General features: G+C 72.7%; 50 protein-coding genes and 1 pseudogene (1 of these 51 cut by a window edge). 24 read left to right on the top strand and 27 right to left on the bottom strand.

Going from position 1 to position 56,425, the window contains the following annotated elements; all coding sequences use genetic code 11:
- From ACZ434_RS07785 to ACZ434_RS07810, 6 genes and pseudogenes are all read right to left on the bottom strand, one after another.
- Positions 1-197: pseudogene (locus ACZ434_RS07785) on the bottom strand (ABC transporter permease); the annotation flags it as partial.
- Between the two features lie 98 nt (positions 198-295).
- On the bottom strand, positions 296-1,180 hold the full coding sequence (locus tag ACZ434_RS07790) for a glycosyltransferase family 2 protein (protein WP_468452954.1): 885 nt from the start codon (positions 1,178-1,180) through the stop codon (positions 296-298).
- On the bottom strand, positions 1,177-1,920 hold the full coding sequence (locus ACZ434_RS07795; RefSeq protein ID WP_468452956.1) for a CDP-alcohol phosphatidyltransferase family protein: 744 nt from the start codon (positions 1,918-1,920) through the stop codon (positions 1,177-1,179). The genes ACZ434_RS07790 and ACZ434_RS07795 overlap by 4 nt, the downstream gene beginning before the upstream one ends.
- 13 nt (positions 1,921-1,933) lie before the next feature.
- Positions 1,934-2,995, bottom strand: a complete 1,062-nt coding sequence (locus tag ACZ434_RS07800) for an iron-containing alcohol dehydrogenase family protein (RefSeq protein WP_468452958.1) — start codon at positions 2,993-2,995, stop codon at positions 1,934-1,936.
- Positions 2,983-3,735, bottom strand: a complete 753-nt coding sequence (locus ACZ434_RS07805; protein ID WP_468452960.1) for a phosphocholine cytidylyltransferase family protein — start codon at positions 3,733-3,735, stop codon at positions 2,983-2,985. Before ACZ434_RS07805 ends, ACZ434_RS07800 begins: the two co-directional genes overlap by 13 nt.
- Positions 3,732-5,546, bottom strand: a complete 1,815-nt coding sequence (locus ACZ434_RS07810) for a DUF5941 domain-containing protein (protein ID WP_468452962.1) — start codon at positions 5,544-5,546, stop codon at positions 3,732-3,734. The genes ACZ434_RS07805 and ACZ434_RS07810 overlap by 4 nt, the downstream gene beginning before the upstream one ends.
- Positions 5,547-5,856: 310 nt before the next feature.
- On the opposite strand from ACZ434_RS07810, the gene galE reads away from it, so the two are divergent.
- From galE to idi, 3 genes are all read left to right on the top strand, one after another.
- A complete protein-coding gene (gene galE, locus ACZ434_RS07815; protein WP_468452964.1) occupies positions 5,857-6,840 on the top strand; it encodes a UDP-glucose 4-epimerase GalE in 984 nt (327 codons plus the stop codon).
- A 130-nt stretch (positions 6,841-6,970) separates the two neighbouring features.
- The gene (locus ACZ434_RS07820; protein WP_468452966.1) at positions 6,971-7,909 is read left to right on the top strand and encodes a cation diffusion facilitator family transporter; all 939 of its coding nucleotides are present in this window, start codon (positions 6,971-6,973) and stop codon (positions 7,907-7,909) included.
- 297 nt (positions 7,910-8,206) lie between these two features.
- Positions 8,207-8,800 (top strand): isopentenyl-diphosphate Delta-isomerase, encoded by a 594-nt coding sequence (gene idi, locus ACZ434_RS07825; RefSeq protein WP_468452968.1) that lies wholly within the window; start codon positions 8,207-8,209, stop codon positions 8,798-8,800.
- A gap of 53 nt (positions 8,801-8,853) precedes the next feature.
- Here idi and ACZ434_RS07830 read toward each other — a convergent pair whose 3' ends face one another.
- On the bottom strand, positions 8,854-9,315 hold the full coding sequence (locus ACZ434_RS07830; RefSeq protein WP_468452970.1) for an ATP-binding protein: 462 nt from the start codon (positions 9,313-9,315) through the stop codon (positions 8,854-8,856).
- Positions 9,316-9,453: 138 nt separating this feature from the next.
- Positions 9,454-10,098, bottom strand: a complete 645-nt coding sequence (locus ACZ434_RS07835) for an HdeD family acid-resistance protein (protein WP_468452972.1) — start codon at positions 10,096-10,098, stop codon at positions 9,454-9,456.
- Between the two features lie 114 nt (positions 10,099-10,212).
- Between ACZ434_RS07835 and ACZ434_RS07840 the strand changes: the two genes are divergently transcribed.
- From ACZ434_RS07840 to ACZ434_RS07855, 4 genes are all read left to right on the top strand, one after another.
- Positions 10,213-10,986, top strand: coding sequence for an enoyl-CoA hydratase/isomerase family protein (locus ACZ434_RS07840; RefSeq protein WP_468452974.1), 774 nt, complete (start codon positions 10,213-10,215; stop codon positions 10,984-10,986).
- A gap of 109 nt (positions 10,987-11,095) precedes the next feature.
- Positions 11,096-11,227 (top strand): LPFR motif small protein, encoded by a 132-nt coding sequence (locus tag ACZ434_RS07845; RefSeq protein WP_271321520.1) that lies wholly within the window; start codon positions 11,096-11,098, stop codon positions 11,225-11,227.
- Positions 11,228-11,332: 105 nt separating this feature from the next.
- Positions 11,333-13,705, top strand: a complete 2,373-nt coding sequence (locus ACZ434_RS07850) for a Tex family protein (RefSeq protein WP_468452977.1) — start codon at positions 11,333-11,335, stop codon at positions 13,703-13,705.
- 69 nt (positions 13,706-13,774) lie between these two features.
- Positions 13,775-14,335: a putative glycolipid-binding domain-containing protein gene (locus tag ACZ434_RS07855; protein WP_468452979.1), complete on the top strand. Its 561-nt coding sequence runs from the start codon at positions 13,775-13,777 to the stop codon at positions 14,333-14,335.
- Here ACZ434_RS07855 and ACZ434_RS07860 read toward each other — a convergent pair.
- Together ACZ434_RS07860 and ACZ434_RS07865 are read right to left on the bottom strand one after the other, a co-directional pair.
- Positions 14,230-15,870: an ABC-F family ATP-binding cassette domain-containing protein gene (locus ACZ434_RS07860; RefSeq protein ID WP_468452981.1), complete on the bottom strand. Its 1,641-nt coding sequence runs from the start codon at positions 15,868-15,870 to the stop codon at positions 14,230-14,232. The two genes, ACZ434_RS07855 and ACZ434_RS07860, sit on opposite strands and share 106 nt — an antisense overlap.
- 48 nt (positions 15,871-15,918) lie before the next feature.
- The gene (locus ACZ434_RS07865; protein WP_468452983.1) at positions 15,919-16,941 is read right to left on the bottom strand and encodes an oxidoreductase; all 1,023 of its coding nucleotides are present in this window, start codon (positions 16,939-16,941) and stop codon (positions 15,919-15,921) included.
- Positions 16,942-17,008: 67 nt separating this feature from the next.
- On the opposite strand from ACZ434_RS07865, the gene ACZ434_RS07870 reads away from it, so the two are divergent.
- Positions 17,009-17,962 (top strand): FAD-dependent oxidoreductase, encoded by a 954-nt coding sequence (locus ACZ434_RS07870; protein WP_468452985.1) that lies wholly within the window; start codon positions 17,009-17,011, stop codon positions 17,960-17,962.
- A gap of 63 nt (positions 17,963-18,025) precedes the next feature.
- Here ACZ434_RS07870 and ACZ434_RS07875 read toward each other — a convergent pair whose 3' ends face one another.
- The 3 genes from ACZ434_RS07875 to ACZ434_RS07885 form a co-directional block, all read right to left on the bottom strand.
- Positions 18,026-19,747 (bottom strand): BCCT family transporter, encoded by a 1,722-nt coding sequence (locus ACZ434_RS07875; RefSeq protein WP_468452987.1) that lies wholly within the window; start codon positions 19,745-19,747, stop codon positions 18,026-18,028.
- Positions 19,748-19,831: 84 nt separating this feature from the next.
- Entirely contained in the window at positions 19,832-21,100 is a 1,269-nt protein-coding gene (locus ACZ434_RS07880) for a M14 family metallopeptidase (RefSeq protein ID WP_468452989.1), read from the bottom strand.
- Positions 21,097-23,064: a Xaa-Pro dipeptidyl-peptidase gene (locus ACZ434_RS07885; protein WP_468452991.1), complete on the bottom strand. Its 1,968-nt coding sequence runs from the start codon at positions 23,062-23,064 to the stop codon at positions 21,097-21,099. The genes ACZ434_RS07880 and ACZ434_RS07885 overlap by 4 nt, the downstream gene beginning before the upstream one ends.
- Before the next feature lie 289 nt (positions 23,065-23,353).
- Between ACZ434_RS07885 and ACZ434_RS07890 the strand changes: the two genes are divergently transcribed.
- On the top strand, positions 23,354-24,061 hold the full coding sequence (locus tag ACZ434_RS07890) for a MerR family transcriptional regulator (protein ID WP_468452993.1): 708 nt from the start codon (positions 23,354-23,356) through the stop codon (positions 24,059-24,061).
- A gap of 16 nt (positions 24,062-24,077) precedes the next feature.
- Here ACZ434_RS07890 and ACZ434_RS07895 read toward each other — a convergent pair whose 3' ends face one another.
- The 3 genes from ACZ434_RS07895 to ACZ434_RS07905 are packed head-to-tail and all read right to left on the bottom strand — an operon-like array spanning position 24,078 to position 28,706.
- Positions 24,078-26,255 (bottom strand): 3-hydroxyacyl-CoA dehydrogenase NAD-binding domain-containing protein, encoded by a 2,178-nt coding sequence (locus ACZ434_RS07895; protein WP_468452995.1) that lies wholly within the window; start codon positions 26,253-26,255, stop codon positions 24,078-24,080.
- Positions 26,256-26,295: 40 nt separating this feature from the next.
- Complete coding sequence (locus ACZ434_RS07900) at positions 26,296-27,510, bottom strand: acetyl-CoA C-acetyltransferase (RefSeq protein WP_468452997.1); 1,215 nt, start codon at positions 27,508-27,510, stop codon at positions 26,296-26,298.
- The gene (locus ACZ434_RS07905; protein WP_468452999.1) at positions 27,507-28,706 is read right to left on the bottom strand and encodes a CaiB/BaiF CoA transferase family protein; all 1,200 of its coding nucleotides are present in this window, start codon (positions 28,704-28,706) and stop codon (positions 27,507-27,509) included. The genes ACZ434_RS07900 and ACZ434_RS07905 overlap by 4 nt, the downstream gene beginning before the upstream one ends.
- A gap of 321 nt (positions 28,707-29,027) precedes the next feature.
- Here ACZ434_RS07905 and ACZ434_RS07910 point away from each other — a divergent pair, with 321 nt between their 5' ends.
- Complete coding sequence (locus ACZ434_RS07910; protein WP_468453001.1) at positions 29,028-30,206, top strand: saccharopine dehydrogenase family protein; 1,179 nt, start codon at positions 29,028-29,030, stop codon at positions 30,204-30,206.
- A gap of 18 nt (positions 30,207-30,224) precedes the next feature.
- Here ACZ434_RS07910 and mmpA read toward each other — a convergent pair whose 3' ends face one another.
- The 3 genes from mmpA to ACZ434_RS07925 all read right to left on the bottom strand — a co-directional run bounded on the left by mmpA (position 30,225) and on the right by ACZ434_RS07925 (position 31,588).
- Entirely contained in the window at positions 30,225-30,374 is a 150-nt protein-coding gene (mmpA, locus tag ACZ434_RS07915) for a morphogenic membrane protein MmpA (protein WP_468453003.1), read from the bottom strand.
- Between the two features lie 99 nt (positions 30,375-30,473).
- Positions 30,474-31,184, bottom strand: a complete 711-nt coding sequence (locus ACZ434_RS07920; protein ID WP_468453005.1) for an endonuclease V — start codon at positions 31,182-31,184, stop codon at positions 30,474-30,476.
- Positions 31,185-31,264: 80 nt separating this feature from the next.
- On the bottom strand, positions 31,265-31,588 hold the full coding sequence (locus tag ACZ434_RS07925; protein WP_468453007.1) for a plasmid stabilization protein: 324 nt from the start codon (positions 31,586-31,588) through the stop codon (positions 31,265-31,267).
- 1,248 nt (positions 31,589-32,836) lie between these two features.
- On the opposite strand from ACZ434_RS07925, the gene ssgD reads away from it, so the two are divergent.
- Entirely contained in the window at positions 32,837-33,250 is a 414-nt protein-coding gene (gene ssgD / locus ACZ434_RS07930) for a spore wall synthesis regulator SsgD (protein WP_468453009.1), read from the top strand.
- Between the two features lie 59 nt (positions 33,251-33,309).
- On the opposite strand, the gene ACZ434_RS07935 is transcribed toward ssgD, so the two are convergent.
- Positions 33,310-33,954 (bottom strand): GOLPH3/VPS74 family protein, encoded by a 645-nt coding sequence (locus ACZ434_RS07935; RefSeq protein WP_468453011.1) that lies wholly within the window; start codon positions 33,952-33,954, stop codon positions 33,310-33,312.
- Positions 33,955-34,266: 312 nt separating this feature from the next.
- Between ACZ434_RS07935 and ACZ434_RS07940 the strand changes: the two genes are divergently transcribed.
- From ACZ434_RS07940 to ACZ434_RS07950, 3 genes are all read left to right on the top strand, one after another.
- Positions 34,267-35,892, top strand: coding sequence for an ABC-F family ATP-binding cassette domain-containing protein (locus ACZ434_RS07940; protein WP_468453012.1), 1,626 nt, complete (start codon positions 34,267-34,269; stop codon positions 35,890-35,892).
- Positions 35,893-36,119: 227 nt separating this feature from the next.
- Positions 36,120-36,896 carry a dimethylargininase gene (gene ddaH, locus ACZ434_RS07945; RefSeq protein WP_468453014.1) on the top strand — a complete coding sequence of 259 codons (777 nt, stop codon included), beginning with the start codon at positions 36,120-36,122 and terminating at the stop codon, positions 36,894-36,896.
- Positions 36,897-37,106: 210 nt separating this feature from the next.
- Positions 37,107-38,081, top strand: a complete 975-nt coding sequence (locus ACZ434_RS07950) for an acyl-ACP desaturase (RefSeq protein ID WP_468453016.1) — start codon at positions 37,107-37,109, stop codon at positions 38,079-38,081.
- A 26-nt stretch (positions 38,082-38,107) separates the two neighbouring features.
- On the opposite strand, the gene ACZ434_RS07955 is transcribed toward ACZ434_RS07950, so the two are convergent.
- The 3 genes from ACZ434_RS07955 to ACZ434_RS07965 form a co-directional block, all read right to left on the bottom strand.
- The gene (locus ACZ434_RS07955; protein WP_468453672.1) at positions 38,108-38,353 is read right to left on the bottom strand and encodes a WhiB family transcriptional regulator; all 246 of its coding nucleotides are present in this window, start codon (positions 38,351-38,353) and stop codon (positions 38,108-38,110) included.
- A gap of 260 nt (positions 38,354-38,613) precedes the next feature.
- Entirely contained in the window at positions 38,614-39,645 is a 1,032-nt protein-coding gene (locus ACZ434_RS07960) for a LacI family DNA-binding transcriptional regulator (protein ID WP_468453018.1), read from the bottom strand.
- A gap of 86 nt (positions 39,646-39,731) precedes the next feature.
- Positions 39,732-40,742, bottom strand: coding sequence for a multicopper oxidase domain-containing protein (locus ACZ434_RS07965; protein WP_468453019.1), 1,011 nt, complete (start codon positions 40,740-40,742; stop codon positions 39,732-39,734).
- Between the two features lie 210 nt (positions 40,743-40,952).
- Here ACZ434_RS07965 and ACZ434_RS07970 point away from each other — a divergent pair, with 210 nt between their 5' ends.
- Positions 40,953-43,463: a ThuA domain-containing protein gene (locus ACZ434_RS07970; RefSeq protein WP_468453021.1), complete on the top strand. Its 2,511-nt coding sequence runs from the start codon at positions 40,953-40,955 to the stop codon at positions 43,461-43,463.
- A 23-nt stretch (positions 43,464-43,486) separates the two neighbouring features.
- A complete protein-coding gene (locus ACZ434_RS07975) occupies positions 43,487-45,679 on the top strand; it encodes an OmpL47-type beta-barrel domain-containing protein (RefSeq protein WP_468453674.1) in 2,193 nt (730 codons plus the stop codon).
- Between the two features lie 30 nt (positions 45,680-45,709).
- Here the strand turns inward: ACZ434_RS07975 and ligD are convergent, their stop codons facing one another.
- Positions 45,710-46,735: a non-homologous end-joining DNA ligase gene (gene ligD / locus ACZ434_RS07980; protein ID WP_468453023.1), complete on the bottom strand. Its 1,026-nt coding sequence runs from the start codon at positions 46,733-46,735 to the stop codon at positions 45,710-45,712.
- 84 nt (positions 46,736-46,819) lie between these two features.
- Here ligD and ACZ434_RS07985 point away from each other — a divergent pair, with 84 nt between their 5' ends.
- Positions 46,820-47,887, top strand: a complete 1,068-nt coding sequence (locus ACZ434_RS07985; RefSeq protein ID WP_468453025.1) for an ATP-dependent DNA ligase — start codon at positions 46,820-46,822, stop codon at positions 47,885-47,887.
- A gap of 30 nt (positions 47,888-47,917) precedes the next feature.
- Here the strand turns inward: ACZ434_RS07985 and ACZ434_RS07990 are convergent, their stop codons facing one another.
- On the bottom strand, positions 47,918-49,108 hold the full coding sequence (locus ACZ434_RS07990; protein WP_468453027.1) for a zinc-dependent alcohol dehydrogenase: 1,191 nt from the start codon (positions 49,106-49,108) through the stop codon (positions 47,918-47,920).
- Between the two features lie 255 nt (positions 49,109-49,363).
- Between ACZ434_RS07990 and ACZ434_RS07995 the strand changes: the two genes are divergently transcribed.
- A complete protein-coding gene (locus ACZ434_RS07995; RefSeq protein WP_468453029.1) occupies positions 49,364-50,296 on the top strand; it encodes a DUF3048 domain-containing protein in 933 nt (310 codons plus the stop codon).
- A 15-nt stretch (positions 50,297-50,311) separates the two neighbouring features.
- Here ACZ434_RS07995 and ACZ434_RS08000 read toward each other — a convergent pair whose 3' ends face one another.
- Positions 50,312-50,776, bottom strand: coding sequence for a MarR family winged helix-turn-helix transcriptional regulator (locus ACZ434_RS08000; RefSeq protein WP_468453031.1), 465 nt, complete (start codon positions 50,774-50,776; stop codon positions 50,312-50,314).
- A 140-nt stretch (positions 50,777-50,916) separates the two neighbouring features.
- On the opposite strand from ACZ434_RS08000, the gene ACZ434_RS08005 reads away from it, so the two are divergent.
- The 6 genes from ACZ434_RS08005 to pcaDC are packed head-to-tail and all read left to right on the top strand — an operon-like array spanning position 50,917 to position 56,148.
- Positions 50,917-51,672 carry a CoA transferase subunit A gene (locus tag ACZ434_RS08005; protein ID WP_468453033.1) on the top strand — a complete coding sequence of 252 codons (756 nt, stop codon included), beginning with the start codon at positions 50,917-50,919 and terminating at the stop codon, positions 51,670-51,672.
- Positions 51,672-52,316: a CoA transferase subunit B gene (locus tag ACZ434_RS08010; RefSeq protein WP_468453035.1), complete on the top strand. Its 645-nt coding sequence runs from the start codon at positions 51,672-51,674 to the stop codon at positions 52,314-52,316. The genes ACZ434_RS08005 and ACZ434_RS08010 overlap by 1 nt, the downstream gene beginning before the upstream one ends.
- Positions 52,313-53,092 (top strand): protocatechuate 3,4-dioxygenase subunit beta, encoded by a 780-nt coding sequence (pcaH, locus tag ACZ434_RS08015; RefSeq protein WP_468453037.1) that lies wholly within the window; start codon positions 52,313-52,315, stop codon positions 53,090-53,092. The genes ACZ434_RS08010 and pcaH overlap by 4 nt, the downstream gene beginning before the upstream one ends.
- 7 nt (positions 53,093-53,099) lie before the next feature.
- A complete protein-coding gene (gene pcaG / locus ACZ434_RS08020) occupies positions 53,100-53,705 on the top strand; it encodes a protocatechuate 3,4-dioxygenase subunit alpha (RefSeq protein ID WP_468453039.1) in 606 nt (201 codons plus the stop codon).
- Positions 53,702-55,033: a 3-carboxy-cis,cis-muconate cycloisomerase gene (gene pcaB, locus ACZ434_RS08025; RefSeq protein WP_468453041.1), complete on the top strand. Its 1,332-nt coding sequence runs from the start codon at positions 53,702-53,704 to the stop codon at positions 55,031-55,033. Before pcaG ends, pcaB begins: the two co-directional genes overlap by 4 nt.
- A complete protein-coding gene (gene pcaDC / locus ACZ434_RS08030) occupies positions 55,030-56,148 on the top strand; it encodes a bifunctional 3-oxoadipate enol-lactonase/4-carboxymuconolactone decarboxylase PcaDC (RefSeq protein WP_468453043.1) in 1,119 nt (372 codons plus the stop codon). Before pcaB ends, pcaDC begins: the two co-directional genes overlap by 4 nt.
- Positions 56,149-56,168: 20 nt before the next feature.
- On the opposite strand, the gene ACZ434_RS08035 is transcribed toward pcaDC, so the two are convergent.
- Positions 56,169-56,425, bottom strand: the end of a protein-coding gene (locus ACZ434_RS08035; RefSeq protein WP_468453044.1) for an ATP-binding protein. It continues 2,431 nt past the right edge of the window; 257 of the gene's 2,688 nt are visible here — the last part of the coding sequence; its start codon lies beyond the right edge, outside the window; the stop codon is at positions 56,169-56,171.

Here is a 56,425-nt window from a genome sequence, read left to right on the forward strand (position 1 = left end):
GCGGTGAGCTTGGCCCGGGAGAAGGCGAGGATGAAGTGCCGCCGGCCCCAGAGCTGACGGACGTACTCGACGAGGGACGGCCGTGCGCCGCTGACGGACAGCCCGTACTTGGCGGCCAGCTCTGCCGCCGTGAGGCCCTCGTCGGGCGACACGGGCGCGCTGACCGCGACTGTGCCGTCGTGCGTTGTCTCACTCACTGGTGGTCAAACTTTCGTCCTCGAGATGCGCGGCCCGGCGGGCCTGGCATGAGCCGGGGAGCCTGGGTGCGGCCCCGATGTTCCCGGACACGAGCTTGTCAGATGACGGGGGGCCGGCCCAGTCTGGTCAGCCGCCACACCGTACGCCACTTCATGGGCCGCCGGGGACCGCAGGGGGTGGTCAGACCCTCGCGGAATCCGCCGAACCAGGCCTTCAGCGCCGGGCGCGAGGGCCGGCGCAGGAGCGTCAGCAGCATCCAGACGCCCAGGTACACCGGGGCGAGGAGGGCGGGGAGGTTGCGGCGGGCGAGCCAGACCCGGTTGCGGGCGACCATGCGGTGGTAGACCGCGTGCCGCGAGGGCGCGGTCGTCGGGTGGTACAGCACCATGTCGGACCGGTAGTCGATCATCCAGCCGGCGTCGAGGGCCCGCCAGGCCAGGTCGGTCTCCTCATGGGCGTAGAAGAACTCGTCCGGCAGCCCGCCGACCTCCGCGAAGACCTTGGTGCGTACGGCGTTGGCGCCGCCGAGGAAGGTGGTGACCCGGGAGGAGCGCATCGGGTCGGAGGCGCGCAGCCGGGGCACGTGGCGGCGCTGGGTGACCCCGGTCTCCGGATCGGCGATGCGGAAGCTGATGATGCCGAGCGCCGGGTCGGCCGTGAACGCCTCGCGGCACAGCTCGGCGGTGTCGTGGCCGGCGAGCAGGCCGTCGTCGTCGAGGAACAGCAGGATGTCGACGTCCCGGCCGCCGGGGCCGAAGGCCTCGATGCCGATGTTGCGGCCGCCGGGGATGCCGAGGTTCTCCGGCAGCTCCACGGTGCGCACGCCCTCGGGGACGTCGGGGACGGGCGAGCCGTTGCCGACGACCACGGCCTGGATCCGGTCGCCCTCCTGCTTCGCGACCGAGTCCAGCAGGGCGCGCAGTTCGTCGGGTCGGTTGCCCATGGTGATGATCACCGCGCCGACCTTCATACCGGCACTCACTTCAGCCTGCTGGAGGCGAGGACGGAGACGAGGTGCAGCACGGTCTGCAGCAGTGCGATGCCGGCGAGTACGGCGGTGCCCAGCCGGGTGAAGAACAGGTCGCCCCGGGTGGCGTCGAGGATCGCCAGGAGCAGGATCAGCAGGGACGCCTCGATGCCGAGGATGAGCCGGTGGAACTTGAGCGCGGCGGCGGCCCTGCGGGCCAGGGCCATGCCGGAGGAGCGCGGTTCGGAGGCGGCCTCCTGCACCGGGGGCAGTCCGCCCTGGTGGCGGGCGACGCCGACCAGGTCGGTCTCGGCCTTGACCAGGATCGCGCCGAGCGCGGCCAGGGTGCCGAGGAAGGCCCACAGCCAGTCGATGCGCCCGGAGCCCCACAGGTCGGCGGCGCGCAGACCGAGTCCGACCAGGACGGCGGCGTCGCACAGGTAGGCGCCGACCCGGTCGAGGTAGACCCCGCCGAGCGAGTACTGCTTCTTCCAGCGCGCGATCTCGCCGTCGACGCAGTCCAGCAGCAGGTACAGCTGCACCATCACCACGCCGAGGACGGCCCCCGCGATCCCCGGCACCAGCAGGGCCGGGGCCGCGAGGACACCGCAGACGGTCATCAGGTACGTGAGCTGGTTGGGCGTGACCCTGGTGTTCACCAGGTAGCGGTCCACCCGCAGGGACACCTCGCGCATGTAGAGGCGTCCCATCCAGTGCTCACCGCTGCGCCGGTCCTTGACCCCCGCGGGGTGCACGACCGGACGGAGTTCAGCTACCGATGGCCTTGACATAGTCGGCGTAGACGTCCTTGATCTGTTCGGTCTTCAGGTCGAGATGTTCGAGGATGGTGAAGCGGCCCGGGCGGGTCTCCGGGGCGAATTCGACGGCCCGGACGAACTCGTCCGCCGTGAAGCCGATCTCCTCCGGCAGTACCGGCAGACCGTGGCGGCGCAGCACGCCGGCCATGTGCGCCGACTCCTCGTGCGCTCCCCGCAGGTACATCGCGAAGGCCGCGCCCAGTCCGCACTGCTCGCCGTGGGCGGCGGCCCGCTTGGGGTAGAGCAGGTCGAAGGCGTGGTTGATCTCGTGGCAGGCCCCGGAGGACGGCCGCGAGTCGCCCGACACCGACATGGCGATGCCGCTGAGCACCAGTGCCTCGGCGAGCACCTGGAGGAAGTCGTTGTCGCCGATGCCGCCCGGGTGGCGCAGCACGGACTCGCCGGCCTGCCGGGCCATGGCCGCGGCGAGCCCGTCGATCCGCTCGCCCTTGACCTTGCACGCCAGTTCCCAGTCCGCGATGGCGGACACGTTGGAGACCGCGTCCCCGATCCCGGCGCGCACGTAGCGCACCGGGGCCTCGCGGATGACGTCGAGGTCGATGACGACGGCGATCGGGTTGGGCACGCCGTAGGAGCCGCGGCCCGCGTCGTTGTCGAGGGTGGCGACCGGCGAGCACAGTCCGTCGTGCGCGAGGTTCGTCGGTACGGCGACCAGGGGCAGGCCCACGCGCGCCGCCGCGAACTTGGCGCAGTCGATGATCTTTCCGCCGCCGAGTCCGACCACGGCGTCGTAGTGGCCGGCCTTTATGGCGCCGGCCAGCCGGACCGCGTCGTCGAGGGTGCCGCCGCCGACCTCGTACCAGCTCGCGCCGGGCAGTGAGGGGGCGATCCGCTCGCGCAGCCGCGCCCCGGAGCCGCCGCTGACGGCGACGGCGAGCCGGCCGGACTGCGAGATGCGCTCGTCGGCGAGGACACAGCCCAGGTCGTCGAGGGCGCCGGGGCGGATGTCGACGACGAGCGGGGAGGGGATGAGCCGGGTCAGTACTGGCACGCGATCTCCCGTCCGCGGGCGAGGTCGTCGTGGTTGTCGATCTCCACCCACTTGACGTCGCCGATCGGCGCCACGTCGATGCGGAAGCCGCGGTTGACGAGCTCCTGGTAGCCGTGCTCGTAGAACTGCTGCGGGTCGGTCTCCCAGACGGTCTTCAGCGCGTCGGCGAGCTCGGGGGCGGCGTCGCCCTCGATCAGGGTGACGCCGATGTACTCGCCGGTCGCCTCGGCCGGGTCCATCAGCTTGGTGATCTTCGTCATTCCCCTGGCGGGGTCGGCGACGACCTTCATCTCCTCGTCGGCCAGCGACTTCACGTCGTCGAGGGCGAGGATGATCTTCCTGTCCCCGCCCCGGGCGGCGAGCAGGGTGCGCTCGACGGAGACCGGGTGCACGGTGTCGCCGTTGGCGAGGATCACGCCGTCCTTGAGGGCGTCACGGCCGCACCACAGGGAGTAGGCGTTGTTCCACTCCTCGGCCTTGTCGTTGTCGATCAGGGTGAGCTTGAGGCCGTACGTGCGCTCCAGGTCCGCCCGGCGCTCGTAGACGGCTTCCTTGCGGTAGCCGACGATGATCGCGGCCTCGGTGAGGCCGACCTCGGCGAAGTTGGCGAGGGTGAGGTCGAGGACCGTCGGTTCGCCCTCTATGCCCGCGGGCCCCACCGGCACCAGCGCCTTGGGAAGGCTGTCGGTGTAGGGGCGCAGACGCCGTCCGGCGCCGGCCGCCAGCACGAGGCCGATCATGCGGGTTCTCCTTCATCGTGTACGGCGGGCGCCCCTGCGGACGCCCAGAAGCGGATGCTCTCGGCGAGCACCAGCAGGGCCACGGCCACGGCGAGCACCGTGAGCGCGACCGTGAACTGCGGGACGGTGAGCAGCGCCGCGAGGACGGCGACCGCCAGGACGCGGCCCTCGTGCCCCCCGATCGCCCGCACCAGCCAGTGCGGCGGCGCGCCCGCGTTGCCGCGGATGCGGTAGACCGTGTCGTAGTGATGGTAGGCGACCGCGGCCACCAGTCCGTAGGCCGCGGGAAGGGCTCCGTTCACGTCCGCGTGGGCCGCCAGGGCCAGCACGGTGCCGTATTCGGCGGCGCGGAGGAAGGGGGGGACGAGCCAGTCGAGGGGGCCCTTGAGGGGGCGGGCGACGGCGACGGCGGAGGTCAGGACGTGGACGCAGGCGGCGAGGACGGTCCATGGGGCACCGAAGCCGGTGAGCGCGGCCGTGGCGACGACGGCGAGGCCGCCGAGCAGCGCGACGGCGGGGGCGGCGAAGCCGGGGAGGCGGCGCGCGGGGGCCTTCAGCAGCCCGCCCAGGGGCTCGGCGAGCGGCCCGGAGTCGGCGAGGTCCGCCAGCGCCCGGGCGGCCCGGTCGGTGCGCCTGGCCTTGCGGGTGAGCGAGCGCAGCACCCGGCCCGCCGTGGTGTACGCGGCGGCGAAGGCGCAGCCGATGAGCAGCGCGTAGAAGGTGATCCGGGGGGTGGTGACGGCCGTGAGGACGGCGATCATCGCCCAGCGTTCGCCGATCGGCAGGACGATCATGCGGCGCAGCCAGACGGTCCAGCCGACGCTGTCGAGTCTGTCGGAGAGGGCCGCGGTGGGGCTGGTGTTGCCGGTGGCGTCGTGGTTGGCCTCGTTGAAGGAGAAGTCGACCACGTGCCGGCAGGTCTGGAGCACCATCGCGCCGAGGGCGAGGGCCCATACGTCGTCGCCGCCCCGGGCCGCCCCCAGGGCGAGGCCGGCGTAGTACGCGTACTCCTTGGCGCGGTCGAAGGTGGCGTCGAGCCAGGCGCCGAGGGTGGAGTACTGCAGGGAGTAGCGGGCGAGCTGGCCGTCGGCGCAGTCGAGGACGAACGAGGCGATGAGCAGGACGCCGGCGGCGACGAAGCCGGGGCGGGTGCCGGTGGCGGCGCAGGCGGCGGCTATCAGCGCGGTGAGCAGGGAGGCGGTGGTGACCTGGTTGGGGGTCAGTCCGCGGCGGGCGCACCAGCGGGCGACGTAGCGGGAGTAGGGGCTGATGAAGTGGGTGGTGAAGAACCCGTCGCGGGCCTTGACCGCGGACTTCAGGCGTATGGCCTCGTCGTCGACGGAGGCGACGGCCTGCCGGGCCTCGTTGCGGGCCTGGGGGTCGGCGGGGACGGTGGCGACGAGGCTGCCGAGCTCGGGACGGTGCACGTCGGCGCCGTCGGTGTCGAGGGCGGTGACCACGCGGTCGGCGAGGCTGTCGACCAGGGTGTCGCCGCCGGGCGCCTCACCGGAGGAGTTCTCGCGGGCCAGGGCGCGGGCCAGGGCCTGCCGGCCGGTCTGCTGGGCGGTGACGGCGCCGGGGATCGCGGCGACCGGGAAGCGGGGGTCGGTGAGGCCGAGGCGCAGCGCGTGCACATGGCCCACGAAGCGGGCGTCGACCACGGCGACCCGCTGCCCCGCGGGGACCGCGGCGAGCAGGGTCTCTGCCTCGGCGGCGCCGGACGCGATCCGTACGTCGAAGCCGAGGGAGCGCAGGTCCCCCTCGAGCGACGAACCGGGGACCGGCAGGCCGGTGAGGATGGCGGTCGACAACCGAATCTCACTCCCTGGGTGCCGACGCGTCCACGTCGGCCATGTACATGGTGAGGCGCCCGCGCGGGGGCCTCCGGGCAGCATGTCGGCAGAGGCTATCGGATCCCCGGAAGCCCACGTTCACCACCCGTTCGGCGGTTGGATCGACGTGGTTCGCCCGCGTCGCTGCCGCGATCATCATCGGGGATCCGGGGCCGCGCCCACAAACCGCGCCCGTGGGAAGACCGTTCACCGCGGGCCGAAGACCGTCGATTCGGGACATATCCGCATGCCCGTCCGGTCGGCGGGGCTCGGCATAGGGTGGACGACCATGACTTGGCTGATCACCGGCGGAGCCGGTTACATCGGGGCACATGTGGTGCGGGCCATGGCGGACGCCGGGGAGGAGGTCGTCGCCCTGGACGACCTCTCGTCCGGCGTACCGGGGCGGCTTCCGGCCGGCGTACCGCTGGTCAGGGGGTCGTCGCTGGACGGCGAGCTGCTGAAGCGGGTGCTCGCGGAGCACCGGGTGACGGGCGTGCTGCACCTCGCCGCGCGCAAGCAGGTCGCCGAGTCCGTGGCCCAGCCGGTCCGGTACTACCGGGAGAACGTGGGCGGTCTCGCGACGCTGCTGGAGGCCGTGGCGGAGGCCGGGGTCCGCCGCTTCGTCTTCTCCTCGTCCGCGGCCGTGTACGGCGACCCCCGGGTGGACCTCATCACGGAGGACACGCCCTGCGCCCCGGTGAACCCCTACGGCGAGACCAAGCTCGCCGGGGAGTGGCTGGTGCGGGCGGCCGGCCGCGCCCACGGCATCTCCACGGCCTGCCTGCGCTACTTCAACGTCGCGGGGGCGGCGGCGCCGGAGCTGGCCGACACCGGGGTCTTCAACATCGTGCCGATGGTCTTCGACCGGCTCACCCGCGACGAGGCCCCGCGCATCTTCGGCGACGACTACCCGACACCGGACGGTACGTGTGTCCGCGACTACATCCACGTGGCCGATCTGGCCGAGGCGCACCTGGCGGCGGCCCGCGTGCTGTCGGACGGGGGCCCGGCCGGAGATCTGACGCTGAACATCGGCCGCGGCGAGGGCGTCTCCGTGCGCGAGCTGATCACGGCCATCGGCAAGATCACCGGCGACACCCGGGCCCCGGTCGTCGAGGCCCGCCGGCCCGGCGACGCCCCCCGCGCGGTGGCGTCCGCCGCCCGCGCGAGCGAGCTGCTCGGCTGGAGCGCCCGCCGTTCGGTGGACGAGATGGTCGACTCGGCCTGGCAGGGCTGGCAGCTCCGCCACGCCCCCGCCCAGGGGCAGTGAGGCTGCCCTGACCTGCGGATCGTTTCCGCAGGTCAGGGCAGATGACAACGGTGTTCAGTGCCGCGTTGCCCCATACCCCCCACCCGTAGTTCACTGTCACTCGGCAGTCGGTCACGGAAAGGCGGCGCACATGGGGGCTGGGCACGATCACGGGCACGCGCACGGAGCGCTCGCCGGCGGAACCGCCAGTGCGGCGTACCGCGGCAGACTGCGGGTGGCGCTGGCGATCACGCTCGGTGTCATGGTGGTCCAGATCGTCGGCGGCGCGCTGGCCGACTCGCTGGCCCTGGTCGCGGACGCGGCCCACATGGCGACGGACGCCGTGGGCCTGGGCATGGCGCTGCTCGCGATCCACTTCGCGAACCGCCCGCCGAGCGAGCGCCGCACCTTCGGGCTGGCCCGCGCGGAGATACTCGCCGCCCTGGCCAACTGTCTGCTGCTGCTCGGCGTCGGCGGCTACGTGCTGTACGAGGCGGTCCAGCGGTTCATCACCCCGGCCGACACCCAGGGCGGCCTCGCGATGGTGTTCGGCGCCATCGGTCTGGCCGCCAACCTGGTGTCGCTGAGCCTGCTGATGCGGGGGCAGAAGGAGAGCCTCAACGTGCGGGGCGCCTTCCTGGAGGTGGCGGCGGACGCGCTCGGCTCGGTCGCGGTGATCCTGGCCGCCCTGGTGATCGTCACCACCGGCTGGACGGCCGCGGACCCGATCGCCTCCCTGGTGATCGCGCTGATGATCGTGCCGCGCACCGTGAAGCTGCTGCGCGAGACCCTGGACGTCCTGCTGGAGGCGGCGCCCAAGGGCGTCGACATGGCCCAGGTGCGGGCGCACATCCTGGCCACCCCGGGGGTCGAGGACGTGCACGACCTGCACGCCTGGACGATCACCTCGGGGATGCCCGTCCTCTCCGCGCACGTGGTCGTGAGCACCGACACGCTGAGCGCCATCGGGCACGAGAAGATGCTGCACGAGCTGCAGGGCTGCCTGGGCGATCACTTCGACGTGGAGCACTGCACCTTCCAGCTCGAGCCCAGCGGGCACGCCGAACACGAGGCCCGTCTCTGCCACTAGGGCCTGCCGCCTGCCGTCAGGGAGGCGCGCGGGGGTCCGGGAGGCGCGCGGGCGTGCCCGTGCGCCGGGGAACGCAGCCGTCCGCCCCCGCGGTGGCGCCGCTTTCCCCGCGCCGCTCCGCGGCGGGCGCATGTCCCGGGCCGCCGGGGGCACGATCAGCTGCGGGCCCGGTCCCCCGCCCCGGCCGGTGCGACCGCCCTCCGCGCCGGGCGCGGGACATGCGGGTGAGGACCGGAGTGCCGGGAGTGCCGGATTCGTGCGGCAGACTGGGGCGCGAAGACCGAGTGAAGGATGGGTATGCCGATCACACCTGCCACCGCGACGAACAGCCCGTCGAACGGCACCGCCGAGCCGATTTTGCTGGAACTGGTCGACGAGGACGGCGTGACGATCGGCACCTCCGAGAAGCTCGCCGCCCATCAGCCGCCGGGGCGGCTGCACCGGGCGTTCTCGGTGTTCCTGTTCGACGAGCGCGGACGGCTGCTGCTCCAGCAGCGGGCGCTGGGCAAGTACCACTCGCCCGGTGTGTGGTCCAACACCTGCTGCGGTCACCCCTACCCCGGTGAGGCGCCGTTCGCCGCGGCGGCCCGGCGGACCTTCGAGGAGCTGGGGGTGTCGCCCTCGCTGCTGGCGGAGGCCGGCACGGTCCGCTACAACCACCCGGACCCGGCCTCGGGCCTGGTGGAGCAGGAGTACAACCACCTCTTCGTCGGCATGGTGCAGTCGCCCCTGCGGCCGGACCCGGAGGAGGTGGCGTCCACCGCGTTCGTGACCCCGGCCGAGCTGGCCGAGCGGCACGCGAAGGACGTCTACTCGGCCTGGTTCATGACCGTCCTGGACGCGGCCCGCCCGGCGGTGCGGGAACTGACGGGACCGTCGGCGGGCTGGTGACGCCGGGCGGACCCGGCGCGCCCCACGGCTGACGGGAGTCCGGCGGCAGGGTTTTAGACGATCTGCGCGGGTTTGAGCGGCAGGGCGGCCCAGATCACCTTGCCGCCGGTCGCGGTGTGCTCGACCTCGCAGGCACCACCCGCCTCCCGGGTGATCTCGCGCACCAGGAGCAGTCCCCGGCCCCCGGTGCGGGCGTGGTCGGCCTCCAGGGCGGTGGGCCGGTAGGGGTGGTTGTCCTCCACGGCGACCCGGATCCACTCGGCGCCGACGGCGACCTCCACGCCGAGCACCGGTGACAGCAGCGCCGCGTGCCGTACGGCGTTGGTCACCAGTTCCGAGACGATCAGCAGCAGTCCCTGGACCACGTCGTCCGCGACCGGAACCCCCTGCCGCAGCAGCAGGTCACGCACGGCGTGCCGGGCCTGCGGGACCGAGGCGTCCACGGCCGGGGCGGTGAACCGCCAGACACCTTCGTACGGCAGCGGATCGCCACCTTCACGCTCGATTGTGACCACACGTCGAGTGTTGATACCGATCGGCTCGACCCTTCGACACTGAACAGAAGTCAGCGAATATCGAGCGATTCCGACCGTTGGCGTATGACACGGTCGATTGCGGGACCGTTCCCGTCCGCCTTGTGCCGTCCCGGGAAACTATTCGGGTTGTACGGGTTTGGCGGTGGGCCCGTCCTCCGTCCGCCGCGCCTCCTCACCGGCCAGCCGGTCGGAGACCATGCCGACGATGCGGCGCCCTCCGTACCCGGTGGCGATCAGGCCGAGCCCGTCGAAGAGCAGGGAGAGGGAGAAGAACGTCCCGATGACGTACTGGCTGCTGCTCGGCCAGGTGCCCAGCACCAGGATGCCCAGCAGCAGACCGAAGGCTCCCTGGACCAGCGTCCAGCCGAACTGCGGCCCGCGCACCACCAGGCTGCCGACCAGGCGGAACAGCCCGCCGGTGAGGAACAGCAGCGCGGCGAACATGGTCAGCGCCTCGGCCGCCGCCTCCGGCGTCTTCAGCACCACCACACCGGCCGCGATGTTCAGGGCGGCGACGACCACGCCGAGCCAGAAGAAGTTGGTGTGCCGCGCCTGGACGGCGTGCAGCAGCCCGATCACACCGCCGATCAGCAGCAGCCAGCCGAACAGCAGCATCGAGGTCAGGGTGGCGACACCCGTGTACACCAGGCCGACCAGCCCGGCGACGACCAGGATCACCCCGAGCACGGCGAGCCAGCTGAAACCGCGGCTCAGCTTCGCGGCCTCGCCCCGGGGCCCGGCGGTGTTGGCGGTCTTGGCCATGAGTGCCTCCTCGCTCCTGTCCCCTCCCCCAGTCTCCGCCGTCCGTCCCTCCCCCGCCGGACGACCGGGATCCTGCCGTCCGGCGCGCCGACCGGGGCGGCTAGCATCCGGCGCATGGAGCCGCAGCTGCTGCACACCGTCACCGACTCGGTCGCCACGGTCGTCATCCGCCACCCGGAGAAGCGCAACGCCATGACGGCCGCGATGTGGGGTTCCCTGCCGCCGCTGCTGGAAACGCTGGCCGCCGACCCGGGGGTGCGGGCGCTGGTCCTCACCGGTGCGGGCGGCACGTTCTGCGCCGGGGCGGACATCTCCACGCTCCAGGGGTCGCCGCTGGAGGCGCAGCGGCTGGCCGTGGCGGCGGAGGAGGCGCTCGCCGCCTTCCCCAAGCCGACGCTGGCCGCGGTCCGCGGTCACTGTGTGGGCGGCGGGGCGCAGCTGGCGGCGGCCTGCGACCTGCGGTTCGCCGAGGAGGGGGCCCTGTTCGGGGTGACCCCGGCGAAGCTGGGCGTGGTCTATCCGGCTTCGGCCACCCGGCGGCTGGTCTCGCTGGTGGGCCCGGCGACCGCCAAGTACCTGCTGTTCTCGGGCGAGTTGATCGACGCCGGGCGGGCGCTGCGCACGGGTCTGGTGGACGAGGTGCTGCCCGGGGGCGAACTGGACGAGCGTGTCGCGCGGTTCACGGCGATCCTGGCCTCCCGCTCACAGCTCACGCAGGCCGCGGCGAAGGAGTTCGCCGACGGCCGCACCGACCGGGACCCGTACTGGAGCGACCGGGCGCGGGAGAGCGGCGACACCGCGGAGGGCGTCGCCGCGTTCCTGGAGCGCCGGACCCCGCACTTCACCTGGAGCGTGTCCACGTCGGAACGGAGCGGCTCCGCGACCTGACCTCCGCGACGGGGTGCGCGGGCGCCTTCTCGCGCCGTGCATGTTGAAGCGTGGACGAGGTACCCGGGATCTTCCGGCCGGAGCGGCCGGGGGACGAAAGGGGAGAATCGTGTTCCGTGCCATCGCGGATGTCCTGCGTCAGATCGGCGGGGCCGTCGCCACCGTGGTGACGCTGCCGTTCCGGGCGCTCGCCCGGCTGTTCGGCGGGGCCTCCTCCGCCACGCGTGGCCGTCGCGCCTGAGCCCGCCCGTGCGATGTCCGGGCGAGTCGCCGCCCTGATCCCCGATTGTCGGCGTCACCTGCCACAATTGCCGCGCAACCTCAGTGGAGAAGGCGGTACGGGAACGTGACGACACCCCTCGCAGGGTCCATCGAAGGCAGGATCGCCGAGGAGCTCGGCGTACGGGAGCGGCAGGTCAGGGCCGCCGTCGAACTGCTCGACGGCGGTTCGACGGTGCCCTTCATCGCCCGCTACCGCAAGGAAGCGACCGAGATGCTCGACGACGCGCAGCTGCGCACGCTCGAGGAGCGGCTGCGCTATCTGCGGGAGCTGGAGGAGCGTCGTACGGCGATCCTGGAGTCGGTACGCGAGCAGGGCAAGCTCACCGACGAGCTCGAGTCCCGGATCCGGGGCGCGGAGACCAAGGCGCGCCTGGAGGACATCTACCTGCCGTTCAAGCCGAAGCGGCGCACCAAGGCGCAGATCGCGCGCGAGGCGGGCCTGGAGCCGCTGGCGGAGGGGCTGCTCGGTGATCCGGGGGTCGACCCCCTCGCCGCGGCCGCCGCGTTCGTGGACGCCGGCAAGGGTGTCGACGGTCCGCAGGCCGCGCTGGACGGCGCGCGGGCGATCCTCACCGAGCGGTTCTCGGAGGACGCCGACCTGATCGGCGAGCTGCGCGAGCGGATGTGGGTGCGCGGACGGCTGGCCGCGAAGGTGCGCGAGGGCAAGGAGGAGGCGGGCGCGAAGTTCTCCGACTACTTCGACTTCGCCGAGCCGTTCACCGAGCTGCCCTCGCACCGGATCCTGGCGATGCTGCGCGGCGAGAAGGAGGAGGTCCTCGACCTCGTCCTGGAGCCGGAGGAGCCCACCGACGGGCCGTCGTCGTACGAGGGGATCGTCGCGCACCGGTTCGGGATCGCCGACAGGGGCCGCCCCGCCGACAAGTGGCTGGGCGACACGGTCCGCTGGGCCTGGCGCACCCGCATCCTGGTGCACCTCGGCATCGACCTGAGGCTGCGGCTGCGCACGGCGGCGGAGGACGAGGCGGTGCGGGTCTTCGCGGCGAACCTGCGCGACCTGCTGCTCGCCGCCCCGGCCGGCACGCGCGCGACGCTGGGCCTCGACCCGGGTTTCCGTACGGGTGTGAAGGTCGCCGTGGTGGACGCCACCGGCAAGGTCGTGGCCACCGACGTGATCCACCCGCACGTCCCGGCGAACCGGTGGGACGAGGCGGTCGCCAAGCTGGCGCGGCTGGCGAAGGAGCACGCGGTCGAGCTGATCGCGATCGGCAACGGCACGGCGTCCCGCGAGACCGACAAGCTCGCCGGTGAGCTGATCGCGAAGCACCCGGAGCTGAACCTGACCAAGGTGATGGTGTCGGAGGCGGGCGCCTCCGTGTACTCGGCCTCCGCGTTCGCCTCGCAGGAGCTGCCGGACATGGACGTGTCGCTGCGCGGCGCGGTGTCGATCGCGCGCCGGCTCCAGGACCCGCTGGCCGAGCTGGTGAAAATCGACCCGAAGTCGATCGGGGTCGGCCAGTACCAGCACGACCTGTCCGAGGTGAAGCTGTCGCGTTCGCTGGACGCGGTGGTGGAGGACTGTGTGAACGGCGTGGGGGTGGACGTCAACACCGCGTCGGCGCCGCTGCTGGCCCGGGTCTCCGGCATCACCTCGGGGCTGGCCGAGAACATCGTGGCGCACCGGGACTCCAACGGGCCGTTCCGCTCGCGCGGTGAGCTGAAGAAGGTGACGCGGCTCGGTCCGAAGGCGTACGAGCAGTGCGCGGGCTTCCTGCGGATCCGCGGCGGCGACGACCCGTTGGACGCCTCCAGCGTGCACCCGGAGGCCTACCCGGTCGTGCGGCGCATGGTGAAGACGTCCGGTGAGCAGGTCGCCGCGCTGATCGGGAACACGGCGGTGCTCCGGTCGCTGAGGCCGCAGGAGTTCGTGGACGAGACGTTCGGTCTGCCGACGGTGAGCGACATCCTGAAGGAACTGGAGAAGCCGGGGCGCGACCCGCGGCCCGCGTTCAGGACGGCCGTCTTCAAGGAGGGCGTGGAGAAGATCTCCGACCTGGCCTCCGGGATGGTGCTGGAGGGTGTCGTCACGAACGTCGCCGCGTTCGGGGCGTTCGTCGACGTCGGTGTCCACCAGGACGGGCTGGTGCACGTCTCCGCGATGTCGAAGACGTTCGTGAAGGACCCGCGGGACGTGGTGAAGCCGGGTGACATCGTCAAGGTGAAGGTCCTCGACGTGGACATCCCGCGCAAGCGGATCTCGCTGACGCTGCGGCTGGAGGACGAGGCCGCGCCGCAGGGGCAGGCGTCCGGCGGTGAGCGGCGGCAGCGTGGCGGACGGCCGCCGCAGCAGCGCCAGGGCCGCGGGGGCGGCGGTGGCGGCGGTGGCGGCGCGCGTCAGGCGCCCGCGCCGGCGAACAGCGCGATGGCCGACGCCCTGCGCCGGGCGGGTCTCGTCGACCCGAAGAGCGGCAGGCGCTGACCTCTCGCCGGGCCCGTCTCCCTCCGCCGCGCGAGACGGGCCCGGCGCATTGACGTGGTCGGCCTGTCGGTGGCACGGGTCGTCACGTGGGCGGTCACGGCGAGCGAGGCGTGCGAGACCGCCCGGGCCGGGCTCGGCCGGGACGCGCTACGGGCCCGCGGCCGGGGCGTCGGGCCCCTTCCGGAGCCGTACTGGATCACGTACGGGCTCGAGACGGCGGGCGGCTTCGTGGCCCGGCGGCCGGCGCTGACCGCCGAGGACGCCTCCGGAAGCCGCTCCCTCGACCTGCGCCACGACGGCCGGGGCGGCTGGAGCGCCGACGGTGAGCGGCTCCCCGCTCCGGGCGGCGGCCCGGGTCTGTGCCCGCTGACCGACACCGTGCCGGTGCCGCGGCACGGGCTGCTCCGCGGGCCGGGCGAGCGGGAGTTCGTTCGCTACGCGTCAGACCTCAGCAGCGATCCGGAGTTCGGCGAGGACGGCCGCGTCGTCGACTGCTCCCGGCCGGCGCGGCGGCTGGGGACGCCTCAACGCTCGGTCACCTTGCCGTCGGCGACCTCCAGACGGCGGGTGACGTGGACCGCGTCGAGCATGCGGCGGTCGTGGGTGATCAGCAGGAGCGTGCCCTGGTAGGCGTCGAGGGCGGATTCGAGCTGTTCGATGGCCGGCAGGTCCAGGTGGTTGGTCGGCTCGTCGAGGACCAGGAGGTTGACGCCCCGGCCCTGGAGGAGGGCCAGGGCCGCCCGGGTGCGTTCGCCCGGGGAGAGTCCGGCCGCCGGGCGCGTCACGTGGTCCGCCTTGAGGCCGAACTTGGCCAGGAGCGTGCGGATGTCGGACGGTTCCAGGTCCGGCACCGCCGGGCGGAAGGCGTCGAGCAGTGTCTGCGGACCGTGGAACAGTGCCCGGGCCTGGTCGACCTCGCCGAGCAGGACGCCCGAACCCAGGGCGGCGTGCCCGGCGTCCAGCGGAACCCGGCCCAGGAGGGCGCCGAGCAGGGTGGACTTGCCGGCGCCGTTCGCGCCCGTCACCGCGACGCGGTCGGCCCAGTCGATCTGCAGGGAGACCGGGCCGAGGGTGAAGCCGCCGCGGCGGACCTCGGCGTTCCGGAGGGTGGCGACGACCGCGCCCGAGCGGGGGGCCGACGCGATCTCCATGCGCAGATCCCACTCCTTGCGCGGCTCCTCGACCACCTCCAGGCGCTCGATCATGCGCTGGGTCTGCCGCGCCTTGGCGGCCTGCTTCTCGCTGGCCTCGCTGCGGAACTTGCGGCCGATCTTGTCGTTGTCGCCGCCGGCCTTGCGGCGGGCGTTCTTGACGCCCTTGTCCATCCAGGTGCGCTGCATCTGGGCCCGGTCCTGGAGCGCGGCCCGCTTGTCGGCGTACTCCTCGTACTCGTCCCGGGCGTGCCGGCGGGCCACCTCCCGTTCCTCCAGATAGGCCTGGTAGCCACCGCCGTAGAGGTTGATCTGCCGCTGGGCGAGGTCGAGTTCGAGGACCTTGGTGACGGTGCGGGTGAGGAACTCGCGGTCGTGGCTGACGACGACCGTGCCGGCCCGCAGTCCGGCCACGAAGCGTTCGAGGCGCTCCAGGCCGTCCAGGTCGAGGTCGTTGGTCGGCTCGTCGAGGAGGAAGACGTCGTAGCGGGACAGGAGCAGGGAGGCGAGTCCGGCGCGGGCGGCCTGGCCGCCGGAGAGCGAGGTCATCGGCTGGTCGAGGCCGACGGCGAGACCGAGCGCGCCGGCGACTTCCTCGGCGCGCTCGTCGAGGTCGGCGCCGCCCAGGGACAGCCAGCGCTCCAGGCTCGTGGCGTACGCGTCGTCCGCGCCGGGCGCTCCGTCGACCAGGGCCTGGGTCGCCTCGTCCATCGCCCGCTGGGCCTCGGCGACACCGGTGCGGCGGGCCAGGAACTCCCGCACGGTCTCGCCGGGCCGGCGCTCCGGTTCCTGCGGGAGGTGCCCGACGGTCGCGGTGGGCGGGGAGAGGCGCAGCTCGCCCTGTTCCGGTGCGGCGAGCCCGGCGAGCAGGCGCAGCAGCGTGGACTTGCCCGCGCCGTTGGCGCCGACCAGGCCGATCACGTCACCGGGGGCGACGACGAGATCGAGACCGGTGAAGAGCGAGCGGTCGCCGTGCCCGGCGGCGAGGTTCTTGGCGACGAGGGTGGCAGTCATCAGACCGCCGATCCTAGTGCCCGCGCCCGGACGGCCGGGCCGCGGCCCTCACCGTCCGACGGCCGTCACCAGCACCGTCCCGCCGGCGCGTGCCACGACGTACGCCTCGCCCCGCACCGCCTTGGCGTCCAGGAGGACGCGGTGCCGGCCGGGTTCCAGGACGCCGTCGAAGAGGTCCTGCGCGTGGGCGCGGGAGAGACGGTCGACGCGGTACGCGGTGAGCCGCACCCGGCAGGACGAGGTGACCTCGAGCTCCGCGGCGCCGGGGCGGGCGGTGAGCTCCGTCAGCCGGCGCCGCTGCGGCGGACCGGCGTCCAGGGCCTGTTCGGTCTGGGCCACGAGCAGCGGCACCACGGGCGCGAGTCCGTCGACGCAGGGGACGTCGAGGCCGGCGGTGGTGAAGGCGCGGCGCACGGTGTCGCGCTGTCCGGCGCCGACGGAGCGGCCGAAGACGACGGCGCCGTAGGTCCGCAGTTCGTCGGCGGGGACGCCGTCGGCGTCCTGGGCGATGTCGGCGCCGATGCCGATGGTGCGCAGGGCGGCGGCGAGCCGGGCGAGCGGGGCGGCGCGGGCGCCGATGAGCAGGACCCGGCGGCGGGCGCCGGGGGTGTCGCCGTTCAGGAGGGCGGCGAGGGCCGCACGGTACTCGGTGCCGCGGAAGCGGAACGGCCCCATGCCGTGGTAGCCGTTGAGTTCCAGATCGGCGTGCGTGTCGGTCTGCCAGGCGAAGTCGCGCCAGATGACGTCCTCGCCGTCGTGCTCGATGACGGCGGTGACCGCGCCGCAGGCGAGGTCCTCGCACTCGGGGCAGCCGTAGACGATGAACCGGCCGGCGGGCAGAGGCGCCTCGGTCTCCAGCAGCAGGCTGCGGACCTGGGCGGTGAAGAGGGAGGGCGGGACGTCGGAGGCGAGCGGGGAGACGGCGTCCAGGTCGGAGAGACGGAAGAGCAGCGGGCATCCGTCGACGACGAAGTCGACGAAGTCCCGGTGGACCTGGTAGTCACCGCCTGCGAGGAGTCCACCGGCTCTCGTCGCCGGTGCCAGGCCGAAGGTCGCGTACTCGGCAGACATGCTGTGAGTATTCCCCCCGCGGGCCGCACCCGCGCACGGCATGGCACATTCCGCTAACGTCCGGCCGATGGAGACCGAACTGGACGGCGATGTCCTGGTGATCGGCGGTGGTGTCATCGGGCTGACCACGGCCGTGGTGCTCGCCGAGCGCGGTGCACGGGTACGGCTGTGGGCGCGGGACCCGGTCGGGCGGACCACCTCGGCGGTTGCGGGGGCGCTGTGGTGGCCGTACCGGATCGAGCCGCTCGCGTCGGCGCGGGCGTGGGCGCTGCGGTCGCTGGACGTGTACGAGGAGCTGGCCGAGCGGCCGGACGTCACCGGCGTACGGATGGTCGAAGGAGTACTGGGCGAAACGGCCCTGGACGAGGTCGACGCGTGGGCGGCGGCGCGGCTGCCGGGCCTGCGGCTCGCGACGGCGCGGGAGTATCCGGCGGGGCCGGGGGTGTGGGCCCGGCTGCCGCTCATCGACATGCCGGCCCATCTGCCGTGGCTGCGGGAGCGGTTGCTGGCGGCGGGCGGTGCGGTCGAGGCGCGTACGGTGACGGACCTGACGGAGACGGACGCGCCGGTCGTGGTCAACTGCACGGGGCTGGGGGCGCGGGAGCTGGTGCCGGACCCCTCCGTGCGGCCGGTGCGGGGGCAGTTGGTCGTCGTGGAGAACCCGGGGATCCGTACGTGGACGGTCTCCACCGGGCCGGACGGCGCGATGGCGTACTTCTTCCCGCAGCCGGGGCGGCTGGTGCTGGGGGGTACGGCGGAGGAGGACGTCTGGTCCGCGGAGCCGGACCCGGCGGTGGCCGAGGCGATCGTGCGGCGGTGTGCGGCGCTGCGTCCGGAGATCGCCGGCGCCCGGGTCCTGGAGCACCGGGTGGGTCTGCGCCCGGCACGCGGCACCGTCCGCCTGGAACGCGCCCCGCTGCCCGGCGGCCGGGTCCTGGTGCACAACTACGGTCACGGCGGCGCGGGCGTCACCGTGGCCTGGGGGTGCGCGGAGGAGGCGGCGGCGCTGGCCGCCGGGTGAAGCGGTGCCGCCCCGGCCCGCGGGCGGGGTCGGGGCGGTGCGGGAGGGGCCGGCTCGCGGCGGTCAGTGTTTGCCGATGGGGTCGCCCTCCACGTCGGTGCCGCGGCCCGGGCCGACACGGAGTTCGAACTCGCCGTCGTACTTCGTGTGGCCCTCGATGACCGCGAGTTGCACCGCCTCGGTGGCCATCTCGTCGCGCACGATGAGCGGGTCGCGCCGCAGGTCGCGCATGAGCGCCGCACACATGAAGAGCATCACGAGGACGAACGGGGCCGCCGCGAGGATCGTGAGGTTCTGCAGACCGGTCAGCGCGTCGCCCTGGCCGCTGCCCACCATCAGCATGATCGCCGCCACGGCGCCGGTGACCACACCCCAGAACACGACGACCCAGCGGCTGGGTTCGAGCACTCCCTTCTGCGAGAGGGTGCCCATCACGACGGAGGCCGCGTCGGCGCCGGAGACGAAGAAGATGCCGACGAGGATCATCACCAGCAGGCTGGTGGCGGTGGCGATGGGGTACTCCTGGAGCACGGCGAAGAGCCGGCCCTCGGGGGTCGTCTCGTCGCCGAGCCGGTTCTGCTCCTGGAGCCGCATCGCCGAGCCGCCGAAGATCGCGAACCAGACCAGGCTGACCGTGCTGGGGACGAGGATGACCCCGCCGATGAACTGGCGGATGGTGCGGCCCCGGCTGATGCGTGCGATGAACATGCCGACGAAGGGCGTCCAGGAGATCCACCACGCCCAGTAGAAGACGGTCCAGCTGCCCAGCCAGTCGGCGACGCCCTCCCCTCCGCTGATCTCGGTGCGGCCGGCGAGGTCGGGCAGGTCGCCGAGGTAGGCGAAGACCGACGTCGGCAGCAGGTCGAGGATGAGGATGGTCGGGCCCGCGACGAACACGAACAGGGCGAGGACCAGCGCCAGCACCATGTTGGTGTTGGACAGCCACTGGATGCCCTTCTCCACGCCGGAGACCGCGGAGGCCACGAACGCCACGGTCAGCACCGCGATGATGCCGACCAGCAGCCCGGTGCTGACCTTGTCCATCCAGTCGAGCTTCTCCACCCCGGAGCCGATCTGCAGGGCGCCGAGGCCCAGCGAGGCCGCGGACCCGAAGATCGTCGCGATGATGGCGAGCATGTCGATGACCCGGCCGCCGAGGCCACCGGCGTTCTTCTCACCGATGAGCGGGGTGAAGACGGCGCTGATGGTCTGGCGCCGGCGCCGGCGGAAGGTGCTGTAGGCGATGGCGAGGCCGACCACCGCGTAGATGGCCCACGGGTGGAGCGTCCAGTGGAACAGGGTGGTGGCCATGGCCGTCTCCATGCGGTCGCCGGAGTCGGCCGGGCCGGTGCCGGGCGGGGGTGTCGTGTAGTGCGCCAGCGGCTCGCTCACGCCCCAGAACATCAGGCCGATGCCCATGCCGGCGCTGAACATCATGGCGATCCAGGAGACCGTGCGGAACTCGGGCTCCTCGCCCTCGGCGCCGAGGTGGATCCGGCCGTAGCGGCTGGCCGCGAGCCAGAGGGCGAAGACCACGAAACCGGAGGCGGCCAGCATGAACCCCCAGCCGCCGTTGTGCATCAGCCCGCCGAGCATGCTGCTGGAGGTGTCCTGGAGGGAGTCCGTCCAGACGGCGCCCCAGAGCACGAACGCGAGGGTGAGTACGGCGGTGACGCCGAACACCACCCGGTCGGTCCGCGGGTGCCCCCGGCCCGGCAGGCCCGCTTCGGAGCCCGGCAGCGGGCCTGCCGTATGGTCCCTGTCGTTGTGCTGGTCCTGCGTCACGGGCGGCACCTTTCGTCAGAGCCGTTGGGCGAAGAGCACTCCTCCCGATAGCCCCTTACCACCTTTGGCGCGGAACTCACCTGTTCAGCAGGACGGGACGGCCTCTCCTTCCGCCAGGTGGTAGGTGGCCCGCCCGTCCAGGAGCAGCGGCACGAGGGCGCGCAGCGACTGCCGCAGCGGTACGAGGACGCCGTCGGCGTCCTCGCGGACGTGTACGCCGTGCAGGGCCAGCTCGTCCCCGACGTCGGCGTACTGACCGGGCGTGAGACGGTAGCCGCACGGCGGGTCGGTGATCACCTCGGACGGTTCGGGCGGGTCGTTGTCGGCGCCGCCCAGGTGGACGGGGCCGGTGTCGGCGTATCCGGCACCACGGGCGCGGGCGGTGGCCGCCCCGACCTCGCCCCGGCGTTCCCCGGCGAAGCGGACGAGGCCCTTCACCGCGGCGAGCTGGGAGTCCACCCTGCGCCGGTTGTTGAGCGCCTCGTCGGCCCGTTCGGCGTCGGTGAGGGGGTCGACGCGGCTCTCGATGAGCAGTCCGACGCCGTGTTTGATTCCGGACATGTTGCGCAGGATGCGTTCCTGTCCGTCGCCGGCGGTCTGGCGGATCGGTTCGCCGGTGACGGGGTCGGTCCAGATGCCGTAGGTGCCGGTCGAGTGTCCGGCGGCGCCCGCGGCGGGCCGCACGTAGTCGTGGGACAGGGTCCGTGCGGCGTCGTGGACCGCGGGGTGGGTGTTGAGGTTGCGGGGCCACAGGTCGAACAGGTCCTTGTCGTAGTACGGGGGTGTGGCGCCGTACTCGTGCAGGTCGTAGACGATGTCGGGGCGCCGGTCGCGGATGACGGCGGCCAGGGCGCGGCCCTCGGCGGTCCTCAGGGCGAGGTGGTCACGGTTGATGTCGACGCCGTCGCCGTTGCCGCGGGTGTCGGCGGCCCGGCCGTCGGGGTTGGCGGTGGGGACGACGAGCACGGTGGTGCGTTCCAGGAAGCGGCGGGTGCCCCGGTCCTCGGCGTACGCCAGGTCGCGGACGGTGCTGAGGCAGGCCTCGCGGCCGGAGGGTTCGTCGCCGTGCTGGCTGCACACGAGCAGCATCGTGTGGGGGGTGCGGCCGGTGCCGATGCGGACGAGCCGGAGCGGGCGGCCTTGTCCGGTGGTGCCGATGCGGCTGACGGAGACGCGGCCGCTCGCCCGGTCGACGGCGGTGAGGAACCGCTGTTCCTCGCTCTGGGTGGTCCAGCGGGCGCCGTCGCTCCGCTCGAATCCGGTGCGCGGCGGGGCGTCGGCGGCCTCGGCGGCCGACGCGGTGACGAGGGAGCCGGCGAGGGCGGCGGCGGCGAGGATCAGGGCGCGTTTCACCGGGCCTCCCCGGGGACGCGGTGGGCGGTGGCGTCGGGCCGTCCGACACCGTCCAGGACGGTGTGCGGGGCGGTGTGCGGGGCGGTGGTGTGCGTGCCGGCCGTGGCGCGGGCGAACGCGGCGGTTCCGCCGGTGAACGGGACCCGGGCGGAGGTGCGGGCCAGGTCGAGGGTGAGGGTGGGGGTGTCGGCGGGAGGGTCGATCAGGCCGCGGTCGGTGCCGGCGACGATCAGTGCCAGGCGGTGGCCCTCGGGGACGACGTGGTCGGTGGCGGCGAGGTCGAGGCTGATCGTGTACCGCTTTCCGGGAGTGAGCGGCTCGCCCCTGCCGTCGTCGGCGTGGTGGCCGAGATCGGCCCAGCCGCGGCTGACGATCGTGTACTCGACGTCGGTGGTGGTGGCGCGGGTCTCCTTGAAGCAGGAGCTGTCGCCCTCGGTGCTCGGGCCCCAGCAGGTGCGCTCGGGAAGGGTGGTGACGCCTTCTCCGCGGTCGGTGTAGTCGCGGACGGTGTCGGGGCCGAGGTCCACGAGGACGGCGGAGAGGTGGGCCGTCGGGGTGCTGGGGGTGGCGGTGACGGTGACCTCGGAGGCGCCGGACAGGCGCAGGTCGCGGGTGAGCGGGCCGGTGACGAAGCCCGCCTTGTCGGGGGTCGGGGTGTCGACGCGGGCGGCCCAGTCGGTCTCGCTCAGCCGGGGGTCGTCGGTGAAGGACTCGGTGCCCCTGCCCCGGCGCAGGCCCAGGGTGCCGACGCCGGCCTCGTCGCCCTCGGCGGGGCGCAGGATCGTGGCGTGCGTGCCGCGTGGCGGCCAGGTCGCCGAGGTGACCCACTGGTCGGGACGGCGTTCGATGTCGGCCATGGGTTCGCGGTCGATGCCGTTGTCGTAGCCGAGGAGTTCGTGGTCGAACCAGCGGTGCAGGGTGCGGACCCACTCGGCGCGGCGGAAGTCGAAGGGGTCGACATGGCCCGTCTGCGAGAGCCAGATCTTGCGTTGCACGCCGTTCTCGGCGAGGGCGTCCCACCAGGGGCCGACGTGCTGCATCCGCACGTTGAGGTCCTGCATGCCGTGCACCAGGAAGACGCTCGCCCGCACCTTCTTCGCGGCGCGCGTGTAGTCGCGTGCGGTCCACAGCGGGGTCAGGTCGCCGGTGCGCGGGGCGCCCTCGACGAGTTCGCGCTGGACCGCGCCGCACGCGGCGCGGGCCTCGGGGGTCTCGACGTACTGGGAGAGCCAGTCGGGGCCGGAGTCGTAGAGCGGGGCGCCCTGGTCGAAGTAGTAGTCGTACCAGGAGGAGATGGCGGCGATCGGGACGATGGTCTCCAGGCCCTCGACTCCGGTGGCGGCGACGCCATTGGCGATGGTGCCGTCCCAGCTCTTTCCGATCATGCCGGTGCGGCCGTTGGTCCAGTCGGCCTTCGCCCGTTCGGTGCCGTTGCGGCTGGTGTAGGCCTTGCCGCGGCCGTTGAGCCAGTCGACGACGGCCTTGGCGGAGCGGATGTCGGAGCGGCCTCCCACGTCCACGCAGCCGTCGGAGCGGTTGGTGCCGGCCAGGTCGACGCCGACGACGGCGTAGCCGCGCGGGACGAAGTAGTTGTCGTAGAACAACGGCATTTGGACGACGTCGCCGTTCGCGTCGTACGTCTTCTTCTGGCTCTCGTTGCCGCGCCCGCAGCAGGAGTAGTACGGGCTGGCGTCCATGATGACGGGCACCTTGCGGCCCCGCCGGTCGGGTTCGCGGGGCCGGACGATGTCGACGGCGACCCGGTCGGTCGCTCCGTCCCGGTCCTCGTCGAGGCCGGTGTCCACCCAGACGGCCTCGCGGATGGCGTCGTCGTAGGAGTGGACGGGCCGGCTCTCGCGCGGCGCGGACTGTGCCGCGGCGGGCGTGAGCAGGGTGGCCGTCAGGGCGGCGGTGGCCGCCGTCGCGAGCGTTCTCCAGGTCGTGAAGCGCGTGCGTTTCGGCATGCGCGGACGGTACATCGGTGAACACCCGTGCAGAAGAGCGCGTCTGACGGGTCGTGGAGCGCGGGTTGGCCGGAATCAGGCGCGTGGCCGGTGTGTCGGTCCCCGTGGTCGTACACCGTCACCGGTATCCCGATGATCTTGACGCCCTTCGCCGACGGAACGGTGGCGTCACCCCGGACGTATGTGATCCCCGACATGCCGCCACCGTAGGGGCCGGCACTGACAACGGGACGGCCCCGAGTGACAGCGGAGGTGTCACAGCAGTGGTGGTACAGCGATACTGCTGCACATGACGACCGAGACCGAGGCCCTGACGATCGACGAGCTGGCGGCCCGGGCCGGGGTCACCGTGCGCACGGTGCGCTTCTACGGCACGAAGGGGCTGCTGCCGCCGCCGGTGATCGGCCCCCGGCGGGTCGGCCGGTACGGCAGGGAGCATCTGGCCCGGCTGGAGCTCATCGAGGAGCTGCAGAGCCTGGGCATGACGCTGGCGGCGATCGAACGGTATCTGGGGCAGCTGCCGCCGGACCTGAGTGTGCGGGACCTGGCCATTCAGCGCGCGGTGGTGGCGTCGTGGGCCCCGGGCACCGTGGAGGCGGTGTCGCGCGGGGAGCTGGAGCGCCGCGCGGGGCGTGCGCTGGGCGAGGAGGACCTGAAGCGGCTGGCGGCGATGGACGTCGTGGAGCGGACCGGCGGCGACCCGGACGGCGAGGTCTTCCGGGTCGACGCAGGTCTGCTGCGGCTCGGCGTCGAACTGCTGGACGTACCGCTGTCGCACGAGACGGTCCTCGCCGCCCGTGCCGCGCTCACCGAGCACTCCCGCGCGGCCGCCCGCGAGCTGTCGCGGCTGCTGCGCGACGCGGTGGCGGACAAGGACGCGCGGGATGTGCGGTCCCTGTCCGCCCGGATGCATCCGCTCGTGGTGCAGGCGCTGCTCACCACCTTCCAGCGGTCGCTGAAGGAGGAGCTGCGGGAGTGGCTCGACGAGGAGGGGTGAGGCCCGCCGGCCGGGGTCAGCGGGCGTCCTGGAACACCTCTCCCTTCTCCGCCTTCTCCACCAGCAGGGCCGGCGGGGCGAAGCGCTCGCCGTAGCGTTCGGCGAGTTCACGCGCGCGTGCGACGAATCCGGGCAGGCCGCCGTCGTAGCCGTTGATGTACTGCAGGACGCCGCCGGTCCAGCCGGGGAAGCCGATGCCGAGGAGGGAACCGATGTTGGCGTCGGCGACGGACGTCAGCACGCCCTCCTCCACCAGCCGGACGGTGTCCAGCGCCTCGGAGAACAGCATGCGTTCCTGCATGTCACGGAAGGGGATCCGGTGGCCCGGCCGGGTGAAGTGCTCGCGCAGTCCCGGCCAGAGGCTGCCCCGCCTGCCGTCCTCGCCGTACTCGTAGAAGCCGGCGCCTCCGCTGCGGCCCGGGCGGCCGAACTCGTCGATCATGCGGTCGACGACGGCCTCGGCGGGGTGTGCGGTCCAGGTGCCGCCGGCCTCCTCGACGGCCCGCTTCGTCTCGTTGCGGATCCTGCGCGGCAGGGTGAGGGTCAGCTCGTCCATCAGGGAGAGCACCTTGGCCGGGTAGCCCGCCTGGGCGGCGGCCTGCTCCACGGAGGCGGGCTCGATGCCCTCGCCGACCATGGCGACGCCCTCGTTGATGAAGTGCCCGATGACGCGGGAGGTGAAGAAGCCGCGCGAGTCGTTGACGACGATCGGGGTCTTGCTGATCTGCCGGACCAGGTCGAAGGCGCGGGCCAGCGCCTCGTCGCCGGTGCGCTCGCCCTTGATGATCTCGACCAGCGGCATCTTGTCGACGGGCGAGAAGAAGTGCAGCCCGATGAAGTCGCCCTGGCGTTCGACGCCCTCCGCGAGGGCGGTGATGGGCAGGGTGGAGGTGTTGGAGCAGAGCAGCGCGTCGGGGGCGACGACGTCCTGGATCTCCTGGAACACCTTGTGCTTGAGGGAGGTGTCCTCGAAGACGGCCTCGATGACCGCGTCGCAGCCGGCGAGGTCGGCGGCCTCGGCGGTGGGCGTGATCCGCGCGAGGAGCGCGTCGGCCTTCTCCTGGCTGGTGCGGCCCTTGGCGACGGCCTTGGCGCAGAGCTTCTCGGAGTAGCCCTTGCCCTTGACGGCGGCTTCGAGGGAGACGTCCTTGAGGACGACGTCGATCCCCGCGCGGGCGCACGAGTAGGCGATGCCCGCGCCCATCATCCCGGCGCCGAGGACGGCGACCCTGGTGACCTTGCGGGGCTCGATGCCCTGGGGGCGGTTCGCGCCGGAGTTGACGGCCTGGAGGTCGAAGAAGAACGCCTGGATCATGTTCTTCGACGTCTGTCCGGCGGCCAGTTCCACGAAGTAGCGCGCCTCGATGACCTGGGCGGTCTCGAAGTCGACCTGGGCGCCCTCGACGGCGGCGGCCATGATGTTGCGCGGGGCCGGGTAGGGGGCGCCGCCGGTCTGCTTGCGCAGGTTGGCGGGGAAGGCGGGGAGGTTGGCGGCGAACTTGGGGTGGGCGGGGGTGCCGCCGGGGATGCGGTATCCGGGCCGGTCCCAGGGCTGGGCGGACTCGGGGTGGGCGTCGATGAAGGCGCGGGCCTTGGCGAGCATGTCCTCGCGCGTGTCGGCGATCTCGTCGACCAGGCCGTTCTCCAGGGCACGGCGCGGGTTGTACTGGGTGCCCTGGAGGAGCACCTTCAGCAGCGCGTCGGTGATGCCGAGCATGCGCACGGTGCGGACGACACCGCCGCCGCCGGGGAGCAGGCCGAGGGTGACCTCGGGGCAGCCGATCTTGGAGCCGGGGGCGTCGAGGGCGATCCGGTGGTGGCAGGCCAGGGCGAGTTCGTAGCCGCCGCCGAGGGCCGCGCCGTTGATCGCGGCGACGACGGGCTTGCCGAGGGTCTCGATGCGGCGCATCTGGCGCTTGAGCGCCATGCCGCCGTCGAACAGGTCCTGCGCCGTCTCGGGCGTCACGCGGATCAGGTCGCGCAGGTCGCCGCCGGCGAAGAAGGTCTTCTTCGCGGAGGTGATGATGACGCCGCGGATGGTGTCCTTCTCGGCCTCCAGGCGGTCGGTGATCACGGCGAGGGAGTCGCGGAACGCCGCGTTCATGGTGTTGGCGGACTGGTTCGGGTCGTCGATGACGAGGGTGACGACGCCGGTGCGGTCCTGTTCCCAGCGGATGGTGGTGCTCTCGGTCATGAGGGAGTCTCCGTTAGAGGTGGCGGGTCGCTGGGGGCGGTCAGAGGCGTTCGACGATGGTGGCGATGCCCATGCCACCGCCGACGCACAGCGTGGCCAGGCCGTAGCGCTTGTCCTGGCGTTCGAGTTCGTCGACGAGCGTGCCCAGGATCATCGCGCCGGTCGCACCCAGCGGGTGCCCCAGCGCGATCGCTCCGCCGTTGACGTTGACCTTGTCCAGCGACAGACCCATGTCCTTCACGAAACGCAGCACGACCGCCGCGAACGCCTCGTTGATCTCGACCAGGTCGATGTCGTCGATGGTCAGCCCCGCCTTCGCGAGCGCCTTGCGGGCCGCCGGGGCCGGGCCGGTGAGCATGATGGTCGGCTCGGAACCGGACACGGCCGCGGAGACGATCCGCGCACGCGGCGTCAGTCCGCCCCGCTCTCCGGCTTCCTGGGAGCCGATGGCGACCAGGGCGGCGCCGTCCACGATGCCGGAGGAGTTGCCCGCGTGGTGGACGTGGTCGATCCTCTCCACCCAGTGGTACTTCTGCAGCGCCACGGCGTCGAAACCGCCGAGTTCGCCGATGTCCGCGAAGGACGGCTTCAGTTTGCCCAGCGAGTCGGCGGTGGTGCCGGGGCGCAAGTGCTCGTCGTGGTCCAGGACGACCAGACCGCTGCGGTCCCGCACCGGGACGACCGACCGCTCGAAGCGGTTCTCCTTCCAGGCGGTCGCCGCCCGCTCCTGCGACAGGGCCGCGTACTCGTCCACGTCCCGCCGGGAGAACCCCTCGATGGTCGCGATGAGGTCCGCACCGATGCCCTGCGGGACGAAGTTGACGGCCAGGTTGGTCATCGGGTCGTTGAACCAGGCGCCGCCGTCGGAGGCCATGGGGACGCGGGACATGGACTCCACGCCGCCCGCGAGGACGAGGTCCTCCCAGCCGGAGCGGACCTTGGCGGCGGCGAGGTTGACGGCCTCGAGACCGGAGGCGCAGAAGCGGTTCTCCTGGACGCCGGCCACGGTGTCGGGCAGCCCGGCCGCGATGGCGGCGACACGGGCGATGTCGGAGCCCTGGTCGCCGACCGGGCCGACGACACCGAGCACGATGTCGTCCACGGCCGCCGGATCCAGGTCCGGGAAACGGTCACGGAGCTCGTGGATCAGCCCGACGACCAGATCGATGGGCTTGGTCCCGTGCAGGGCGCCGTTCGCCTTGCCGCGCCCGCGCGGGGTGCGGATCGCGTCGTACACATACGCTTCGGTGCTCACGAGGAGGCCTTTCGCCGAGGGTTCGAGGGCGTGGAGGAGTGCGGGGGTGCCGGGGCCGCGGGCCGGCGCGGGTCCCCGTCGCGGGGCAGGTCCCAGTCGCGGGCCACGTCGTCGGTGTGGGCGCCCGGCAGGGCGGGGCCGGTGCGGATGCCGGCCGGGGTGGCGGAGAACCGCGGGGCCGGCGCGGGCTGGGTGATGCCGGCGTGTTCGGTGAAGGTGCCGCGGGCGGCGAGATGCGGGTGGTGCGGGGCCTCGCCGAGGGACAGCACGGGTGCCACGCACGCGTCGGTGCCTTCGAAGACGGCCGTCCACGCGTCGCGGGTACGGGCCTTGAACCGGGCGGCGGCCCGCTCGCGCAGTTCCGGCCAGCGGGTGACGTCCATATGGGCCCCGGCGAGGTCGTCGAGGCCGAGCAGACGCAGGAACTCCGCGTAGAACCGCGGCTCCAGGGCGCCGACCGCCATGTGCCCGCCGTCGGCCGTCTCGTAGGTGCCGTAGTAGGGGCAGCCGCCGTCGAGGAGGTTGGCGCCGCGCCGGTCCTGCCAGACGCCGGCGGCGAGCATGCCGTGGATCATCGCGGAGAGGTGGGCGGCGCCGTCCACGATGGCGGCGTCGACGACCTGTCCGGTGCCGGTCGCGCGCGCGTGGTGCAGTGCGGCGAGGACGCCGACGACGAGGTAGAGGGAGCCGCCCGCGTAGTCGCCGAGCAGGTTGGCGGGGACGGCCGGGGGCCGGTCCGGGTCGCCGATCATGCCGAGGGTGCCGGTGAGGGCGATGTAGGCGATGTCGTGTCCCGCGCGGTCGGCGAGGGGGCCCTGCTGGCCCCAGCCGGTCATCCGGCCGTAGACCAGGCGCGGGTTGCGGGCGTGGCAGTCGGCGGGGCCGACGCCGAGCCGCTCGGCGACGCCGGGACGGTATCCCTCCACGAGGACGTCGGCGCGTTCGGCGAGGTCCAGGACGCGGCCGGGGCCGTCGGGGGCCTTGAGGTCGACGATCACGGACCGCTTGTTGCGGTTGGTGATGTCGCGGGCCGGGTCGATGCCGAGGCCGGGGCCGTCCGGACGGTCCACGCGGACGACGTCGGCGCCCAGGTCGGCCAGGAGCATGGCGGCGAACGGGCCCGGCCCGATCCCTGCCAGCTCGACCACGCGCACACCGGTGAGCGGGCCGTGTCCCGGCGTCCTCGCCTCCGTCATCGAGCCCCCATCGGATGTGACACTACTGGTGTAACACCTGTGATGTTAAGAACACGTTCCACCCGGCACAAGACCGGGCGAGCAAGCGCTTGGCCACAGTAGGGGGCGGCGGCACCGCACGGCCGGCCGGCGTACGTCCGCCCTCCCGGGGCCGTGGCCGGCGCGGGCTTTCTCCCACTTCTCGGCGCGAGCTTTTTCCCACTTCTTCAGGGCGTTCGAGGACACGGTCATCGCTTTCCTCCGGGCTCGTCGTCGGGCTCCGCACCCCTCACGCTAGCCTCGGCCACCGACAGCGGCGCGGCTGCACGACCAAGGGGTGTCATGAGCAGGCTGAACAGGACGGACCGTCCGTACGACATCGTGCTCTTCGGAGCGACCGGCTTCGTCGGGACACTGACCGCGGAGTACCTCGCCGCCCATGCCCCCGACGGGCTGCGCTGGGCGATCGCCGGCCGCGGCACCGGCAAGCTGGAACGGCTGCGGGAGCGGCTGCCCGGCGGCGCGGAGGTCGGGCTGCTGCGGGCGGACGTGTCCGACCCGGCCTCCCTGCGGGCCCTCGCCGAGCGGGCGCGCGTGGTCGCCACGACGGTGGGCCCGTATGTGGAGTACGGCGAGGAACTCGTCGCCGCCTGCGCGGACGCGGGGACGGACTACGTCGACCTCACGGGTGAGCCGGAGTTCGTGGACCTGATGTACGTCCGTCATGACGCACGCGCGCGGGAGACGGGCGCGCGGCTGGTGCACGCGTGCGGCTTCGACTCGGTGCCGCACGACCTGGGCGCGTACTTCACCGTGCGGCAGTTGCCGGAGGGGGTGCCGCTGACCGTGGACGGCTTCGTCACCGCCGACGCGGCCTTCTCGGGCGGGACGTTCGCCTCGGCGCTGAACCAGTTCGCCCGGCATCGCGGTCTCCGCGCGGCGGCCCGCGAGCGCAGGCACCACGAACCGCGGCTGGTGGACCGCCGGGCCTCGGCACCCCTGGGCGCGCCGCGCTACGCGCCGGAGGTCGGCGCCTGGGCGCTGCCGCTGCCGACGATCGACGGGCAGATCGTGCGCCGCTCGGCGAAGGCACTCGACCGGTACGGCCCCGACTTCCGCTACCGGCACTACGCGGCCGTGCGCCGTCTGCCGGTGGCGGTGGGCGGGGTGGCGGCCGTGGGCGCGCTGGTCACGGCCGCCCAACTGCCGTCGCTGCGGCGGCGGCTCTCCGACCGCCTCAAGCCCGGCGACGGGCCGAGCCCGGAGAAGCGCGCCCGCAGCCGGTTCACCGTCCGTTTCGTCGGCGAGGGCGGCGGCCGGCGGGTGTACACGGAGGTGGCGGGCGGCGACCCCGGCTACGACGAGACGGCGAAGATGCTGGCCGAGGGCGCCCTCAGCCTGGCCCTCGACGACCTCCCGCCCACGGCGGGGCAGGTCACGACGGCGGTGGCGATGGGCGACGCGCTGATCGACCGCCTGCGGAGGGCGGGCCTCCGCTTCCGCGTCGTCGCGACGCGCTGACGGCGCGGGCGGGGGGCGTCAGAGCGCCCACCGGGCCAGTGTGTGGATCATCCCGATGGTCCAGCCCAGCGCGGCCAGAACGGCGAGGGAGAGTCCCATGGCCACGCCCCGCCGGCCGGCGGGGCGGGCTTCGGCGGCAACTGGCTTGGACGCACGGTGGGTTGTCATGCGCATCAGCCTGCCCGCGGGACGGTGGGCGGACATCCGTGCGCGTACTCAGTGCGTACTCAGGCGCGGGGCGTGGGGGCGTGGGGGCCTGGGGGCGGATCAGTGCGGGCTTCGGAGGACGGGAGCGACCGTCTCCCGCAACGCCCGGCGGCACAGGGCGTCCGCCCTGCGGGTGGTCTCGGGGAGACGGTAGACGGGGGCCAGGGCGAGGGTGTGGGCGCAGGCGTTGTCCAGGCTCACGCGGTGGCCGACCGAGACGAAGACCGGCTTGACGGCGTCCCGGGTGCGCAGGGCCCGGCCGACCTCCTCACGGCCGGCGAGCAGCGGGGCCGTGCTGCCGCGCGGGGTGGCGGGTTCGTCGTAGGTGAAGGTGAAGGGGTTCTTGGCGACGCCGATCGTCGGCAGTCCTGTGAGCACGCCCAGGTGGCTGGCCAGGCCGAAGCGGCGGGGGTGGGCGAGGCCGTAGCCGTCGCAGACCACCAGGCCCGGCGGGCACGGCAGGTCCGCCAGGGCGGCGAGCACGGTGGGGATCTCGCGGAACGCGAGCAGTCCGGGGACGTACGGGAAGGAGATCCGGCCGACGGCCGTGGTCTCGGCGACGACGTCCAGGGTCGCCGCGTCCAGGACGACGGCCGCCGCGGCGACGAGGTCCCGCTCGTCGTCGTACGCCACGTCCACTCCGGTGACCCGGCCGGTCCCCGGTGGCGGGCCGGGTTCGTCGAGCACCACACGCGCGCGCAGCGCGTCCTGCACCGCGCGGGCCTCGTCCTCGGTCACGGGCCAGCCGGCGGGTGTGTGTGCGGTCGTCATGATGCCCCTGAGCCTATGGGAGGGGCGTGCTCTGCGCGGAGGGTGTCCCCGGGGCCGGGGGCCTCCGCGCGGAGGGCGGCTCACTTGCCGAGCGCGCGCTGGAGCTGGCTCTTGTTCATGCTCGAACGGCCCTCGACATTCCGCTTCTTGGCCTCTTCGTACAGCTGGTCGCGCGTGGGTCCCTGGGAGCCCTTGCCGGACCGCTGGCCGCCGCGCTTGCCGGAGGACATGTCCTGCGTCGAGGTGCGGCTGGCCGTCTTGGACTCACCGGACCGGGCGCGTTCCTTGTTCACCGTCCGGGCGGCGATCTCCTTGGCGCGTCCGGTGCTCTCGCCCCGGTCCTGCGCGCTCTCCTTGATGTGCTCGTACTGACGCTCCCGCTTGGGGCTGGAACCGCGTGGCATGTCCGCTCACTTCCTCTCGCGTACGGCGCACGGGTACCCACCCCGGCGGCGATAAGGGTCCCCGCACCCGTCGGTGCACCGGGCGGGCGAGGCCCTGCCCGCCACCTGGCAGCCCCGGAAGTGCGTGCGGGGTATGCGCCGGCACCGGCGGTTCGGCAGGTACGGCCGACATCGACGCCCCGGGCGGCGGCAGCCGAGGTCACGCGAACGGCCGACCGTGGCATACGAGCCGGCGCCGACGGCCCGCCAGGTACGGCCGTCGGTCACGGCGCGCGCCACGGCGGACGACGTCACGGGCGCGACCGGCCGGGTGCGGCACGTGCGCCGTCGGCCCGGCAGCCGTAGTCCCGCGAGCGGCCGACCGTGGCATACGAGCCGGTGTGGACGGCCCGCCAGGTACGGCCGTCGGTCGCGGCGCACGCGCCACGGCGGACGACGTCACGGACACGAGCCGTGGTCAGGCCTGCCGGCGGGTGAGGCCTGCGACCGGTGCCGACGGTCCGGCAGATGCGGCCGGTGTCCGCCGGGGGGGCGCGGCGGCGGGCGAGGCCGAAAGCGCGGTCGGCGGGATGCAGCATGCCACGCCACCGGCCCGGCAGCCGCGGTCGCGCGAGCGGCCGACCGTGGCGTACGAACCGGCGCCGACGGCCCGCCAGGTACGGCCGTCGGTCACGGCGCACGCCACGGCGGACGACGTCACGGACACGACCGGCCGGGTGCGGCACGCACACCACCGGCCCGGCAGCCGCGGTCGCGCGAGCGGCCGACCGTGGCGTACGAACCGGTGCCGACGGCCCGCCAGGTACGGCCGTCGGTCGCGGCGCGCGCCGCGGTGGACGACGTCACGGACACGACCGGCCGGGTGCGGCACGCGCACCGCCACCGGCCCGGCAGCCGCGGTCGGGCCTGCCGTCGGGTGAGGCCTGCGACCGGTGCCGGCGGTCCGGCAGGTGCGGGCGCGGTCGGCAGGGTGTGGCACGTGCGTCGGTGTGGTGCGGGCGGGGTCGGGGCGGCGGGCGGGGGCCTGCTCCGGTGGCTCGCGGCGACCGGCCGTCGCCGGGTGTCGTCCGGTGGGGCTCCGGGTGGTGTGGGGGGCGTGTGAGGAGAGCCGTGTCACTCGGGTGCATGAAGGCGGTGACAGAGGTCACTCGCTTTTCGTGTGCACGGATTGGCCGATTCCGTCGTCTCATCCCGTAGCCGACGCGATCCGCCCGGAAGCCCGCCCAGCCGTCACGAGGGAGCAAGGCGTTGTCCACCGTCATCGAGCAGCCCGTAGAGGCCCGCCTGGTCGCCGCCGCGCCGCGGATGCCGAACATCCCCGCCACCCTGCACTACGACCGCGACGACCCGTTCGCCGTCCGTATGACCTTCCCCGCACCCGCCACCCTGGAAGGCGTCGAGGTCTGCTGGACCTTCGCCCGGGAGCTGCTCGCCGCGGGTCTGGAGGGCCCCGAGGGGCACGGTGACGTACGGGTGCGCCCGTACGGCTACGACCGCACCGTGCTGGAGTTCCACGCCCCGGAGGGGACCGCCGTCGTGCACGTCCGCTCGGGAGAGGTGCGCCGGTTCCTGGAGGCCACGGGCGAACTGGTGCCGGCCGGTCTGGAGCACCTGCGGCTCGACCTGGACCACTGTCTCGCGGAACTGATGCGCGACGCCTGACGCGCGGCGTCAACGCCCACCGCTCGTCGGGCAACGAGGGCGGCGGGCCCGGCGCGGGCTCAGCGGCCCCTGGCCGGCGAGGGCTGCGGTGCGGTGTCGGCCAGCCCGGCGCGCAGTTCGCGCAGGACGGCGGCGAACGCGGGCGCGGACGCCCCGGCGCGGTGGGCCAGCTCCTCGGCGCGGCGGTCGTCGCGGGAGCCGTGCGGGGGCGGCGCCAGGCCCGCCGCGGTGGCCAGGGCGAGGGCGGTCGCGGTCGGCTCGGGCACGTCCTCGGCCGGTGTGGATCCGTCCAGGACGAGGCGAGCCTCCCGGTGCAGGGCGTCCGCGCGGGCGGTGTCCGCCAGGACGTGGTCCACGGACGGGAACACCCCGAGGACCCGGTGCTTCTCGGCGCGCAGGACGCCTTCGGCCACCAGCTGCTCCCGGACCGCCTCCAGGGTGTGCCGCGCGTACAGCGTCACCCAGGCGCGCCAGCGGTGCGGGAAGGACTCGCTGACCAGCTCCAGGAGACCGTCCAGGACCGGGTCACCGGTGCGGGAGTCCAGGTCGAGCGGTGTGACGATCCCGTCGTCGTCGATGAGCAGACCGCGCCGTGCGAGCTCGGCGAGGGCCCCGGCCCGCACCAGGGGGGCCGGCCGTCGCGGGTCGGTGTCCCAGGCCATGAGGCAGAGGCGGGCGGGCAGGGAGAGCGGGCCGTTGGGCACGGGGCCTCCTCGGGGCGGTGACGTCGTGGTCCGTAAATGCGTTGACAGCCGGTGCGGCCGCTCCTACGGTGTAAAACGCTTCTGTTGCCGTCGAATGGAGAAGGACGTTGCTCGTCTGAGGTTCTGAGACACCGCGTCACACCGGTCAGGTGTGTACGCAGCGTGCGACCTCGGCGTTCGAGCCGTCCTTGCGGTCCCTCCGGAACAGGGCTTCTCTCTTGCCCACGGTTTCCCTCCGGCTGCCGGTCGTCGTCCCGCGGTGTCTCGATACGCGTTTGCCCCTGATCGCCCCGAGCAACCGCGGAGGCCCGCATGTCACCTTCCCTCACCTGTACCTCCCTCGCCTTCACCTGGCCCGACGGCACCGCCGTCTTCGAGGGCCTCGACGTAGCCTTCGGCCCCGGCCGCACCGGGCTCATCGGCATCAACGGGTCCGGTAAATCAACCCTGTTGAAGCTCATCGCCGGTGAGCTCACCCCCGCCGACGGCGCCGTACGCGTCACCGGCGAGGTGGGCTACCTGCCGCAGAACGTGACCCTGGACACGACACTGAGGGTCGACGAGGCCCTCGGGATCGCAGCCCGGCGGGCCGCGCTGCACGCCATCGAGGCGGGCGACGTGGCCGAGGAGCACTTCGAGACCGTCGGCGACGACTGGGACGTCGAGGAGCGCGCCCTGGCCACGCTCGGTGAACTCGGCCTCGGGCACATCGGTCTCGACCGCACGGTCGGCGAGGTGTCGGGCGGCGAATCGGTGCTGCTGCGGCTCGCGGCACTGCTGCTGCGGCGCCCGGACGTCCTGCTGCTCGACGAGCCCACCAACAACCTCGACCTGTACGCCCGCAGGCGGCTCCACTCGGCGGTGGCGGGCTGGCCGGGCGTCATGATCGTGGTGAGCCACGACCGTGAACTGCTCGAACTGGTCGACCAGATCGCGGACCTGCGCTCGGGCGAGGTCACCTGGTACGGCGGCAACTTCTCGGCGTACGAGGAGGCGCTGGCCGTCGAACAGGAGGCCGCCGAGCGGATGGTGCGCGTCGCCGAGGCGGACCTGCGCAAGCAGAAGCGCGAACTGGTGGACGCCCAGGTCAAGTTGGCCCGCCGCAAGCGGTACGGGCAGAAGATGTTCGAGCAGAAGCGCGAGCCGAAGATCGTCATGGGTGCGCGCAAGCGCGCGGCGCAGGTGTCCGCGGGCAAGCACCGCATCATGCACGAGGAGAAGCTCTCCGAGGCCAGGGAACGGCTCGACGACGCGGTGGAGGCCGTACGGGACGACGACGAGATCCGCGTCGACCTGCCGTACACGGCCGTACCGCCGGGACGGGGCGTGCTCACGCTGATGGATCTGGAACTGGCCTACGGCGCCCGGGTGGGCGGCGGCTTCGATCTGCGCGGCCCGGAGCGGGTGGCGCTGATCGGACGCAACGGCGCGGGCAAGACGACGCTGCTGCGCACGCTCGCCGGGGAGCTGGAGCCGGTCTCCGGCGAGGCGAGGACCCATGTGCCGCTGCGGTTCCTGCCGCAGCGTCTCGACGTCCTCGCCCCGGAGCTGACGGTCGCCGAGAACGTGGCGCGGTTCGCGCCGGGCGCGACCAACAACCGGGTCAGGGCCCGGCTCGCCCGGTTCCTGTTCCGGGGCGCCCGCGCCGACCAGAAGGCGGAGACCCTCTCCGGCGGCGAGCGGTTCCGGGCGGCGCTGGCCGCGCTGATGCTGGCGGAGCCCGCGCCGCAGCTGCTGATGCTGGACGAGCCGACCAACAACCTCGACATGGCGAGCGTCCGGCAGCTCACCACCGCGCTGGAGTCGTACGAGGGAGCACTGATCGTGGCCAGTCACGATCTTCCGTTCCTCGAGTCGGTCGGGATCACCCGGTGGCTGCTGATGGAGGAGGGAGAGCTGAAGGAGATCACGCAGGAGGACGTCGAACGTCCGGCCTAACGTCAACGGTAGGGGACGGGTGGGGAGTTCGCTCCCCACCCGGCGGAGGGGCCCCGGCGGGCCGTGCGCCGGGACCGTTACCGGTGGTACTTCTCCTCGGCGTCAGGGGTGGTCGTGTCCGGATTCGCCCTGCATGATGGCTGCGCCGACGCCCGTGGGAGGCCGGCCGCCGCGCGGGCTCCCCCGGGCCGGCCGTGCCGTGCCCGCCCCGTCCGAAAGGCGCACCCGTGCCCAGCAAGAAGGCCCTCGTCCGCCGTCCCGCTCCCCGCCTGGCCGAAGGTCTGGTGACGCACATCGAACGGGAAGCCGTCGACTTCGACCGCGCGACGGAGCAGTGGGAGGCGTACACGGAGGCGCTGCGTGCCCACGGCTGGGAGACGATCGAGGTGGACCCGGCCGACGACTGCCCGGACTCGGTGTTCGTGGAGGACACGGTGGTGATGTACCGGAACGTGGCGCTGATCGCCCGCTCCGGCGCCGAGTCCCGGCGCGGCGAGACGCTCGGTGTGGAGGAGGCCGTGGCGTCGCTGGGCTGCTCCGTCAACTGGGTCTGGGAGCCGGGCACGCTGGACGGCGGCGATGTGCTGAAGGTCGGCGACACGGTGTACGTGGGCCGCGGCGGCCGCACCAACGCGGCCGGGGTGCGGCAGGTGCGGGCCGCGTTCGAGCCGCTGGGGGCACGGGTGGTCGCGGTGCCGGTCGCGAAGGTGCTGCATCTGAAGTCGGCGGTCACCGCGCTGCCGGACGGGACGGTCGTCGGGCACATCCCGAACATGGACGCGCCCTCGGTCTTCCCGCGTTTTCTGCCCGTGCCGGAGGAGGCCGGGGCGCACGTGGTGCTGCTCGGCGGGGACAAGCTGCTGATGGCGGCGAGCGCGCCGAAGACCGCGGAGCTGTTCGCGGACCTCGGCTACGAGCCGGTCCTGGTGGACATCGGCGAGTTCGAGAAGCTCGAGGGCTGTGTGACGTGCCTCTCGGTGCGCCTGCGGGAGCTGTACGCCTGAACGGGGCGCGTGTCACCCGTACGGCCCAGCGACCTGCGGCTCCGGACGTACGGCGGCGCCACGCCCGCCCGGAGCGACCCTGCTGATCAGCGGTCTTTACGACACCCTTAACCTACGGCTACGTAACCTACGGATTCGTAGCCTACGATTCCGTAGGTTCCCGGCACCGCTCGCCGGATCTCCGCTTGTCACCGTCCCCTGGAGTCACCCGTGTCGCTCACTTCTCCCCACCTGGGCAGCCCTTCGGTCTGGACCGACGCCCGGCTGTTGTACGCACTGGAGGAAGTGGTCGAGAAGGAGCTCAACCGGCATCTGAAGGTCGCCAAGGACTGGATGCCGCACGAGTACGTGCCGTTCAGCGACGCCCGCAACTTCCCCGGCTTCTTCGAGGACGGCGAGGCCTGGGACAAGGAGCAGTCGAAGGTCACCGAGGTGGGCCGGATCGCCCTGGTGGTGAACCTGCTGACCGAGGACAACCTCCCCAGCTACCACCACGAGATCGCCACCCTGTTCGGCCGGGAGGGCGCCTGGGGCACCTGGGTGCACCGCTGGACGGCCGAGGAGGGCCGGCACGGCATCGTGATGCGGGACTACCTGCTCGCCTCGCGGGCGGTGGACCCGGACAAGCTGGAAGAGTTCCGGATGGCGCACATGAGCGAGGGCTTCGAGTCGGACAACCGGCACTCGATGCTCCACTCGATCGCCTACGTCGCCTTCCAGGAACTGGCCACCCGGATCTCGCACCGCAACACCGGCCACCAGTCGGGGGACCCGGTCTGCGACCGGATGCTGGCCCGCATCGCGACCGACGAGAACCTGCACATGGTCTTCTACCGCAACCTGCTCAAGTCGGCCTTCGAACTCGCCCCTGACCTCACGATGCAGGCGGTGCGCGATGTCGTGGTGAACTTCCGGATGCCCGGCCACGGCATCCCCGGGTTCGAGCGGGCCGCCGCGCAGATGGCCATCGGTGAGGTGTACAACCTGCGCATCCACCACGACGACGTGCTGCAGCCGGTGCTCCGCTTCCTGAAGGTCCTGGAGATCGACGGGCTGGGCCCCGAGGGCCTCAAGGCCCAGGACGAACTCGGCGTGTTCATGGGCGGACTGGACGCGGAGGCCGCGAAGTTCGACGAGAAGTTGGCGGCCCGCAAGGCCCGGATGGCGGCGCGGGCCGGCCGCTGAGGAACCGCGGGGCGGGGCGGTTGCTTCTACCGTCCCGCGCGCCGCAGTGCGAGGCGTTCCTTCTCCGACATGCCGCCCCAGACACCGAAGCGCATGTCGTGGGAGAGGGCGTACTCGAGGCAGGTGGCGCGGATCGGGCAGAGACCGCAGATCCGCTTGGCCTCGCGGACCGAACTGCCGGGCTCGGGGAAGAAGAAGTCTCCTCCCGTCTGCGCGCACAACGCCTCTTCCTGCCAGGCGAGGTCGGGCATCGGGAATGTGTCGGTGTGCATGGCCGGAAGCGTGCCGGACGGCGAAAAACGTTCGATCAACGCGGCATCAACGCGGGGGCGCGGGTGGCGGCCGGTGCGGATGATGATGGCGCCGGGGAGCCCGGTACGCACGGCGGCGCGCCGCAGCGCGGCGATCACCGCCGGGGCGACCCGCCGATGGGCGCGGTATTCCACGCCCCCGCCGCCCCTTCCCGTCCCGTCCTGGGGCTCCGCCCCGGACCCCGCCCCTCAAACGCCGGAGGGGCTGAAAGGGGGGCGGATCACGCGGAGGTGCGGCGGATCAGTGTCGTGGGGAGGATCAGGCCGGAGCCCGCGGGCTCCTCCCGGGTATCGATGCCGTCGAGCGCGCGCAGCAGCACGCGGGCCATCAGACGCCCCATCCCCTCGATGTCCTGGCGGACCGTGGTCAGCGGCGGCTCGGTCTCCTCGGCGATCGGCAGCATGTCGTCGAAACCGACGACCGCCACGTCGTCCGGCACCCGCCGCCCCCGCTCCCGCAGCACCCGCAGGGCCCCCGCCGCCATGAGGTCGTTGCCGGCGAACACGGCGTCCAGGCCGGGGTGGCGGTCGAGGAGTTCCCGCATCGCCCGCTCGCCGCTCGCGGAGGTGAAGTCGCCCTCCACGACCAGCCGGGGATCCGCGCCGGCCATGACGTCGCGGTAGCCGTCGAGCCGGTCCACGGCCGAGGTCTGGTCGAGGGCGCCGGTGATGTGGGCGATGCGGCCGCGGCCGAGGCCGAGGAGATGCCGTACGGCCTCCCGGGCACCGCCCCGGTTGTCGCAGTCGACGTAGACGACGCCGCCGCGCCCGCCGGTGAAGTCGGGCCGGCCCCCGAACACGGCCGGGACGCCCGCGCGCCGGATCAGTTCGGGCAGCGGGTCGTCGATGTGGAGCGAGATCACCAGCGCGCCGTCGACATGGCCGCCGGCGAGGTAGCGGCCGACGCGGGCGTGGTCGTCGCGGTCCTCGGTGAGCAGCAGGACGAGCTGGTTGTCGTGGGCCGTCAGCTCCTTGCTGATGCCGCGCAGCTGGCGGGCGAAGAAGGGGTCGGCGAAGACGCGGGTCTCCGGTTCGGCGACGATGACGGCGACGGCGTCGTGCCGCCTGGTCACCAGGCTGCGGGCCGCCTGGTTGGGGACGTACCCGAGTTCCTCCACCGCCCGCCTCACCCGTTCGGCGAGGGGTTCGCGCACCCCGTCGGAGCCGTTGACCACGCGGGAGACCGTGGCCCGGGAGACCCCGGCCCGTGCGGCCACCGCCTCCAGCGTGGGGCGCGGCACTGTCTCGGTCACTTGGGCGCTCCTCACCTGCGGCTGCGGGAAAGGATAGCCCCGGCCCGCCCAGCGGCGAGAGCGCTCTCGGATCATGTCCGGCGCGGTCAGTGCCCGTGTGTCGGCTCCTCCCCGGCGGCGGGCTCATGGGCGTGCTCGTGCTCGTGCGGGTCGTACCCGGGGATGGTGCCGTCCGGCTTCTTCACCAGGAACAGGCCGACCATGCCCATGTCGGAGTGGCTCTGGACGTGGCAGTGGTACATCCAGGCGCCCGCGCCGACGCCCTCCCCCGCGATGATCTGGAAGCCGAAGGAGTCGGCGGGGCCGCAGATCTTGTTGTCGATGACCTGGCTGGGGTCGTCGGGGCCGGTGAGCATGCCGGTGCGGTTGTCGGCCCAGCGGTGACCGTGCATGTGGAAGGTGTGGTAGTACTCCCCGTGCGTGATCATGACGATCTCGACGCGGTCGCCCACGGTGGCCTCGAAGTCCGGGCCGGTGTGGGCGGGCTTGTTGTTGATCGTCATGTCGTTGAAGACGATCGTGTGGGTCGCGTCGGGCAGGATGTCGCCCTTGCGGCGGACGATCACGGGTCCGTAGAGCCCGTTGCGGATGCCGCCGGTGCCGTGCGCCGTGCCGACGACGTGGTCGTGGTAGTGCCAGTAGCCGGCGCTGCCCGACCGCCAGGTGCCGTCGGAGCGCCGGCCGGGCTTGTGGGTGCGCCAGGTGTAGGTGCGGGTGCCGCCCGGCTCCACATGGCTCTTGTTCTGCTTGGTGCCGTCGCTGGAGATCTCGTAGTCGAGGCCGTGGACGTGCAGGCTCACGGGTACGGCCATGGTGTTCTCGAACTCGACGTGCAGGGTGTCGCCCTCGTTGAGCTCGATCAGCGGGCCCGGGACGGACGCCTTGCCCTTCTCGAAGCCGTAGCCCATCCGCCCGCCGTCCAGCCGCTCGGCGTACATCTTGACGCGCCGTACCTCGCCCCCGGCGGGCGCGGTCCTCGCCGGTGCGGCCGCGCCCACGGCGTCGGGCGCGCTCACGGCCTCCGGCGCGACGGACAACGATGTCGCGACGGCCGCACCACCCAGCAGTACCCGCCGGTTGAAACCGCGTCTGTCCATGCCGAACTCCCCAGTTGACTCCGTCGGCTGTCATGAACCTGTGAAACCGTAGCGGCCCACCCCTGGTTTATCCACACTCAGGACAAAGTTTGATTCATTGCGGCCATAGGTATTGGCGTGTGACGCAAAGAGGTCTAGCTTCCTTGACGCTGTTGCTGCGACCGAGGAGGGGTGGGTGGCCGCGTGCGGTCCACATCGCATCAAGAACCCATGCGCTTACGAGGGTTGAGCAGGTCGAGCGCCACGAGCGCACGAAGGACGAGAACGAGACGACGCCTGTGGGCGGCCACGGTGACCGCCGGAGCCGTCACCGCCGGACTGCTGTCGGGTCCCGCCGCCGGCGCGCGCCCGGCCCCGGATCCGTCCCCGACAACGATGTCCGTCAAGTCGCCCCCGGGCGGCGCGAACGTACGGGTGCTGCTCTTCCACGGATCGGCGGCCGGCGGTGACGAGTCACCGCTCGTGAACGCCGGCATCGCGGCGATCGAGAGGATCGGCCTGTCCGGCCCGGAGAACCAGCGGTTCACGGTCACCGCCACCGACAACGCCGCGGTCTTCACCAACGCCAGGAAGCTGGGCCGTTTCAACACCGTCGTGTTCCTGACCGGCGGCGGGGACGTCCTCGACCCGGACCAGGAGGCGGGCCTGGAGGCCTACATGGAGGCCGGCGGCGGTTTCGTCGGCCTGCACGACGCGGCCCGCGCGGAGCCGTACTCGGACTGGTTCACCGGCCTGATCGGCGCACGCCCGGCCCCTTCGAGCCCCGACAAGGTGCAGCGGGCGACCGTGGAGGTCGGCGACCGGGCGCATCCGGCGACCAAGAGCCTGCCGATGCAGTGGAAACGGCCCGACAAGTGGCTCAACTGGGTGAAGAACCCCTCCGGCGACGTGCACACGGTCGCCAGGGTGCGCGAGTCGACCTACGCGCCCGGGGCGGGCGCCAACGGCTGGGACCACCCGGTCAGCTGGTGCCGTGACTACGACGGCGGCCGGTCCTTCTACACCGGGATGGGCGGCACGGTGTCGTCGTACGACGAGACCGACTTCCGCGAGCATCTGCGCGGCGCCCTGCTGTGGACCAACCGTCTCGTCCAGGCGGACTGCAAGGCGACCATCACCGGCAACTACGAGGCGGAGCGGCTGACCGAGCCCAACCAGCCGGGCCGGAACGACCAGATCGGCGAGCCGCACGGCCTGGTCACCGCCCCCGACGGACGGGTCCTCTACATCGGCCGGGGCGGCGCGGACGCCTCGCAGCCGGTCGTCACCGACTGGAACGACCCCGACATCGGCAAGGGCAAGGGCGAGATCCACGTCTACGACCCGGAGACCGGGAAGGTCACCCTCGCCGGGGCGCTCACCGTCTTCGGCAACAAGGGCGGCGGCGACGAACTGCGCAAGGTCGAGGAGGGCCTGCTCGGCATCGAACTCGACCCGGGGTTCGAGGAGAACGGGTGGGTGTACCTGCACTACACGCCCCACTCGGAGATCGACCGGGACAGGCGCATGGCCGACCGGCGGGTCTCCCGCTTCACGCTCGACCCGGCCACCGACAAGCTGGACCTGGCCAGCGAGAAGGTGCTGCTGGAGTGGCCGGTGCAGATCCACAGCTGCTGCCACGCGGGCGGCGGGATGGCCTGGGACTCCAAGGGCAACCTGTACATCGCCACCGGTGACAACAACTCCAGTGGATTCAGCGGCGGTTACTCGGGCAACAACCCGGAGCCCAACTTCAAGGGCGTCTCCTTCGCGGACGCGCGCCGCACCGCCGGCAACACCAACAACCTCAACGGCAAGATCCTGCGCATCCACCCCGAGCCGGACGGCACGTACACCCTCCCCGAGGGCAACCTGTTCACCGGTGAGGAGACCGCCGAGGGCGGCGGGAAGACCCGCGGCGAGATCTATGTGATGGGCGTGCGCAACCCGGCGCGCATCTCCGTCGACAAGAAGACCGACATCCTCTACGCGGGCTGGGTCGGCCCGGACGCCGGCTCCCCGTCGACGACCTGGGGCCCGGCGAAGTACGACACGTTCGCCGTGATCACCGAGGCGTCCAACCGCGGCTGGCCGTACTGCATGGGCAACAACCAGCCCTACCGGGACCGCAATCTGCCCGACCCGTCGAAGCCGCTGGGCTGGTACGACTGCGACGCCCCGAAGAACGAGTCGCCGAACAACGACGGCCTGGTGAATCTGCCGCCGGTGACCGCCAACAACATCTGGTACTCGCCGCAGGGCGGCGCGCCGGACTTCCCGCGCGACGGGAACGGCGTCCCGTCGTACGAGCAGGACGAGGCCACCTACCGGCTGCCGTGGCTGAAGGGCGGCGGCCAGGCCGCGATGAACGGCCCGGTCTACCGCTACGACGCCGGCAGCGCCAGTGAGGTCAAGTGGCCGGCGTACTGGGACGGAAAGTGGTTCGTCGGTGACTTCTACGACGCCGACCAGCCGCGCAACGCGGTGCTGATGGACCCGAAGACGCAGGGAGACGGCGGGCTTCCGGTGCACTCGGAGTCGTTGAAGAAGATCGTGCCGGTGGGCGACGACGGCATCAGGAACCTGATGGGCTGGAAGTTCGGCCCGGACGGCGCGCTGTACGTCCTCGACTACGGCCGCGGCTTCTTCACCTCCGACACCAAGTCCGCGCTGTGGCGGGTCACCTACACGGGCGGCGGGCCCACCCCGGCCGCCGGCCAGTTGGCGAGGAAGGCCGGATGAGACCAGTGATACGGCAACGAGGAGTGTGGGCCGGTCTGCTGGCCGCCCTGCTGATGACGCTCGGTCTGCAGACGTCGACGTCCGCGGCCGGCGAGTCCGCGGCCCCGGCCGCCGAGGCGGCGGAGCAGGTGCTGACCTGGACCGCCGGTGACAGCATCAGCGCGTACACGTCCGCGCCGGCCACCGCGGTGGCCGGCCCGGCGACGATCGTCTTCGAGAACAGCGCGGCCACCGGCAACACCACCGGTATGCCGCACACCCTGACGTTCGTCACCTCCGACCCGGAGTTCAACGACGACGTCCAGCTCAACATCCTGGCCAACCCCGGTGACGCCCAGGGCGGCCGGCACACCGCCGAGGTGGTCCTCACCCCGGGCCGGTACTTCTACCACTGCACCATCCCCGGCCACGGCGAGATGCAGGGCATCCTGACGGTGACCGAGGGCGGTGGTGAGGACACCACGGCGCCCGAGGCCACGGCGGAGGTGACCGGCACGCAGAACGACAAGGGCGAGTACATCGGTTCGGCGAGCGTCAGCGTCGAGGCCACCGACGAGGGCTCGGGCGTGGACCGGATCGAGTACGCCATCGGGGCCGACGGCGCCTGGCAGCCGTACACCGCCCCGGTCGTGATCGACCAGGTCGGCACCCACACGGTGCGCTACCGCGCCCTGGACAGGGCGGGCAACGTCTCGGCGGTCGAGAGCGCGGAGTTCACGGTCGTCCCGCCGCCGACCGACGACACCACCGCGCCGGAGACATCGGCCACGGTGGACGGCGAGAGGAACGACGACGGCGCCTACATCGACATGGCGACGGTCACCGTCACCGCGTCCGACACCGGCTCCGGCGTCAACACCATCGAGTACGCGATCGGGGCGGACGGCGCCTGGCAGACGTACACCGGCCCGGTGATGGTGCACCGGGCCGGCACCCACACGGTGCGCTACCGCGCCACCGACAAGGCGGGCAACGCGGCGGCCGTCAGGAGCGTGGAGTTCACGGTCGTCGCCGCGCCCCCGCAGGACACCACCCCGCCGGTGACCGGCGTGACCGTCGGGGGCGTCAGGAACTCCGACGGGGCCTACGTCGGGGACGCCACGGTGACCGTCAGCGCCGACGACGGGCACGGCGGTTCCGGTGTGGCCGGTATCGAGTACTCCCTCGACGGCGGACCGTACCTGGCGTACACCGGGCCCGTGGTCGTCGACCGGGCGGGCCGGCACACCGTGGCCTACCGGGCGAGCGACAAGGCCGGCAACACCTCCGCGCCGCTCACGGTGAGCTTCACGGTGGTCGCCGACGGCGGGGTTCCCGCACCCAACTGCCCGGAGTACGACGAGCGGCTGACGGTGATCGTCGGCACGGTCGACTCGGGTGTGCCCAACCGGGTCACCAACAACCGGTGCCGGATCGGCGAGCTGATCGAGGACGAGAAGCAGTGGACCTCGCAGGCGCTGTTCCTCAAGCACGTCCAGAGCGTCCTGGACGCGCTCAGGAAGGAAGGGGTCATCGACAAGCGGGAGCGGCAGGCGATCAACCGGGCGGCCAGGCAGTCCGGTATCGGCACGCCCGGCCAGACCGACGGCTACCGCAAGATCCTCGACGGCACCGCGGAGTCGTTCGCCAAGTGGCAGCACGTGGGCGGCGGTTCGTTCGCCCTCAACCCGGACGGGTCGATCACCTCCGGCACCACCCGGGGCGGGCTCGGCATGCTGTGGTTCCCCGAGCGCAAGTACGGCGACTTCTCGCTGAAGCTCCAGTGGCGGGACGACGCCCCGGGCACCGGCAACGCCAACTCCGGTGTGTTCGTGCGGTTCCCGCAGCTCCACGACCATCCGGAGGAGCCGAGGCCCGAGTGGGTCGCCATCAAGTACGGGCACGAGGTGCAGGTGTTCGACTCGCCCACCGGCGACATGTACAAGACGGGCTCGGTCTACGGCTTCGACCGGGTGGGCCTGGCCGGCGCGGGCGTGACGCAGAAGGGCACCTGGAACGACTACGAGATCCGCGTGGTGGACCAGCACTACTCGGTCTACCGCAACGGCGTGCTGATCAACGAGTTCGACAACATCGGCGGCCAGGACTTCACCCCGCCGCGCTCGGACGACCCGGGCACGGACGGGCGGCGGTTCGCCTCCGGCTACATCGGACTGCAGGTGCACGGCACCTCGGACGTCGTCTCCTACCGGGACGTCCGGATCAAGGACCTGTAGTTCCGGGCAGGTTCGTGTGAACGAGCCGGGTCAGGAGGCCGGGGGTCGCGGCTTCCGGGCCCGGCTCGGCTGCACCCGGCTGGGCTCTCCCGGCATCTTCGGGTACTCGGGCGGATACGGCAGATCGCCCAGGCCGTGGTCGTGCTCGTCGCGGCGGGCGAGTTCCAGCAGCGGCTCCAGGGAGAAGGCGTGATCGTCCATGTCCGCGTGCACGTCGCCGAGTTCGGCGAAGCGCGCGGGCATGGTCGTGATGTCGAAGTCCTGCGGGTGCGCGACCCCGACCTCCTCCCAGCGCAGGGGCGCCGATACGGGCGCGTGCGGACGGGGGCGCACGGAGTAGGCGGAGGCGATGGTGCGGTCGCGGGCGGTCTGGTTGTAGTCGACGAAGATGCGTTCGCCGCGCTCCTCCTTCCACCACTTGATGGTCACCTGCTCGGGCATCCGGCGTTCCAGTTCCCGTCCCACGGCGATGGCGGCGCGGCGGACCTGGGTGAAGGTCCAGCGCGGTTCGATGGGCACGAAGACATGGATGCCCCGTCCGCCGGAGGTCTTGGGCCAGCCGCGCAGCCCGCCGAACTCCTCCAGGACGGCCCGTAGTTCGTGCGCGGCGCGGGCGGCGTCGTCGTAGTCGGTGCCGGGCTGCGGGTCGAGGTCGAGGCGGAGTTCGTCGGGGTGGTCGACGTCGGCGCGGCGCACCGGCCAGGGGTGGAAGACGAGGGTGCCGTACTGGGCCGCCCACACGACGGCCGCCTCCTCGGTGGGGCACATCTCGTCGGCGCTGCGGCCGCTGGGGAAGGTGATGTGGGCGGTGGGGATCCAGTCGGGCATGCCCTTGGGCGCGCGTTTCTGGTAGAACCACTCGCCGGTGATGCCGTCCGGGTAGCGCTGCAGGGTGGTGGGCCGCTCGCGCAGGGCGCGCAGGATGCCGGGGGCGACCGCCTGGTAGTAACGGGCGACGTCCAGCTTGGTGTAGCCGTGGTCCGGGAAGAAGACCTTGTCCGGACTGGACAGCCGTACCGTCCGGCCGCCCACCTCGAGTTCCACCGCGTCACCCATGCGAGCCACGGTAGGCGTAGCGCACATACCTCGCACACCGGGCGGCAACGGGCGGCAACGGGCGCTTTCGCGCAGAATCGGAGCATGGATCTTCCCGTCATGCCGCCCGTGAAGCCGATGCTCGCCAAGCCGGTGGCGAAGATCCCGCCGGACATGCAGTACGAGGCGAAGTGGGACGGTTTCCGGGCCATCGTCTTCCGTGACGGGGACGAGGTGGAGCTGGGCAGCCGGACGGGCAAGACGCTGACCAGGTACTTTCCCGAAGTGGCGGCGGCGGTGCGGGAGCGGTTGCCGAAGCGGTGCGTGCTGGACGGGGAGATCGTCGTCGCCCGGGAGGGGCACCTCGACTTCGACGCGCTGACCGAGCGGATCCACCCGGCCGACTCGCGGGTGCGGACGCTCGCCGAGCGGACCCCGGCGTCCTTCGTGGCCTTCGACGTGCTGGCGCTGGGCGACGAGTCGCTGCTGGAGGTGCCGCTGTCCGAGCGGCGGGAGGCGCTGGTCGGGGCGCTGGAGGGGGTCGCACCGCCGGTTCACGTGGCACCGGCGACGCGGGATGTCGAGGTGGCGCGAGGCTGGTTCGAGCAGTACGAGGGGGCGGGCCTGGACGGGGTGATCGCCAAGCCTCTCGGTCTGCGCTACCGGCAGGACGAACGGGCCATGTTCAAGATCAAGCACGAGCGCACGGCCGATGTGGTGGTCGCCGGGTACCGGCTCCACAAGAGCGGCCCGGTCGTGGGTTCGCTGCTGCTGGGCCTGTACGACGAGGGCGGCGTTCTCCAGCACGTGGGTGTCTGCGCGGCCTTCTCCATGAAGCGGCGCGCGGAACTGGTCGAGGAGCTGGCGCCGCTGCGGATGGACGACGTGTCGGGCCACCCCTGGGCGGCGTGGGCGGACGAGGCGGCGCACGGGACGGCACGGCTGCCGGGCGCGCCGAGCCGCTGGTCGGGGAAGAAGGACCTGTCCTGGGTGCCGCTGCGGCCGGAGCGGGTGGCGGAGGTGGCCTACGACCACATGGAGAACGGGCGGCGTTTCCGGCACACCGCCCGCTTCCGCCGCTGGCGCCCGGACCGGGCCCCCGGGAGCTGCACCTACGCGCAGCTGGAGGAGCCGGTCCGCTACGACCTGGCCGAGATCCTCGGCGGCCCCTGAGCGGCCGGGGCGCCGGGTCCGGGCCCCGGATCAGGGCCGGAGCACCACCTTGACCGCGCCGTCCTGCTTCTTCTGGAACATGTCGTAGGCGTGCGGGGCCTCCTCGAGCGGCATGTGGTGGGTGGCGAAGCCGTCCACGCCGAGGGGGTCCTCGTCGGTGAGGTAGGGGATGATCTCGTCGCTCCAGCGGCGTACGTTCGCCTGGCCCATGCGCATCTGGATCTGCTTGTCGAACAGGGTCAGCATGGGCATCGGGTCGGCCATGCCGCCGTAGACACCGCTGATGGAGATGGTGCCGCCGCGGCGCACCAGGTCGATGGCCGTGTAGAGGGCGGCGAGCCGGTCGATGCCGAAGCGTTCCGCCATCGGTGCGCCCAGTTTGCGGGGCAGCAGGGCCGAGGCGTTCTGCACCATGCGGGCCGCCGCGCTGCCGTGTGCCTCGGTGCCGACGGCGTCGATCACGGCGTCCGGGCCGCGGCCGTCGGTCTGGTCGCGGATCGCGGCGACCAGTTCCTTCTCGTCGTCGAAGGAGCTCAGGTCGAAGGTCTCCACGCCCCGCTCCTTCAGCCGGCGCAGCCGCTCGGGGACGAGATCCACGCCGAAGACCCGTCCGGCGCCCTGGACCTGGGCGATCCGGCAGGCCATGTCGCCGATGGGCCCGAGTCCGAGCACGGCGACGCTGCCGCCCTGCGGGACACCGGCGTAGGCGACCGCCTGCCAGGCGGTGGGCAGGACGTCGGAGAGGTAGAGGAACCGGTCGTCGGAGGGCCCCTCGGGGACCTTGATGGGGCCGTACTGGGCCTGCGGGACGCGCAGGTACTCGGCCTGGGCGCCCGGTACCGCGCCGTACAGCCGGGTGTAGCCGAACAGGGCCGCGCCCATGCCCTCGGCGCTGACCTGGGTGGTCTCGCACTGGGTGGGCAGTCCGGTCAGGCACATCCAGCAGTTGCCGCAGGCGATCTGGAACGGGACCACCACCCGGTCGCCCGCCTGGAGGTCGGGCACCGCCGCTCCGACCTCCTCGACGATCCCCATCGGCTCGTGACCGAGGATGTCGCCCGGTGTCATGAACGGGGTGAGCACCTCGTACAGATGCAGATCGGATCCGCACAGTCCGCTGGAGGTGACGCGGATGACCGCGTCCGTCGGCTCCTCGATCCGTGGGTCGGGCACGTCGTCCACTCGTACGTCCCGCTTTCCCTGCCAGGTCAGTGCCCTCATCGCCGCCCGCTCCCTCCGTCGTGGCCGGTGTGTCGCTCCTGGGGTGGGCGACCGGGTACCCGAGTGGCCGCGCGCCGAACCGCGGGGCGCTGGGCCGATCGGCGGACGCCACCGCGCGGGAGCACCACCGGTCCGCTATGGCCATAGACGATCCGAAAAGCGCACAATCGAGACAACGGATGATATGAGGCAGGCGCGGTGACGACGGTGGGCACGGAACGAGGAGCGCGCCGACGGCGCGGTACGGGGACGGGGATGCTGCTCGCCGCCGCGCTGGCGGCCGGTCTGGCCGCGGGCTGCACGACGTCGGACGGTCCGCGCGACGACGGGCGGAACCCGCCCGGCGAGTCGGAGACCCGGCCGGCCGGGGACAGTCCGCCCCCGCTCGCGGTGAAGATCGACAACGCGCCCGCCGCCCGGCCCCAGACCGGCCTGGACGCCGCCGACGTGGTGTACACCGAACAGGTCGAGGGCGGGAGCAGCAGGCTGATCGCCGTGTACGCCACCGAGCTGCCCGGGTCCGTCGGTCCGGTGCGCAGCGCCCGGGAGTCGGACCTGGAGCTGCTGCGCCAGTTCGACCGGCCGTTGCTGGCCTTCTCCGGGGCGCAGAGCAAGCTGGTTCCGCTGATCGAGCGGGCGCCGCTGGAGGCGGTGACACCCGAGTCGGAGCCCGGGGCCTACACCCGGGACCCCGGTCGCGCCGCGCCCCACAACCTGTATCTGCGGCCCGAGCGGCTCATGGACGAACCGCCCGGCGAGGCCGCCCTGACCACCGGATTCCGCTTCGGCGAGCCCCCGGCGGACGGCGAGCCCGAGAACGAGTTCACGATCCGCTACCCGGCGGCCCGCTTCACCTTCACCTGGTCGGGCGCCCAGGACCGCTGGCTGGTGTCGATGGACGGCACCCCGGCGCTCACCACGGACGGCGAACGGCTGGCGCCCGCGACGGTCGTCGTGCAGTACGTGACCGTGCGCGCTTCCGGCTTCCGGGACTTCCTCGGCAACAACACCCCGTACACCGAGACGGTGGGGTCCGGGGAGGCCACCGTGCTGCGCGACGGACGCGCCTACGAGGCGAACTGGAAGCGTCCGGCCGCCGAGGACGGCACCTCGTTCACCACCGACTCGGGCGAGGCGATGAACTTCGCGCGCGGCCAGGTGTGGGTGGTGTACGCGGAGAGGCCCTAGCCGGGCCGGCCCCGGTCAGGGGCGGGCGGCCAGGGGTGGGGCGGGGGCGCGCAGGCTCTCGGCCGCGTCCGCCACCCGCCGGATCAGGTCGATGAAGACCGCCTGCTCACCGGCGTCCAGCGGGGCCAGGAGGACCTGGTTCATCCGCGCGGTGCGCACCGTCAGTCCGCGGTGGGTGCGCGCCCCGTCGTCGGTGAGGCGGAGCTGGAAGCGGCGGCCGTCCCGCGGATCACGGACCTTGTCCAGCAGCCCGCGCCGGATGAGCCGGGCGATCACCTCGGCGATGGTGGACCGGTCGAGGCCGACCCGCTCCCCCACGGTGCGCTGGTCGAGACCGGGTTCGGCGACGAGCGCGTTGAGGACGGCGAACTGCGGTGAGGTGATCTCCTCGGAGACCATCGCGTTCCACAGCAGGTGGTGCGCCTGCTGGAGCCGCCGGGCCAGGTGCCCGGGATGGGTGGTGAGATCCACGGCGGCCATGCGCGCTCCCCGGATTTCCTCAGTGGACTGATTTTTGCAGGTCCCCGAAGAGTACTGGACAGGACGGCAACCTCGTGCAAATACTCAGTGCACTGACTTGAATGACGGTGGGGTCGCCCGGAGGGGATGGGGTTCCTCGGATGGACAAGGTGGTCGCCTCGGCGGCGGAGGCGGTGGCCGACGTGCCGGACGGTGCGTCGCTGGCGGTGGGCGGCTTCGGCCTCAGCGGTGTGCCGGCCGTGCTGATCCAGGCGCTGTACGAACGGGGGGTGGGCCATCTGGCGGTCGTCTCGAACAACTGCGGGGCGATGGAGTCCGGGCTCGCGGTCCTGCTCGCGGCGGGCCGCATCGCCCGGGTGACCGGCTCCTACATCGGGGCGAACAAGGAGTTCGCGCGGCAGTACCTGGCCGGTGAGCTGGAGGTCGAGCTGATCCCGCAGGGCACGCTCGCGGAGCGGCTGCGCGCCGGGGGCGCCGGGATCCCCGCGTTCTACACGCCGGCCGGGGTGGACACCCTGGTCGCCGAGGGCGGGCTGCCCTGGCGGTACGACGGCTCCGGCGGGGTGGCGCTCGCCTCGCCCGCGAAGGAGGTGCGGGAGTTCGACGGCGCGCGGTACGTGCTGGAGCGCGGTATCCGCACCGACTACGCGCTGGTGCGGGCGGCGAAGGGCGACCGGCACGGGAACCTGGTGTTCGGCAGGTCCGCCCGCAACTTCAACCCCCTTGCCGCGACGGCGGGCCGGGTGACGGTCGCGGAGGTGGAGGAGCTGGTCGAACCCGGCGCCATCGACCCGGACGCGGTGCATCTGCCGGGCGTGTTCGTCCAGCGCGTGGTCGCGCTCACCCCGGAGCAGGCGGCGGACAAGCGGATCGAGCGGCGGACGGTGAGCGGCTGATGGCCTGGACGCGGGACGAGATGGCCGCGCGGGCGGCACGGGAGCTGAGGGACGGGCAGTACGTCAATCTCGGTATCGGTCTGCCCACGCTGATCCCGGGCCACCTCCCGCCGGGCGTCGAGGTGGTGCTGGAAAGCGAGAACGGCATCCTGGGCACCGGCCCCTACCCCGCCGAGGACGCCGTCGACCCGGATCTGATCAACGCCGGCAAGGAGACCGTCACCGTCCTGCCCGGAGCCTCCTTCTTCGACTCGGCGCTGTCGTTCGCGATGATCCGGGGCGGGCACATCGACGTCGCCGTCCTCGGCGCGATGCAGGTGTCCGGCCGCGGCGACCTCGCCAACTGGGCGATACCCGGCAAGCTCGTCACCGGTATCGGCGGCGCGATGGACCTGGTCCACGGGGCACGCACGGTGATCGTGGTGACGACCCACACCGCGAAGGACGGCTCACCGAAGATCGTGCCCGAGTGCTCGCTGCCGCTGACCGGCAAGGCGTGCGTGGACCGGATCATCACCGACCTGGGCGTCCTCGACGTCACCGACGGCGCGCTCGTCCTCACCGAGACCGCTCCCGGAGTGAGCACCCGGGAGGTCATCGCCAGGACCGGCGCCGAACCCACCCTCGGGGAGGGGCTGTCATGACCGACGCACCGACTCAGGCCGGCATCGACCGGGAGATCGCCGCCGAGCAGGCCGCGTACGAGAAGCGGCTCGCCGACGGCGGGCCCGCCGAGCACCATCCGCGCCGCGACTACGCGCCGTACCGCTCCTCGGTGCTGCGCCACCCGAAGCGGCCCCCGGTCGTCATCGACACCTCCGAGGACCCGGAGCTGGTGGAGCTGTCCGCCCCGGTGTTCGGGGAGCGGGACGTCACCGGGACCGACAACGATCTCACCCGGCAGCACACCGGTGAGCCGGTCGGTGAGCGCATCACCGTCTCGGGCCGGCTGCTGGACCGCGACGGCCGGCCGGTGCGCGGCCAGCTGGTGGAGATCTGGCAGGCCAACTCGGCCGGGCGGTACGCCCATCGGCGCGAGCAGCACGACGCCCCACTGGACCCGAACTTCACCGGAGCCGGCCGCGCCCTCACCGACGCGGACGGGTGCTACCGCTTCACCACCGTCCGGCCGGGCCCGTATCCGTGGCGCAACCACCTGAACGCCTGGCGTCCGGCGCACATCCACTTCTCCGTGTTCGGCCCGGCGTTCACCCAGCGGCTGGTGACGCAGATGTACTTCCCGGGCGACCCGCTCTTCCCGTACGACCCGATCCTGCGGTCCGTGACCGACGACGCGGCACGGCAGCGGCTGGTCGCGACCTACGACCACGGCCTGTCGGTGCCGGAGTTCTCCCTCGGCTACCACTGGGACATCGTGCTGGACGGGCCCCGGGCCACCTGGATCGAAGAGGGGCGCTGACACCACCATGACGACGATCGGCACCGGCGACCCGGAGAACGTGCTGCCCACCCCCTCGCACACCGTCGGCCCCTTCTACGGCTACGCGCTGCCCTTCCCCGGCGGCGAGGACATCGCGCCCACCGGGCACCCGGACACGGTCACCGTGCACGGATACGTGTACGACGGTGCGGGCCTGCCCCTGCCGGACGCGCTGCTGGAACTGTGGGGACCGGACCCGGACGGCGTTCTCCCGACGGTGGACGGCTCGATGCGGCGGGACCCGGCGAGCGGGGGCTTCCTGGGCCGCAACGGCGTGGAGTTCACCGGATTCGGACGGATCCAGACCGACGCGAACGGCCACTGGTACGCCCGTACCCTGCGCCCGGGAGCCCGTGGCCGGAACGCGCCGTACCTCAGTGTGTGCGTCTTCGCGCGGGGACTGCTGGTGCACCTGTTCACCCGGATCTACCTGCCGGGCGACGAGGCCGCGCCGGCCGCGGACCCGCTGCTGTGCCGGCTCGAGGCGGAGCGCCGCGACACGCTGGTCGCGGACGCCGAGGGCGCCGGCACGTACCGTTTCGACATCCGCCTTCAGGGCGAAGGCGAGACGGTCTTCCTGGAGTTCCAGTGACATCAGCCGACGACGGCACCGGTCTGCTCGCCCCGGGGCGGGCCGGTTCGCCGGCCGCCGCCGAGACGGCGGACGCGGCGTTCCTGCGGGCGCTGCTCGACGCGGAGTCCGCGCTCACCCGGGCGCAGGCCGCGCTGGGGCTCGCCCCGCCGGAGGCCGCCCGGGCGGTGACGGAGGCGGCCGATCCGGCGCGCTTCGACATCGCCGCGCTCGCCGCGCGGGCCCGGGAGGGCGGAAACCCGGTGATCCCGCTGGCCGCGGAGCTGACCCGGGCGGCCGGTGCGGAGTACGGCCCCTTCGTCCACCGGGGGGCGACCAGCCAGGACATCATGGACTCGGCGGCGATGCTGGTCGCCCACCGCGCACTGGGGCCGGTCCTCTCCGACCTCGACCGGGTGCAGCGGGCCCTGGCCGCACTGGCCGCCGCGCACCGGGACACCGTGCTGCCGGGCCGGACCCTGACCCAGCACGCCGTGCCGACGACGTTCGGGCTGAAGGCCGCCGGGTGGCGGTCACTGGTGCTGGACGCCCGGGACCGGGTGACCGCCGTACGGGACTCCCTCCCCGCCCAGCTCGGGGGAGCCGCCGGCACCCTGGCCGCCTTCACCGCGTACGGGGCCGCGGACGCGACCCGGCTGCCGGCCGTGTACGCCCGTGAACTGGGCCTGCGCGAACCCCTGTTGCCCTGGCACACCCTGCGCACGCCCGTCGCCGACCTCGCCGGGTGCCTGGCGCTGACGGCCGGGGCGCTCGGCAAACTCGCGGCCGACGTCCTCACCCTCTCCCGTACCGAGATCGCGGAGGTCTCCGAGAACGGCGGCGGCGGCTCCTCGGCCATGCCGCACAAGGCCAATCCGGTACGTTCCACCCTGGTCGCGGCGGCGGCCAGGCGCGCACCGCAGCTCGCCGCCACGCTCTACGGCTCACTGGTGGCCGAGGACGAACGCCCGGCCGGTGCCTGGCACGCCGAGTGGGAACCGCTCAGGGACCTGCTCCGCCTGGTCGGCGGCGCGGCCCGGGACGCCGCCGAACTCGCCGAGGGACTGCGGGTGCACCCGGACACGATGCGCCGACACCTCGGTCTCACCCACGGGTTGCTCGTCTCCGAGCGGCTCTCCGCCGAGCTGACGCCCTCCCTCGGCCGCGCCCGGGCGAAGGAGCTGCTTACCGAACTCGCCCGGCGGGCCTACGAAGAGGGACGGGAGCTCGGTGAACTGCTGGCCGAGCAGCCGGAATTGACGGGCATCGACCTTTCCCCGCTGATCGACCCCGCCCGGTACACCGGCTCCGCCGGAGTCCTCACCGACCGTGCCCTGGAGCGACCGTGACCGACACTCTCCTCAACCACCGTGCGGAGGGCCCCGCTTCCGCTCCCCCGCTGCTGCTCGGACCCTCGCTCGGCACCTCGTACGCCCTGTGGGACAAGGTGGCGCCCGAGCTGTCCACCGCGCACCGGGTGGTGCGCTGGGACCTGCCGGGGCACGGGGGTTCGGCGGCGGGGCTGATCGGTGCCGGTGCCACCGTCGGTGATCTCGCGGGGCTGGTGCTCGCGCTGGCCGACGCGCTCGGCATCGAGCGGTTCGCCTACGCCGGTGTCTCGCTGGGCGGTGCGGTCGGGCTGCATCTCGCCGTGCACCATCCGCAGCGGGTGTCGTCGCTGGCCGTGCTCTGTTCCTCCGCGCACTTCGACGGGCCCGGGCCCTGGCGGGAGCGGGCGGCGCTGGTGCGGCGCGAGGGCCTCACCGGGCTCGCGGAGGGTGCCGGCGCCCGCTGGTTCACGCCCGGGTTCACCGTGCCCGAGCTGGTCCGGGACCACCGGGAGGCCGACCCGGGGGCGTACGCCGCCTGCTGCGACGCGCTGGCCGCGTTCGATCTGCGGGAACGGCTCGCGGAGATCTCCGTGCCCACGCTGGCGGTGGCCGGCCGGGAGGACCCGGCGACGCCCCCGGAGCATCTGCGGCAGATCGCGGACGCGGTACCGGGCGCCGCCCTCGTGGAGATCCCCGGCGCCTCCCATCTGGCGCCCGCGCAGCGCCCGGAGGCGGTGCTGACCGCGCTGCGCACGCACTTCGACGGGGTGCCCGCACGCGGGACGGCGGTACGGCGGGAGGTGCTGGGGGACGCCCATGTGGACCGCGCGCAGGCACGCCAGACCCCGTTCACCGCCCGCTTCCAGGACTTCATCTCGCGCTACGCCTGGGGCGAGATCTGGACCGACCCGACGCTCAGCCGCCGCGAACGCAGCATGATCACGCTCACCGCGCTGGTGGCGCACGGCCACCACGACGAACTGGCGATGCATGTCCGCGCGGCCCGGCGAGGCGGTCTCACCCCCGAGGAGATCGGCGCGGTGCTGCTGCAGACGGCCGTCTACTGCGGGGTCCCGGCCGCCAACTCGGCGTTCGCGACGGCGCAGCGGGCGCTGGCGGAGGAGGACGCCTAGCCGGACGGCCGGTGTGGGGCCTACCGGAGACCGGCGCCCGTGGCCAGTTCCGCCCGGGCCCGCTCCGCCAGTGCATCGGCGCCGCAGGAGCGGGCCAGTGCCAGGCCGCGTTCGAGGTCGGGGGCGGAGCGGGCGAGGGTGCCGTACTCGACGCGGGCCACGGCGTGTTCGTACTGGCAGGGCGAGGACTCCAGGTAGGTGACCGCCTGGGCGGCGAGGCGGACCGCGCGCTGTCCGGTCTCCAGGGCGGCGGCGAGGCGCAGCGCCTCCCCTATCG

This window comes from Streptomyces sp. NPDC030893, from assembly GCF_055571535.1.

Excerpts from the sequence above, each read along its gene's own strand:
- ACZ434_RS07805 (WP_468452960.1), bottom strand. The coding sequence starts at position 3,735 with ATGATCGGCCTCGTGCTGGCGGCCGGCGCCGGACGGCGTCTGCGCCCC.
- galE (WP_468452964.1), top strand. The coding sequence starts at position 5,857 with ATGACTTGGCTGATCACCGGCGGAGCCGGTTACATCGGGGCACATGTG.
- ACZ434_RS07820 (WP_468452966.1), top strand. The coding sequence starts at position 6,971 with ATGGGGGCTGGGCACGATCACGGGCACGCGCACGGAGCGCTCGCCGGC.
- idi (WP_468452968.1), top strand. The coding sequence starts at position 8,207 with ATGCCGATCACACCTGCCACCGCGACGAACAGCCCGTCGAACGGCACC.
- ACZ434_RS07835 (WP_468452972.1), bottom strand. The coding sequence starts at position 10,098 with ATGGCCAAGACCGCCAACACCGCCGGGCCCCGGGGCGAGGCCGCGAAG.
- ACZ434_RS07840 (WP_468452974.1), top strand. The coding sequence starts at position 10,213 with ATGGAGCCGCAGCTGCTGCACACCGTCACCGACTCGGTCGCCACGGTC.
- ACZ434_RS07860 (WP_468452981.1), bottom strand. The coding sequence starts at position 15,870 with ATGACTGCCACCCTCGTCGCCAAGAACCTCGCCGCCGGGCACGGCGAC.
- ACZ434_RS07865 (WP_468452983.1), bottom strand. The coding sequence starts at position 16,941 with ATGTCTGCCGAGTACGCGACCTTCGGCCTGGCACCGGCGACGAGAGCC.
- ACZ434_RS07870 (WP_468452985.1), top strand. The coding sequence starts at position 17,009 with ATGGAGACCGAACTGGACGGCGATGTCCTGGTGATCGGCGGTGGTGTC.
- ACZ434_RS07885 (WP_468452991.1), bottom strand. The coding sequence starts at position 23,064 with ATGCCGAAACGCACGCGCTTCACGACCTGGAGAACGCTCGCGACGGCG.
- ACZ434_RS07890 (WP_468452993.1), top strand. The coding sequence starts at position 23,354 with ATGACGACCGAGACCGAGGCCCTGACGATCGACGAGCTGGCGGCCCGG.
- ACZ434_RS07895 (WP_468452995.1), bottom strand. The coding sequence starts at position 26,255 with ATGACCGAGAGCACCACCATCCGCTGGGAACAGGACCGCACCGGCGTC.
- ACZ434_RS07905 (WP_468452999.1), bottom strand. The coding sequence starts at position 28,706 with ATGACGGAGGCGAGGACGCCGGGACACGGCCCGCTCACCGGTGTGCGC.
- ACZ434_RS07910 (WP_468453001.1), top strand. The coding sequence starts at position 29,028 with ATGAGCAGGCTGAACAGGACGGACCGTCCGTACGACATCGTGCTCTTC.
- mmpA (WP_468453003.1), bottom strand. The coding sequence starts at position 30,374 with ATGACAACCCACCGTGCGTCCAAGCCAGTTGCCGCCGAAGCCCGCCCC.
- ACZ434_RS07920 (WP_468453005.1), bottom strand. The coding sequence starts at position 31,184 with ATGACGACCGCACACACACCCGCCGGCTGGCCCGTGACCGAGGACGAG.
- ACZ434_RS07925 (WP_468453007.1), bottom strand. The coding sequence starts at position 31,588 with ATGCCACGCGGTTCCAGCCCCAAGCGGGAGCGTCAGTACGAGCACATC.
- ACZ434_RS07940 (WP_468453012.1), top strand. The coding sequence starts at position 34,267 with ATGTCACCTTCCCTCACCTGTACCTCCCTCGCCTTCACCTGGCCCGAC.
- ACZ434_RS07955 (WP_468453672.1), bottom strand. The coding sequence starts at position 38,353 with ATGCACACCGACACATTCCCGATGCCCGACCTCGCCTGGCAGGAAGAG.
- ACZ434_RS07965 (WP_468453019.1), bottom strand. The coding sequence starts at position 40,742 with ATGGACAGACGCGGTTTCAACCGGCGGGTACTGCTGGGTGGTGCGGCC.
- ACZ434_RS07970 (WP_468453021.1), top strand. The coding sequence starts at position 40,953 with ATGCGCTTACGAGGGTTGAGCAGGTCGAGCGCCACGAGCGCACGAAGG.
- ligD (WP_468453023.1), bottom strand. The coding sequence starts at position 46,735 with ATGGGTGACGCGGTGGAACTCGAGGTGGGCGGCCGGACGGTACGGCTG.
- ACZ434_RS07985 (WP_468453025.1), top strand. The coding sequence starts at position 46,820 with ATGGATCTTCCCGTCATGCCGCCCGTGAAGCCGATGCTCGCCAAGCCG.
- ACZ434_RS07990 (WP_468453027.1), bottom strand. The coding sequence starts at position 49,108 with ATGAGGGCACTGACCTGGCAGGGAAAGCGGGACGTACGAGTGGACGAC.
- ACZ434_RS07995 (WP_468453029.1), top strand. The coding sequence starts at position 49,364 with ATGCTGCTCGCCGCCGCGCTGGCGGCCGGTCTGGCCGCGGGCTGCACG.
- ACZ434_RS08000 (WP_468453031.1), bottom strand. The coding sequence starts at position 50,776 with ATGGCCGCCGTGGATCTCACCACCCATCCCGGGCACCTGGCCCGGCGG.
- ACZ434_RS08005 (WP_468453033.1), top strand. The coding sequence starts at position 50,917 with ATGGACAAGGTGGTCGCCTCGGCGGCGGAGGCGGTGGCCGACGTGCCG.
- ACZ434_RS08010 (WP_468453035.1), top strand. The coding sequence starts at position 51,672 with ATGGCCTGGACGCGGGACGAGATGGCCGCGCGGGCGGCACGGGAGCTG.
- pcaH (WP_468453037.1), top strand. The coding sequence starts at position 52,313 with ATGACCGACGCACCGACTCAGGCCGGCATCGACCGGGAGATCGCCGCC.
- pcaG (WP_468453039.1), top strand. The coding sequence starts at position 53,100 with ATGACGACGATCGGCACCGGCGACCCGGAGAACGTGCTGCCCACCCCC.